This is a genomic window from Pseudorhodobacter wandonensis, assembly GCF_001202035.1.
Taxonomy (GTDB): domain Bacteria; phylum Pseudomonadota; class Alphaproteobacteria; order Rhodobacterales; family Rhodobacteraceae; genus Pseudorhodobacter; species Pseudorhodobacter wandonensis.
In genome coordinates, this window is record NZ_LGHT01000031.1 from 230,687 (window position 1) to 286,309 (window position 55,623).

The 55,623-nt window shown below is 58.0% G+C and carries 58 protein-coding genes, 1 tRNA gene and 1 other RNA gene (2 of these 60 only partly in view); 27 read left to right on the top strand and 33 right to left on the bottom strand.

Translation table 11 applies throughout. The features are described from left to right. Together AKU79_RS09700 and AKU79_RS09705 are read left to right on the top strand one after the other, a co-directional pair. Positions 1-1,172, top strand: partial view of an ABC transporter ATP-binding protein gene (locus AKU79_RS09700; protein ID WP_050523378.1) — the 3' portion only. The gene continues 463 nt to the left of window position 1, outside the view; only the last 1,172 of its 1,635 coding nucleotides appear in the window; its start codon lies beyond the left edge, outside the window; it ends in the stop codon at positions 1,170-1,172. A 79-nt stretch (positions 1,173-1,251) separates the two neighbouring features. Further along, positions 1,252-2,097, top strand: coding sequence for an alkaline phosphatase family protein (locus AKU79_RS09705; protein ID WP_050523379.1), 846 nt, complete (start codon positions 1,252-1,254; stop codon positions 2,095-2,097). A 64-nt stretch (positions 2,098-2,161) separates the two neighbouring features. On the opposite strand, the gene AKU79_RS09710 is transcribed toward AKU79_RS09705, so the two are convergent. Further along, complete coding sequence (locus tag AKU79_RS09710; RefSeq protein ID WP_050523380.1) at positions 2,162-3,130, bottom strand: NADPH:quinone oxidoreductase family protein; 969 nt, start codon at positions 3,128-3,130, stop codon at positions 2,162-2,164. 321 nt (positions 3,131-3,451) lie between these two features. On the opposite strand from AKU79_RS09710, the gene AKU79_RS09715 reads away from it, so the two are divergent. Next, on the top strand, positions 3,452-3,814 hold the full coding sequence (locus tag AKU79_RS09715; protein ID WP_050523381.1) for a helix-turn-helix domain-containing protein: 363 nt from the start codon (positions 3,452-3,454) through the stop codon (positions 3,812-3,814). A gap of 72 nt (positions 3,815-3,886) precedes the next feature. After that, positions 3,887-4,681: an inositol monophosphatase family protein gene (locus AKU79_RS09720; RefSeq protein WP_050523382.1), complete on the top strand. Its 795-nt coding sequence runs from the start codon at positions 3,887-3,889 to the stop codon at positions 4,679-4,681. A gap of 75 nt (positions 4,682-4,756) precedes the next feature. Here AKU79_RS09720 and AKU79_RS09725 read toward each other — a convergent pair whose 3' ends face one another. Continuing rightward, a complete protein-coding gene (locus AKU79_RS09725) occupies positions 4,757-5,185 on the bottom strand; it encodes a VOC family protein (protein WP_050523383.1) in 429 nt (142 codons plus the stop codon). Positions 5,186-5,569: 384 nt separating this feature from the next. Here AKU79_RS09725 and thyX point away from each other — a divergent pair, with 384 nt between their 5' ends. From thyX to AKU79_RS09740, 3 genes are all read left to right on the top strand, one after another. After that, complete coding sequence (gene thyX / locus AKU79_RS09730; protein WP_050523510.1) at positions 5,570-6,478, top strand: FAD-dependent thymidylate synthase; 909 nt, start codon at positions 5,570-5,572, stop codon at positions 6,476-6,478. A gap of 325 nt (positions 6,479-6,803) precedes the next feature. Then, positions 6,804-7,340: a type II toxin-antitoxin system HicB family antitoxin gene (locus AKU79_RS18935; RefSeq protein ID WP_082223991.1), complete on the top strand. Its 537-nt coding sequence runs from the start codon at positions 6,804-6,806 to the stop codon at positions 7,338-7,340. Beyond that, on the top strand, positions 7,340-7,780 hold the full coding sequence (locus tag AKU79_RS09740) for a DUF6941 family protein (protein ID WP_050523384.1): 441 nt from the start codon (positions 7,340-7,342) through the stop codon (positions 7,778-7,780). Before AKU79_RS18935 ends, AKU79_RS09740 begins: the two co-directional genes overlap by 1 nt. On the opposite strand, the gene AKU79_RS19870 is transcribed toward AKU79_RS09740, so the two are convergent. Next, the gene (locus AKU79_RS19870) at positions 7,777-8,262 is read right to left on the bottom strand and encodes an REP-associated tyrosine transposase (RefSeq protein ID WP_050523385.1); all 486 of its coding nucleotides are present in this window, start codon (positions 8,260-8,262) and stop codon (positions 7,777-7,779) included. The two genes, AKU79_RS09740 and AKU79_RS19870, sit on opposite strands and share 4 nt — an antisense overlap. Positions 8,263-8,479: 217 nt before the next feature. Here AKU79_RS19870 and gatC point away from each other — a divergent pair, with 217 nt between their 5' ends. From gatC to AKU79_RS09780, 7 genes are all read left to right on the top strand, one after another. Continuing rightward, positions 8,480-8,767, top strand: a complete 288-nt coding sequence (gene gatC / locus AKU79_RS09750; protein WP_050523386.1) for an Asp-tRNA(Asn)/Glu-tRNA(Gln) amidotransferase subunit GatC — start codon at positions 8,480-8,482, stop codon at positions 8,765-8,767. Then, complete coding sequence (gene gatA / locus AKU79_RS09755) at positions 8,764-10,245, top strand: Asp-tRNA(Asn)/Glu-tRNA(Gln) amidotransferase subunit GatA (RefSeq protein WP_050523387.1); 1,482 nt, start codon at positions 8,764-8,766, stop codon at positions 10,243-10,245. The genes gatC and gatA overlap by 4 nt, the downstream gene beginning before the upstream one ends. Positions 10,246-10,281: 36 nt before the next feature. Then, complete coding sequence (locus tag AKU79_RS09760; RefSeq protein ID WP_050523388.1) at positions 10,282-11,019, top strand: hypothetical protein; 738 nt, start codon at positions 10,282-10,284, stop codon at positions 11,017-11,019. Positions 11,020-11,027: 8 nt separating this feature from the next. Continuing rightward, the gene (locus AKU79_RS09765) at positions 11,028-11,699 is read left to right on the top strand and encodes an N-acetylmuramoyl-L-alanine amidase (RefSeq protein ID WP_050523389.1); all 672 of its coding nucleotides are present in this window, start codon (positions 11,028-11,030) and stop codon (positions 11,697-11,699) included. 12 nt (positions 11,700-11,711) lie between these two features. Beyond that, positions 11,712-12,124, top strand: an RNA gene (rnpB, locus tag AKU79_RS10315) — RNase P RNA component class A. Between the two features lie 231 nt (positions 12,125-12,355). Then, a complete protein-coding gene (gene rpmG / locus AKU79_RS09775; RefSeq protein ID WP_022705513.1) occupies positions 12,356-12,523 on the top strand; it encodes a 50S ribosomal protein L33 in 168 nt (55 codons plus the stop codon). Positions 12,524-12,605: 82 nt separating this feature from the next. Further along, positions 12,606-13,127: an AAA family ATPase gene (locus AKU79_RS09780; RefSeq protein ID WP_050523511.1), complete on the top strand. Its 522-nt coding sequence runs from the start codon at positions 12,606-12,608 to the stop codon at positions 13,125-13,127. Between the two features lie 47 nt (positions 13,128-13,174). Here the strand turns inward: AKU79_RS09780 and AKU79_RS09785 are convergent, their stop codons facing one another. Further along, positions 13,175-13,954: a Bax inhibitor-1/YccA family protein gene (locus AKU79_RS09785; protein ID WP_050523391.1), complete on the bottom strand. Its 780-nt coding sequence runs from the start codon at positions 13,952-13,954 to the stop codon at positions 13,175-13,177. 157 nt (positions 13,955-14,111) lie between these two features. Beyond that, complete coding sequence (locus tag AKU79_RS09790; RefSeq protein WP_231580138.1) at positions 14,112-14,339, bottom strand: DUF1127 domain-containing protein; 228 nt, start codon at positions 14,337-14,339, stop codon at positions 14,112-14,114. 117 nt (positions 14,340-14,456) lie between these two features. On the opposite strand from AKU79_RS09790, the gene AKU79_RS09795 reads away from it, so the two are divergent. After that, the gene (locus tag AKU79_RS09795) at positions 14,457-15,317 is read left to right on the top strand and encodes a LysR family transcriptional regulator (RefSeq protein ID WP_197087269.1); all 861 of its coding nucleotides are present in this window, start codon (positions 14,457-14,459) and stop codon (positions 15,315-15,317) included. Between the two features lie 40 nt (positions 15,318-15,357). Here AKU79_RS09795 and AKU79_RS09800 read toward each other — a convergent pair whose 3' ends face one another. From AKU79_RS09800 to AKU79_RS09845, 10 genes are all read right to left on the bottom strand, one after another. Further along, entirely contained in the window at positions 15,358-16,158 is an 801-nt protein-coding gene (locus AKU79_RS09800; protein WP_050523393.1) for a lytic murein transglycosylase, read from the bottom strand. Between the two features lie 123 nt (positions 16,159-16,281). Then, complete coding sequence (locus AKU79_RS09805) at positions 16,282-16,920, bottom strand: LysE family translocator (RefSeq protein WP_050523394.1); 639 nt, start codon at positions 16,918-16,920, stop codon at positions 16,282-16,284. A 3-nt stretch (positions 16,921-16,923) separates the two neighbouring features. After that, positions 16,924-17,970, bottom strand: a complete 1,047-nt coding sequence (locus tag AKU79_RS09810; protein WP_231580139.1) for an isopenicillin N synthase family dioxygenase — start codon at positions 17,968-17,970, stop codon at positions 16,924-16,926. A 31-nt stretch (positions 17,971-18,001) separates the two neighbouring features. Then, positions 18,002-19,369 (bottom strand): ATP-binding protein, encoded by a 1,368-nt coding sequence (locus AKU79_RS09815; RefSeq protein WP_050523395.1) that lies wholly within the window; start codon positions 19,367-19,369, stop codon positions 18,002-18,004. 207 nt (positions 19,370-19,576) lie between these two features. Then, positions 19,577-19,651 (bottom strand) — tRNA-Glu (locus AKU79_RS09820). 100 nt (positions 19,652-19,751) lie between these two features. Next, a complete protein-coding gene (recJ, locus tag AKU79_RS09825) occupies positions 19,752-21,497 on the bottom strand; it encodes a single-stranded-DNA-specific exonuclease RecJ (RefSeq protein WP_050523396.1) in 1,746 nt (581 codons plus the stop codon). Positions 21,498-21,598: 101 nt separating this feature from the next. After that, positions 21,599-22,564, bottom strand: coding sequence for a class II fructose-bisphosphatase (glpX, locus tag AKU79_RS09830; RefSeq protein WP_050523397.1), 966 nt, complete (start codon positions 22,562-22,564; stop codon positions 21,599-21,601). Positions 22,565-22,689: 125 nt separating this feature from the next. Next, on the bottom strand, positions 22,690-23,355 hold the full coding sequence (locus AKU79_RS09835) for a DUF6962 family protein (protein ID WP_050523398.1): 666 nt from the start codon (positions 23,353-23,355) through the stop codon (positions 22,690-22,692). After that, complete coding sequence (locus tag AKU79_RS09840) at positions 23,356-24,642, bottom strand: homoserine dehydrogenase (protein WP_050523514.1); 1,287 nt, start codon at positions 24,640-24,642, stop codon at positions 23,356-23,358. 111 nt (positions 24,643-24,753) lie between these two features. Then, positions 24,754-25,077, bottom strand: coding sequence for a hypothetical protein (locus tag AKU79_RS09845; protein ID WP_050523399.1), 324 nt, complete (start codon positions 25,075-25,077; stop codon positions 24,754-24,756). Positions 25,078-25,239: 162 nt separating this feature from the next. On the opposite strand from AKU79_RS09845, the gene AKU79_RS09850 reads away from it, so the two are divergent. Together AKU79_RS09850 and AKU79_RS09855 are read left to right on the top strand one after the other, a co-directional pair. Then, positions 25,240-25,851, top strand: a complete 612-nt coding sequence (locus tag AKU79_RS09850; RefSeq protein ID WP_050523400.1) for a TetR family transcriptional regulator — start codon at positions 25,240-25,242, stop codon at positions 25,849-25,851. Positions 25,852-26,004: 153 nt separating this feature from the next. Further along, entirely contained in the window at positions 26,005-26,328 is a 324-nt protein-coding gene (locus AKU79_RS09855; RefSeq protein ID WP_050523401.1) for an arsenate reductase family protein, read from the top strand. 60 nt (positions 26,329-26,388) lie between these two features. On the opposite strand, the gene AKU79_RS09860 is transcribed toward AKU79_RS09855, so the two are convergent. The 6 genes from AKU79_RS09860 to thrS form a co-directional block, all read right to left on the bottom strand. Next, positions 26,389-26,595, bottom strand: a complete 207-nt coding sequence (locus AKU79_RS09860; RefSeq protein WP_050523402.1) for a cold-shock protein — start codon at positions 26,593-26,595, stop codon at positions 26,389-26,391. A gap of 148 nt (positions 26,596-26,743) precedes the next feature. Continuing rightward, positions 26,744-27,310, bottom strand: coding sequence for a DoxX family membrane protein (locus tag AKU79_RS09865; RefSeq protein ID WP_050523403.1), 567 nt, complete (start codon positions 27,308-27,310; stop codon positions 26,744-26,746). Then, positions 27,307-28,047, bottom strand: coding sequence for an HvfC/BufC N-terminal domain-containing protein (locus tag AKU79_RS09870; protein WP_050523404.1), 741 nt, complete (start codon positions 28,045-28,047; stop codon positions 27,307-27,309). Before AKU79_RS09870 ends, AKU79_RS09865 begins: the two co-directional genes overlap by 4 nt. Beyond that, on the bottom strand, positions 28,044-28,892 hold the full coding sequence (gene bufB / locus AKU79_RS09875) for an MNIO family bufferin maturase (RefSeq protein ID WP_050523405.1): 849 nt from the start codon (positions 28,890-28,892) through the stop codon (positions 28,044-28,046). The genes AKU79_RS09870 and bufB overlap by 4 nt, the downstream gene beginning before the upstream one ends. 60 nt (positions 28,893-28,952) lie before the next feature. Continuing rightward, a complete protein-coding gene (locus AKU79_RS09880) occupies positions 28,953-29,243 on the bottom strand; it encodes a BufA1 family periplasmic bufferin-type metallophore (protein ID WP_050523406.1) in 291 nt (96 codons plus the stop codon). Positions 29,244-29,450: 207 nt separating this feature from the next. Continuing rightward, positions 29,451-31,397: a threonine--tRNA ligase gene (gene thrS / locus AKU79_RS09885; protein ID WP_050523407.1), complete on the bottom strand. Its 1,947-nt coding sequence runs from the start codon at positions 31,395-31,397 to the stop codon at positions 29,451-29,453. A gap of 197 nt (positions 31,398-31,594) precedes the next feature. Here thrS and AKU79_RS09890 point away from each other — a divergent pair, with 197 nt between their 5' ends. Next, positions 31,595-32,344 (top strand): alpha/beta fold hydrolase, encoded by a 750-nt coding sequence (locus AKU79_RS09890; protein ID WP_050523408.1) that lies wholly within the window; start codon positions 31,595-31,597, stop codon positions 32,342-32,344. A 124-nt stretch (positions 32,345-32,468) separates the two neighbouring features. Here AKU79_RS09890 and phaZ read toward each other — a convergent pair whose 3' ends face one another. Continuing rightward, positions 32,469-33,770 (bottom strand): polyhydroxyalkanoate depolymerase, encoded by a 1,302-nt coding sequence (phaZ, locus tag AKU79_RS09895; RefSeq protein ID WP_050523409.1) that lies wholly within the window; start codon positions 33,768-33,770, stop codon positions 32,469-32,471. Positions 33,771-33,873: 103 nt separating this feature from the next. Between phaZ and phaC the strand changes: the two genes are divergently transcribed. From phaC to phaR, 3 genes are all read left to right on the top strand, one after another. Continuing rightward, the gene (phaC, locus tag AKU79_RS09900) at positions 33,874-35,697 is read left to right on the top strand and encodes a class I poly(R)-hydroxyalkanoic acid synthase (RefSeq protein WP_050523410.1); all 1,824 of its coding nucleotides are present in this window, start codon (positions 33,874-33,876) and stop codon (positions 35,695-35,697) included. A gap of 139 nt (positions 35,698-35,836) precedes the next feature. Continuing rightward, positions 35,837-36,286: a hypothetical protein gene (locus AKU79_RS09905; RefSeq protein WP_050523411.1), complete on the top strand. Its 450-nt coding sequence runs from the start codon at positions 35,837-35,839 to the stop codon at positions 36,284-36,286. Positions 36,287-36,443: 157 nt separating this feature from the next. Further along, positions 36,444-37,007 (top strand): polyhydroxyalkanoate synthesis repressor PhaR, encoded by a 564-nt coding sequence (gene phaR, locus AKU79_RS09910; protein ID WP_050523412.1) that lies wholly within the window; start codon positions 36,444-36,446, stop codon positions 37,005-37,007. Between the two features lie 66 nt (positions 37,008-37,073). Here the strand turns inward: phaR and AKU79_RS09915 are convergent, their stop codons facing one another. From AKU79_RS09915 to AKU79_RS09925, 3 genes are read right to left on the bottom strand one after another with little or no spacing between them, the layout of a single operon-like run. After that, positions 37,074-38,357, bottom strand: a complete 1,284-nt coding sequence (locus AKU79_RS09915) for an NAD(P)/FAD-dependent oxidoreductase (protein WP_050523413.1) — start codon at positions 38,355-38,357, stop codon at positions 37,074-37,076. Next, on the bottom strand, positions 38,354-39,709 hold the full coding sequence (locus AKU79_RS09920; RefSeq protein ID WP_050523414.1) for a glutamine synthetase family protein: 1,356 nt from the start codon (positions 39,707-39,709) through the stop codon (positions 38,354-38,356). The genes AKU79_RS09915 and AKU79_RS09920 overlap by 4 nt, the downstream gene beginning before the upstream one ends. A 24-nt stretch (positions 39,710-39,733) precedes the next feature. Beyond that, positions 39,734-40,414, bottom strand: coding sequence for a type 1 glutamine amidotransferase (locus AKU79_RS09925; protein WP_050523415.1), 681 nt, complete (start codon positions 40,412-40,414; stop codon positions 39,734-39,736). 134 nt (positions 40,415-40,548) lie between these two features. Between AKU79_RS09925 and AKU79_RS09930 the strand changes: the two genes are divergently transcribed. Beyond that, positions 40,549-40,866, top strand: a complete 318-nt coding sequence (locus AKU79_RS09930) for a DUF3775 domain-containing protein (RefSeq protein ID WP_050523515.1) — start codon at positions 40,549-40,551, stop codon at positions 40,864-40,866. A 51-nt stretch (positions 40,867-40,917) separates the two neighbouring features. Here the strand turns inward: AKU79_RS09930 and AKU79_RS09935 are convergent, their stop codons facing one another. From AKU79_RS09935 to AKU79_RS09970, 8 genes are all read right to left on the bottom strand, one after another. Beyond that, complete coding sequence (locus AKU79_RS09935; protein WP_050523416.1) at positions 40,918-41,523, bottom strand: glutathione S-transferase N-terminal domain-containing protein; 606 nt, start codon at positions 41,521-41,523, stop codon at positions 40,918-40,920. Between the two features lie 194 nt (positions 41,524-41,717). After that, a complete protein-coding gene (locus AKU79_RS09940; RefSeq protein ID WP_050523417.1) occupies positions 41,718-43,055 on the bottom strand; it encodes a glutamine synthetase family protein in 1,338 nt (445 codons plus the stop codon). Between the two features lie 3 nt (positions 43,056-43,058). Further along, entirely contained in the window at positions 43,059-43,886 is an 828-nt protein-coding gene (locus tag AKU79_RS09945) for an ABC transporter permease (RefSeq protein ID WP_050523418.1), read from the bottom strand. Beyond that, on the bottom strand, positions 43,883-44,764 hold the full coding sequence (locus tag AKU79_RS09950) for an ABC transporter permease (protein ID WP_050523419.1): 882 nt from the start codon (positions 44,762-44,764) through the stop codon (positions 43,883-43,885). Before AKU79_RS09950 ends, AKU79_RS09945 begins: the two co-directional genes overlap by 4 nt. Positions 44,765-44,844: 80 nt before the next feature. Continuing rightward, positions 44,845-45,567 carry a transporter substrate-binding domain-containing protein gene (locus AKU79_RS09955; protein ID WP_050523420.1) on the bottom strand — a complete coding sequence of 241 codons (723 nt, stop codon included), beginning with the start codon at positions 45,565-45,567 and terminating at the stop codon, positions 44,845-44,847. Positions 45,568-45,610: 43 nt separating this feature from the next. Next, complete coding sequence (locus AKU79_RS09960) at positions 45,611-46,417, bottom strand: ABC transporter ATP-binding protein (RefSeq protein ID WP_050523421.1); 807 nt, start codon at positions 46,415-46,417, stop codon at positions 45,611-45,613. A 107-nt stretch (positions 46,418-46,524) separates the two neighbouring features. Beyond that, on the bottom strand, positions 46,525-47,310 hold the full coding sequence (locus AKU79_RS09965; RefSeq protein WP_231580140.1) for a phosphate/phosphite/phosphonate ABC transporter substrate-binding protein: 786 nt from the start codon (positions 47,308-47,310) through the stop codon (positions 46,525-46,527). Further along, positions 47,307-47,744, bottom strand: a complete 438-nt coding sequence (locus tag AKU79_RS09970) for a tellurite resistance TerB family protein (RefSeq protein ID WP_050523422.1) — start codon at positions 47,742-47,744, stop codon at positions 47,307-47,309. Before AKU79_RS09970 ends, AKU79_RS09965 begins: the two co-directional genes overlap by 4 nt. Before the next feature lie 153 nt (positions 47,745-47,897). Between AKU79_RS09970 and dprA the strand changes: the two genes are divergently transcribed. From dprA to betA, 5 genes are all read left to right on the top strand, one after another. Then, positions 47,898-49,064, top strand: coding sequence for a DNA-processing protein DprA (gene dprA / locus AKU79_RS09975; protein WP_050523423.1), 1,167 nt, complete (start codon positions 47,898-47,900; stop codon positions 49,062-49,064). Positions 49,065-49,287: 223 nt separating this feature from the next. After that, positions 49,288-52,011, top strand: coding sequence for a type I DNA topoisomerase (topA, locus tag AKU79_RS09980; RefSeq protein ID WP_050523517.1), 2,724 nt, complete (start codon positions 49,288-49,290; stop codon positions 52,009-52,011). A gap of 274 nt (positions 52,012-52,285) precedes the next feature. After that, positions 52,286-52,870, top strand: a complete 585-nt coding sequence (gene betI, locus AKU79_RS09985; protein ID WP_156209633.1) for a transcriptional regulator BetI — start codon at positions 52,286-52,288, stop codon at positions 52,868-52,870. 4 nt (positions 52,871-52,874) lie between these two features. Continuing rightward, a complete protein-coding gene (gene betB, locus AKU79_RS09990; protein WP_050523424.1) occupies positions 52,875-54,317 on the top strand; it encodes a betaine-aldehyde dehydrogenase in 1,443 nt (480 codons plus the stop codon). Between the two features lie 21 nt (positions 54,318-54,338). Further along, positions 54,339-55,623, top strand: partial view of a choline dehydrogenase gene (gene betA / locus AKU79_RS09995; protein ID WP_050523519.1) — the 5' portion only. It continues 362 nt past the right edge of the window; the window shows 1,285 of its 1,647 coding nt (coding positions 1-1,285); its start codon is at positions 54,339-54,341; its stop codon lies beyond the right edge, outside the window.

Here is a 55,623-nt window from a genome sequence, read left to right on the forward strand (position 1 = left end):
ACCGCTATCCGCACCAGGTCTCAGGCGGTCAGTTGCAACGGGTGATGACAGCGATGGCGCTGTGCCCGAAACCCGATCTTGTGGTGTTCGATGAGCCCACAACCGCGCTGGACGTGACGACGCAAATCGAGGTGCTCGCCGCGATCAAAGAGGCGATTGCCGATACTGGCGTTGCGGCCCTTTATATCACGCATGATCTGGCCGTTGTGGCGCAGGTTGCAGACCATATTCTGGTGCTGCAAGGCGGGCAGATGATCGAATACGGCACGATCGACCATATCATCAATTCGCCGTCTGAACCTTATACCCAAGCCTTGGTTTCGGTACGCTCGATCAATCATCACGAAAAATCGGGCGGCGCGCCGGTGCTGTCGGTGCGCGATGTCACTGCGCGGTATCGCGGCACCAAGTTTGACGTGCTGAAAAACATCACGCTGGACCTGCCCGAGGCACAAACCCTTGCAATCGTGGGCGAATCCGGTTCCGGCAAATCCACTTTGGCCCGCGTGATTACCGGGCTGTTGCCGCCATCATCGGGGGAAATCACCTTTGATGGCCGCGTTTTGCCTGCGGATTTTGAGGCAAGAACCCGCGATGATCTGCGCGAGGTGCAGATGATCTATCAGATGGCCGATGTCGCGATGAACCCGCGCCAAACTGTCGGCACGATCATCGGCCGCCCGCTCGAATTCTATTTCGGCCTGCGCGGCGATGCCAAAAAGCAGCGCGTGCAAGAGCTGCTGGATGAAATCGAAATGGGCGAGGGCTATATCCACCGCTATCCGGCCGAGCTTTCAGGCGGGCAAAAACAGCGCGTTTGTATCGCCCGCGCTCTGGCTGCCAAACCCAAGGTCATTATCTGCGACGAGGTGACAAGTGCGCTTGATCCGCTGGTGGCCGATGGCATCTTGAAACTGCTGCTGGATCTGCAAAAGCGCGAAAACGTGGCCTATCTGTTCATCACCCATGATCTCGCGACCGTCCGCGCCATCGCCGATAGTATTGCGGTGATGTACCAAGGCCGCGTCGTGCGCTACGGCGGAAAAACCGAAGTGCTCAGCCCGCCTTTCGACGATTACACCGATCTTTTGCTGTCCTCGGTGCCTGAAATGGAACTGGGTTGGCTGGAACGCACAATCGCAAATCGCAAAATGGCTGCGGCGGGAAATTAATCCCGCCGCTCGCCTCATCATCTATCCTTAAATATCCCCGCCGGAGGCTCTGCCGGTGGGGACTGGACGAGACCGCGTTATGCAAAACAAACTTCTGCTGATCATCCTCGATGGCGTGCCCTATCGCAATTGGCGCCGCTTGTTTGGCAACCTGGAAGGCTGGGTCGCGCAGGGCGAGGCGCAAGTGTGGAAAATGCGGGCGACATTGCCCTCCACCTCGGCGTCTTGTTACGCGACCATCCACACCGGCACCCCGCCACAGGTGCATGGCACTTGGGGGAATGAGGCGGTCAAGCGCCTGACCCAACCGGATATTTTCAGCCAGACCCGTTTGGCTGGCGGCATCACAGGCGCCGTCGCGCACAGCTTTTGGTCCGAGTTTTTCAACCGGTCGCCGTTCGATCCGGTGCGCGATCTGGAATATGACGAACCTGCCAGCCAAACGATCAACCACGGCCGCTTTCACAGCATGTATGGCTATAACCTGATCAATCAGGCGACCCCGGCCGATTATGACCTGTTCGCCACGCTGACCATGCTGACCGAGCGGTTCGGGCTGGATTACGGTATGCTGCATACCTGCACGCTGGACAGCATGGGCCACCGTTTCGGCCACGATTGCCGCGAGATGGACCATGCAGTCTATGCGCTGGATGCCACGCTGGCGCCGTGGATCGACCGCTGGCGCCGTGCGGGTTATGAGGTGATTGTTACCGCCGACCACGGCCAGTCTATGCGGGGCCACCATGGCGGTACGGGCGAGGATCAGCAGGATTTCGCGCTGTATTATTTCGGCCCAGCCAAAGGGCCCAGCCCTGAGGTTTTGCTTGACCAGCTTAGCCTTGCGCCGACCATCCTGTCGCGATTGGGGGCTGAGATCCCGTCCAGCATGAAGGCCCCGGTGTTTTTGCAAGCGTCTGCTTGAGGCAGTGAAGCCCTACGGGCTGCCTCCGGCGGAGGTATTTTTGCCAAGATGAAAGGGCGCGCGCTTAGGCGTCGTCCATTGTCACGACAACCTTGCCGGTTGATTTGCGCGCACGCAGGCACTCTAGCGCCTCATTGGCTTGTGACAGCGGAAAGCGGTGGCTGATATGCGGGCGCAACCCGCCTGCTTTGTACCAGCCGAACAGGGTTTGCATGCTGTTCGCCAGGGTTTGCGGCGCAAATTTCAGATAGCCGCCCCAGTAAAGCCCGATCACGCTCAGGTTTTTCACCAACAACAGATTGGCGGGAATTTGGGGCACATCGCCGCTTGCAAAACCGATCGGAATGAGCCGACCTTCGGGTTTGGTTGCGCGCAGGGCCTCTAGAAACGCGGGGCCGCCAACGGCATCATAAACCACATCCACCCCGCCAAGCGCCTTTAGGGCGCCGCGCAGATCAGGTGCCTCGCTGTCGATCACATGGTCGGCGCCTGCAGCTGCTGCAATGCGCAGTTTATCCGGCCCGCGCGCCGTTGCGATTACCCGCGCGCCCATCCGCTTGCCAATTTCAACCGCCGTCAAGCCCACGCCGCCCGCTGCGCCCATCACCAACAGGGTTTCGCCCGCTTGCAGCCGTGCGCGATGATCCAGCGCAAGATGGCTGGTGCCATAGGCAATCTGAAAGGCAGCCGCTTCGTCAAACCCCATGGTGTCCGGAATTTTGATGCAGGCGTTGGCTGCGAAACAGCCTGACTCGGCCAACCCGCCCTGGCCCGCAAAGACGGCAACCCGGTCTCCAATCTGAAAGCCATCAACCCCGTCGCCCAACGCCTCAATCGTACCTGCCAGTTCCATTCCCAGTGTCACGGGCAGGGTAGGGCGCTCTTGATAAGTACCGGAAATCATCAACAAATCTGCAAAGTTCAACCCGCAGGCCCGAATGCGCAGCCGAACCTGGTGGGGGGCTGGTGTCGCGGGCGCGATGGCACGCAGTTGCAAGGGCTGGCCAATGGTTTCCAAACGAAAAGCGCGCATTTTAGGTTGTTTCCTGCGGTTGGTGTTGCGGAAAGTTACGTTGTTTTAAGAGGTTTCGCCAGAGTATGTGCCTATTGCAATTTACAACTATGGCAAAGGCGTGTTGCATTTTGCAATGCAAAATGAAAAACACGTTAGTGGCGAGTACTTGCAATGCAGAGCATCCGGTGGGAGACTGCCGTGTCAGGGCGAAAAGCCCTGTCCATCCGGATCGAGGGACCTGTCTAAAAGGACAGGTTTTTCAGATTTTTTCTGTGGAGGTAGTTTTGGCACGATTTTTGCTTGTATTGGGGCAATGCGACTTTATAGATGGAGTAATTGATGAAACACCCTGTTGACGCCCATGTCGGCAAGCGTATCCGCCACCGCCGCTGGATGGTGGGAATGACACAGCAGCAGCTTGCCGATAAAGTCGGCATCAAGTTTCAGCAGATCCAGAAATATGAAACCGGCATGAACCGCGTTTCAGCGTCGCGCCTTTGGGATGTGGCCGAAGCGCTTGATGTAACGATCAGCTTTTTCTTTGAAGGTCTTGACGACGCACGCGAAGCACCGCGCGGTGTTGAAGGCGATATGATGGCCGATAAAGAAGCGCTTGAGCTCGTCCGCTCTTATTATGCGATCCCCGAGGCGCAGCGCCGTCGCCTGTTTGATCTGGCCCGCGTTCTGAGTGACGTTGCCTGACCAAAGCTCTGCTTTTTGTTGACCCGCGCTGCACAACGGGCTAGCGCGGGTAGGACGTTTGCGGAGAAAACCATGCTTGCCCAATCTGATATAGACGATATTCGTGCCACCGCGGCCGAGCTTGCCGATGCTGCCCGTATCGCCACGCTGGCACATTTCCGTAAACCGGGTCTGACAGCCGATACCAAGGAAACCACGCATTTTGACCCTGTGACCGTGGCCGACCGCGCCTCGGAACAGGCGATGCGTGCGATCTTGCAGCGCCGCCGCCCGCATGACGGCATTTTGGGCGAGGAATTTGGCACGACCACCGGCAGCTCTGGTCTGACATGGGTGCTTGATCCAATCGACGGAACGCGCGGCTATCTGTCTGGCACGCCCACCTGGGGTGTTCTGATCTCAATCGCAGATGATACCGGCCCGATTTACGGCATCATCGACCAACCCTACATCCAGGAACGGTTTGAGGGCGGGTTTGGTGCAGCAACCGTTACCGGCCCAATGGGGGCAGCCGCGTTGCAATGCCGTGCGCCGCGCCCGTTGTCGCAGGCTATCATGCTGTCAACTTTCCCCGAGGTCGGCACCCCTGACGAAGGCGCTGCCTTTCGCCGTGTTGTGCCAAATGTCCGGCTGGTGCGCTATGGAATGGATTGCTACGGCTATGCGCTGCTTGCGGCAGGTCAGGTTGATCTGGTGATCGAGGCAGGCCTGCAAACCTATGATGTGCAGGCCCCCATCGCAGTGATCGAGGCTGCGGGCGGCATCGTTACCAACTGGCAGGGCCAGCCCGCCCATAACGGCGGCCAAATCCTCGCCGCCGCCAACGCCGATATTCACGCCGCCGCTATGGCCCTATTGAACAGCTAAGCGCCCCGCATTCTCTTTGGCAAAAATATCCTCGCCGAAGGCACCGGTTTTATCAAAAACCGGTTTCGCGCCTGTTCACCAATGCCCGATATTCGGCGCACTTGCCCAAGGTTCGGCGGGCGGCAAGGCATCGCCTGCCTGCAACAGCTCCACCGACACATTGTCAGGGCTGCGCACAAAGGCCATATGCCCGTCACGCGGCGGGCGGTTGATCACAACACCGTTCGCCGCCAAATGGGCACAGGTTTCATAAATATTATCAACACGATAGGCCAGATGGCCGAAATGCCGGCTATCGCTTGGCAAACCCTCATCGCCATCCCAGTTATAGGTCAGTTCGACAGGGCACTCCGGTTGGTCTGGTGGGGCCATGAAGATCAACGAGAACCGGCCCTTTTCGCTGTCCATACGTTTGGTTTCAACCAGCCCAAGCAGCTTGTAAAACGCCATCGAGGCGTCAAGGTCTTTTACGCGAACCATCGTGTGCAGGTATTTCAGTGTCATATGTCTCTCCTAATTCTGCGCCTGACTATAGGCCGATATTCAAGGAATGCGAGCCGAATGCAGGCGATATTTTGCAGCCACTCCCCGTAACCAAGCCCCGCAGCATGTGGCTTCGTTTGCGGCCCTGCGGAGGGTGCCGGGTTGGGTGAACCGATCGCAACGCACATTTACCCCACCCACAGGGCAAAAGGCCGCAGAACAGGTCTTTGCCAAAATTGCACAAATTCCGCCCCCCATTTAATGCCGTTTTTCAGCAGCTTCCGTCGCGAAACAGATGCAAAACGCGCCACGGCCACTGGGTCTTGCCCCCATACCCCCCAATCTCTTATGCTGCGCCCCAACCCCCCGATGTTCCGGGGCCAACCCCATTTGCACGAGGCCCCGATGCCCCTATCCCCCGACCAAATCGCTGAGATCAATGACCAGCGCAGCACACCAAAACCCACCTTGCGCGCCGTGTCCGAGGGGATGGAAGCGCATCTGTACCATGCGCATGAGGTGCTCGATCACGGGTTCATCCGCGTGATCGATTATATGGGCGATGATGCCGCTATCGTGCAGGCCGCCCGCGTCAGCTATGGTGCTGGAACCAAACATGTTTCCAATGACGAAGGCCTGATCCGCTATCTGATGCGCCACTGGCATTCGACCCCGTTCGAGATGTGCGAAATCAAGCTGCACGTCAAATTGCCGGTCTTTGTCGCCCGCCAATGGATCCGCCACCGCACCGCCAATGTGAACGAATATTCCGCGCGCTACTCGATCTTGGACCGCGAGTTTTATATCCCCGCGCCCGAGCAACTCGCCGCGCAATCGGTGGTCAACAACCAAGGCCGCGGCGCGGTTTTGACGGGGGATGAGGCCGCGCGCGTACTGGAAATGCTGAAACGCGATTCGAACACCGCTTATGACCATTATGAAGAGATGCTGTCCCAAGACGGCCAGCAGGGCCTCGCCCGCGAACTCGCCCGCATGAACCTGCCTGCCAATATCTATACCCAATGGTATTGGAAGGTTGACCTGCACAACCTGTTCCACTTCCTCCGCCTGCGCGCCGACGCCCACGCGCAATACGAAATCCGCGTCTATGCCGACGCGATCTGCAAAGTCGTCGCCGACTGGGTCCCAATCGCCTTTGCGGCCTTTGAGGATTACCGGATGGGCGGCGCAACCCTGAGCGGCAAAGCGATCGATTGCGTGCGCCGGATGCTGAAAGGCGAAGAGGTCACGCAGGAGAATTCCGGCATGAGCAAAGGGGAATGGCGGGAGTTTATGGGAGTGGTTGAAGGGTGAATACTGTGATGGGTGAAAAATTTTCTTCTTGCGATCTGGTTCAGAACGTATCAGTAACTAAATTTAGTTACATGTGAGGTTGGATGAGCAGGTCAGACAAACTCATCGAACGTTTCAAATCGAGACCTTCTGATTTTCAGTGGTCAGAAATGGAAAGAATGCTAAGAGGGTTTGGGTACAGTATGGCAAATGGGTCTGGATCACGGCGCACTTTCTCGGGTGCTGGGCTTCCTAAGATTAAACTTCATGAGCCTCATCCGAACCCAGTGGTCAAACAATATGTGCTTGACCAAGTTAAAGAGCTTTTGGAGAGAGAAGCGCTGATATGAAACATATGCAGTACAAAGGCCAGTTTGGTTCGGCAGAGGTGTCAGTCGAAGATGGGGTGGTGTTTGGGAAATTGCTATTCATTCGTGATCTTATCACCTATGAGTCTGAGTCCCCTAGCGGCTTACAAGCAGCTTTTGAAGCGGCGGTAGACGAGTACCTTGCAGATTGTGTTGAAGAGGGAAGGGAAGCAGATCGTCCGCTCAAGGGACAGTTCAATGTAAGAGTTGCGCCGTCTTTACATCGGAGCCTCGCAATAGCTGCATCGCAATGCGACAAAAGCTTGAACGATTATGTAGAGACAATTCTAAGCTGCCATGAGCATATTGATAGCAATGGAAATGTTAAGCAGAGTAAAGCGGAGATAACCGTTCTACTTCAAGGTTCTAATGAGCCTGCTATATTTATGTCTGCGGTGGGTACTAAGAAACACCTTGGATCTCGCCTCTCAGATGCGCACATTGGTGGGGCAACTGGACAACGTGATACTAGCAAATCGATCTGGAATGTCTCCGCTGTACCGCGGGTGCAATAATGAGCCCTACGTTCAGAGTGTTAGCGTCGGTAATGTGCGACGAGGTTCGCCGTGACATGGACGGAAGCGGGATTATTCTTGGCGCAACTAACAGAGGGCCCGCGCTTGCGAATTGTGAGACTGTACTCCAAAGGCTTGGCTTCTACGTTGAAGGGGTGGCTGTTGATGTCGAGGAAGTTGTATTTCGTCTTCGAAATGTGGACGAGGACACTATCGTTTTCTCTGATACGATGACCTTTCCATATAAGGACGATACTTTGACGGTGCGCCCCGATTTTGACTTTTCTAAAATGGAAGTTAATGTCCAGTTAATGTTAAACTTGCAAAATCTGAAATTTGAAAAGCCAGGCGTTTATCAGCTTGAGTATCAGATTTTGGACCAGCCATGGGTGGAAGTGCGGACTTACTTGTTTCCTCCCCAAGATGAGTTAGAAGCCTAAGACCGCGCGACAAACCCGTGTTTCACCGGATTAATCCAACAATACCGCACGCAGGCCCGAAACTCGGCGTCATTGCGGATATGATGTTCCCAGAATCGTTTTTGCCATATCCCCACCTCACCTTTCCGTAGGTCGGGGTTCACCCCGACTCTGCGAATCCGTTCGCCTCTTGCGCCGTAGGAATTTCGCGCCGGAGTCGGGGTGAACCCCGACCTACGCAGGTGCATACTGAACCGCGCCTTTATCGCGCCCATGCGGGTGGAATAATCGCAATCGCCCCTCGGTAATTGCCACACGCAATGCATATGGTCGGGCAACACCACCCATGCCGCCACGCCAAAGGGCCGCTTGGCGCGGGTGTCGCGCACGGCTGCCCGCAGCGCATCGATATGGGTGACCAGAACATCAGTTCCCCGCGCAGCCAGGGCGACGGTAAAGAACACGGCAGCGCCGGGGATCTGGGGGCGGATATAGCATGACATCCCCGCACCTTGCCGCAACTTGGTTAAGAAGCCGTTGAAATCTGTCAGCTTGCCAATTCTCTACCCATTAACAGGCGGTTAACGGGAAAGCATAAGCCCTTGGGGACGCTTAATAACCGGAAATGTCCGCGCGCGGTCAAACCGGTGAACACGCACCCCCGCTTGCACCCTTCCTCGCACGGGGTTAAACGGGGGAAACGTTGAAAAAGGGGCCGTCATGTCCATCGATATCGATACCGCGCGCAAGGTCGCGAAACTCGCCCGTATTCGGGTGGAAGAGGCGGATTTGCCCGCCCTCGCAACCGAACTTTCCGGAATCCTAGGCTTTATGGAGCAGCTGAATGAGGTGGATGTAGAGGGCATCGAGCCGATGACCTCGGTCACGCCGCAGCGCCTGAAACGCCGCGAAGACGTGGTCACGGATGGCAATATTCAAGAACAGATTTTGAAGAACGCGCCCGACGCGCGGGAAGGCTTTTTCGCAGTGCCGAAGGTGGTAGAATGACACATCTGAACGAACTTACCATCGCGGCCGCCCGTGACGCCCTGCGCGCCGGAGAAACCAGCGCCGTTGATCTGACTATGGCGTGCCTGAGCGCGATCGATGCAGGTGACTGGCTGAACGCTTTTGTCCATAAAACGCCCGAGATTGCGCTGGATATGGCCCGCGCCGCCGATGCCCGTATCAAGGCGGGGAATGCGCCCGATATGTGCGGTATTCCTTTGGGCATTAAGGATTTGTTCTGCACCAAGGGTGTAGAAAGTCAGGCAGCCAGCAACATTTTGAAAGGGTTCAAACCGGAATACGAATCGACTGTGACGACCCAGCTGTTCAACGCAGGGGCGGTGATGCTGGGCAAGCTGAACATGGATGAATTCGCGATGGGCTCGTCGAATGAAACGTCCTGTTATGGCAATGCGATCAACCCGTGGAAGGTTGATGATCGGCAATTGACGCCGGGTGGCTCGTCTGGCGGTTCGGCTGCGGCTGTGGCAGCTGATCTGTGCTTGGCGGCAACGGGTACAGATACAGGCGGCTCTATCCGCCAGCCTGCGGCCTTTACGGGCATTGTCGGGATTAAGCCGACCTATGGCCGTGTCAGCCGTTGGGGCGTGGTGGCCTTTGCCTCGTCATTGGACCAAGCTGGCCCGATGACCAAATCGGTGCGTGATGCGGCGATCATGTTGGGCGCGATGTGCGGCCATGACCCCAAGGATAGCACCAGCGCCGACTTGGCCGTGCCGGATTTTGAGGCGGCTTTGACCGGCGATATTCGCGGCAAGAAAATTGGTATTCCGCGTGAATACCGCATGGATGGCATGCCGGCCGAGATTGCAAAGCTGTGGGATGACGGCGCGGCGATGCTGAAAGATGCGGGCGCGGAAATCGTTGATATTTCCTTGCCGCATACGAAATACGCGCTGCCTGCATACTATGTGATCGCGCCTGCCGAGGCATCTTCGAACCTCGCGCGCTATGACGGGGTGCGCTATGGCCACCGTGCGAACCTGAAAGCCGGTGATGGCATCACCGAAATGTATGAAAAAACCCGCGCCGAAGGCTTTGGCTATGAGGTGCAGCGCCGGATTATGGTCGGCACCTATGTGCTGTCGGCCGGGTTCTATGACGCCTATTACAACCGCGCGCGGCGTGTGCGGGCGTTGATCAAGCGCGACTTTGATAACGTGTTTGCGGCCGGTGTGGATGCGATTTTGACGCCGGCGACCCCGTCTGCGGCCTTTGGCTTGGGCGAAATGGCGAATGCCGATCCGGTGCAGATGTATCTGAACGACGTTTTCACCGTCACTGTGAACCTTGCGGGCCTGCCCGGCATTTCGGTGCCGGTCGGTCAAGATGCGCAAGGCCTGCCTTTGGGGCTGCAACTGATCGGCAAGCCGTGGGATGAGGCAGGTCTGCTGAATCACGCCTATGTGCTGGAACAGGCGGCGGGCTTTGTGGCCAAAGCGGAAAAATGGTGGTAAACGCCAACGTTAAATCACTTGCTGTCGGAGTAGCCTATGCGCTCGCTTAATGTTCTTGCGGCTGTTTTGGCCGTTGCTGCTTGTTCGCCTTCGGTCCCGGATAGCGGGGCCGGGGTCGGGTTTGGCAATTATTCCGATTACGTTCGTCAACGCGATTTGGGCCAAACGACAACTGGCCAGCCCCAAAGTGCAATGCCCAGCCAGCCGGTTTTTTCGACTGACGCTGTTGGTGCGGCGATTGATAATGCCGCGTCGGGTGGCACGCCAACGACGGGCCGTGTGATCGGGCAAAATCCGCCTGCGCCTTACGCTGCAACAGATGCCAACCGTCCGCGCGGCGATGCCCCTGCGGGCATCAAACAAGAATCAGGCGAGATGACCCGCGCGGCAGCCATTTCGGATGAGCAGGATTTCAAGGCTGTTTCCTCCAGAGAAACAATTGCGAGCAACGCCGAGCGTCTGGCCGAGCAGCGCGCGCAATATGAAGTGATCGCGCCCACGGCCTTGCCGCAGCGTGCCGATCAAAACGGCGCCAGCATTGTGCAATTCGCCCTTGCGACATCCCATGCGCCGGGTGTGAAAATGTACAGCCGTGGCGGGTTGTTTGCGCGTGACCCATTGAAAACATGCGCTAAATACGCATCACCGGACCTTGCGCAAGAGGCATTTCTGGCAAAAGGCGGGCCGGAAAAAGATAAAGAGGGTCTCGACCCCGATGGCGACGGTTTTGCCTGCGGCTGGGACCCGCGGCCGTTCCGTAACGCGCTGAAGTAACCAAGCCCATGCCGCTTTCCCCCAATTTTGGCGAGCGGCGGGCCGGTTTGCTGCCCGAATTTATCGTATTGCATTACACGGCGATGGAAAGCTGCCAAGCGGCGGCTGACCGGCTGTGCGACCCTGCGGCCGAGGTTTCGGCCCATTACCTGATTGATTATGACGGGGCGCTTCACGCCTTGGTGCCCGAAACGGCGCGCGCGTGGCATGCGGGGGCAGGGCGGTGGCGGGGCTTGGATGATCTGAACTCTCGCTCTATCGGGATAGAGCTGGCGAATGACGGGTTTGAACCTTTCCCCGAGCCGCAGATGGCCGCGCTTGAAACCCTGCTTGCTGCCATAATGGCACGATGGTCAATTCCGCCGCAGGGGGTGATTGGCCATTCGGATATGGCGCCGGGGCGCAAAACTGACCCTGGTGCGCGCTTTGACTGGCAGCGCTTGGCGCGGGGCGGGCTTTCGGTTTGGCCACAGTTTGACGATGCCGAACCACCCGCATTGCAAGACTTTCGCGATTTCACGCTGGCCATTGGCTATGACCGTGACGCAAGCGATGATGTTGTGTTGCAGGCGTTTCGGCTGCGCTTTCGCCCGATGGCCAAGGGGCCGCTTGATTCGACCGACCTTAAACTTGCACAGGCGCTTGCGAAACGCGTTGACGACAACGCTGGCCAAGCGTAAGCCCGATCTCGCGCGGATGGCTGGATGACCGCGTGTTTGGCGTAGTCCCTTCGGGGAAACCGCCAGATGCGAGGAAAGTCCGGACTCCATGAGGCAAGGGTGCCGGGTAACGCCCGGCTGGGGTAACCCAAGGGAAAGCGCCACAGAGAAGAGAACGCCCTGCATGTCAGGGCAATGGTGAAACGGTGGGGTAAGAGCCCACCGCAGACGTGGCAACACGGATGGCAAGGCAAGCCCCACCCGGAGCAATGCCGAATAGGGGCCTCACGCGGGCAGGTCTGGCAACAGATACCGCCGCAGGGACGCATCAGCCCAGAGGCCCGGGTTGGCAGCTAGATCCCACTGGTAACAGTGGGGCCAGAGGAATGGTCATCGAAGGGGCGAAAGCCCTGGAACAAAATCCGGCTTATAGGCTATCCGCGCAATTCCGCTATATCAGGACTAATTTGGCCCCGTGCGCCGCAGCGCAGGCAAGGTATGAACAGCCCCTGACCGCAGGCTTTGACGGGGTTTCGGCTGCCGCCAAAATCTGTAAAGAAAAGATCAAAGAAAACTGGGAATATCGCGTTGACTCGGCGCCGTGTTATGGGCATAAGCGCGGCTCATAAGGATTTCGCGGGGAAAGTCTGTTTCCCTCGCACGCAGGAGAGATGACTATGGCGAAGCCGGCGACAATCAAGATCCGCCTGAACTCGACGGCGGGCACCGGGCACTTTTACGTGACCAAAAAGAACGCCCGCACCATGACCGAAAAGATGGTTGTACGTAAGTATGACCCGGTTAAGCGTGAGCATGTTGAGTATAAGGAAGGCAAGATCAAGTAAGATCTGCCGAACCCTAACTAAGACGAGGCCGTGCCATTTGGTGCGGCTTTTGTCATTTCTGGCCGCGTCTTTGGGGGGCACGATGCGACGGATCATGATCGTTGGGCAACCGGGGGCGGGAAAGTCGACCCTGGCCCGCGCCTTGGCTGCCAAGACGGGATTGCCTGTCGTCCATATTGACCACATCCATTGGCAAGCGGGCTGGGTTGAACGACCACGCGATGAAAAGACCCGTCTGTGCAATATCGCCGAGGCAGGCGATAGGTGGATTTTTGAGGGCGGGCATTCGGCAACCTGGCCAAATCGCCTTGCACGGGCCGATATGCTGATCTGGCTGGATGTGCCGGTCTGGCGCCGCCTGGGCAGGGTGGCGCGCCGCACTGTAGCGCTGCATGGCCGCAGCCGCCCTGACCTGCCTGCAGGCTGCGCAGAGGGCTTTCACCGTGAGATGCTGCCGTTCTGGCGCTTTATCTGGCGCACACGGCACACGGAGCGCAGCGGCATTCGACGCCTTTGGGATAGCGCCCCCGCAGATAAACACCGCGTATATCTGTGCAGCAATTTTCAGATCAGGCAGTTTCTGCAAAGCGACCTGCCCAAATGAAAAGGGCCGCCCTAAGGCGACCCTTTAACGTCTAGGCTGTTAACCGTTCACTCGCGGTTGCCAAGGAACGACAGCAAGAACATGAACATGTTGATGAAGTCGAGGTACAGGCGCAGCGCGCCCATGATAGCCGACTTGCCCAACCACTCGCTGTCGCCATGCTGGGCGTGCGCGATATACTCGTTCTTGATCGACTGGGTGTCATAGGCGGTCAGACCAGCAAAGATCAGCACGCCGATGGTCGAGATGGCGAATGCCAGTGCCGAAGACGCGAGGAAGATGTTGACAACCATCGCCACCAACAGCCCGATCAGGCCCATCATCAAGAACGTGCCCATGCCGGACAGGTTCTTTTTGGTGGTGTAACCGTAGAGCGACAGACCCGCAAAGGCGATCGAGGTGATCAGGAAGGTCTGCGCGATCGAAGCCCCGGTATAGACGAGGAAAATCGACGACAGCGACACGCCCATCAACGCGGCATAGACATAAAAGAACAGCTGTGCTGCGCTAGTGGACAGGCGGTTGATCACGGCGCCAAAGGCAAAAACCATGACAAGCGGTGCAAACATCACCACCCACTTCAGCGGCGACAGATAGATTGCTTGGCCAAGGCTGGTCAGCATCGTGCCATTGCCCATCTGCACCGTTGCCAGTGCTGGGTCGGTCGTCGTAGCAAGACCCGCAATCGCCCAAGCTGCAGCGCCCGTCAGCAACATGCCAACCGACATCAGCCCGTAAACTTTGTTCATGTGGGCGCGAAGCCCGACATCGATCTGCGCGCTACGGGTGCCTGCGCCGACCGAATTGATGGTTTGATACTCAGCCATAAAAGCCTCCGTTAGAATTCAGGATTGGCCCTGCACAGAATGCAAATCCAATTATTTAATGATATTGGGGGCTGGGGCTGCAATATCAAGTGTTCAGTACGGCAAAAGGTCAATTTAGGCATAAGTTTTTGCGCACAAAGGCAAGGCCTTGGCTATTTTAGACCAACCAATGCTTTGGCACATCCCACAGCTTGCGCCGGCTTTCGCTTTCGGCCTCGGCCGGGGTCAGGCCGATATCGCGCAGCAGTTCGGGGCTGAGCAGCCCGAGTGAGCGGCGTTGACGCCGCAGACCAAGCGCAAGGCGCAGCGCTTTCCAATAGCGCTGGCCCCAAAACATATGCGGGCGTACCGGGGGGCAAGCCTCATGTGTTGAAATCTGTGCCATGATACATTCCTATTCATGATTTTTTTTAGGGTGGTCCATTCCAGTCATTGATTTATGCCGCAGGCCGACGCATCATGGAAATGAATGATTGTTGGCCATAACCGCACGGATATTGATATGTCGCGAAATCTTGAAACTGCTGCCCTGCGTGCCGTCCTAGCTGTGGCCGACACAGGCGGCGTGACCCGTGCGGCAGGGCTGCTTAGCCTTACGCAATCGGCGGTTTCCATGCAGATCCGTCGGCTTGAAGAGGCGCTGGGGGTGCAGTTGTTCATCCGTGCCGCGCGCAAGATGGAGCCGTCACCCGAGGGCGAAAAACTGATTTCCTATGCGCGCCGGATCATGGTGCTGAATGATGAATTGCTGATGCGCCTTTCCCCTGAAAGCTTTGACGCCGAGCTGCGGCTGGGGGTGCCTTATGATATCGTTGCGCCGCAGATTCCGAATATTCTGCGCGACCTGTCGATCGGCTTCCCGAAAATGCGAATCAATCTGGTGTCGTCTTACAGCCGTACCCTGAAACAAGACTTTCAGGCGGGCGAGTTTGATATGATTCTGACAACCGAATTTCCACCGCCCGAAGGCGTGGAGGTTCTGGCAAAACGCCGCCTTGTCTGGATAGGGTCGGCCGATCAGCGCGCTGTTGCAAGCCGCCCGCTGCGCCTTGCGTTCAAGGAAACATGCCTTTTCCGCCCGGTCGCCCATGCCGCCTTGGATGCGGCCGGAATTGCGTGGGAAAATGCATTTGATGGCGATAGCGAAACCGTGGTCGAGGCAACCGTCGCCGCGGGTCTTGGCCTGTCGGTGCGGATCGAAGGCCTGGTGGCGCAGGGCGGTTGTGTCGCAATCGGCCCCGAGGCAGGGCTGCCCGAACTCGGCCACTCCTGCATTTGTCTTTATGACAACGGACAAGCCAAAGGCGCATTGGCCGATGCCTTGCGTGCGGCCCTGCGGTCAAGTTACGGCGCGGCGGACTAGGGCTGCTTTGGCTGGTCGGCCAAACAGCCGTTTCATCGGCCTATTTGTCGATTCGCGCGCCCATGATCGAAATTGCTTCTTGATACACGCTCGCCGCGTTCCATTCCTTTATCACGGCATAGTTGGGCTGGCCTTTTTGATAGCCTTGGCCGGGCCGCCAGCCCTTTTGGCGCAGATAGTTGGCGGTTGACGCCAGCGCGTCGACACGGTTATTCAAATCCACCCGCCCGTTGCCATCGCCGTCTACCCCGTATTTCAGCGCATTCCCGGGCAAAAACTGCGTGTGCCCCCATTCGCCATGTTTCGCCCCCACCGATTGCGACGTGATCGACCCGCGATCGACGAGCATTAGCGCGGCCATCATGTGGGGGCGAAAGAAATCGGACCGGCGGCAATCATAGGTAAGGGTTGAAATCGCCGAAACGATATTGGTGCCGCCCATATAGCCGCCAAAGGCCGTTTCCATACCGTGAATGGCAATCAGTACCCCTGCAGGAACGCCATACTGGCGCTCTAGCGCGGCATAAAGCGCGGCATTTTTCGCCTTTTGCCCGCGGCCCTGTTTCACAATCGTATCCGCGCCACGCACCTGCATGAACTTGTCGATCGTGTATTTAAAGCTTTTCTGATTGCGGTCCGCTGAAATGGTTTCGCGCGAATAGCTGCTGGCCTGTAGCGCGGCAAGACCCTTGGCACCGACCCCTTGTGCGGCAGCTTCGGCGGCAATCTCAGCTTTCCACGCCTCATATCCCCCGGCCGAATTTGAACAAGATGCCGCGAAAGCAGCGCTGCTTGCGCCAGAAATCAACAACGCCAATAACACAGGTTTCCAAATCGACATCTTTGCACTCCTCAATCAAACCCGGCCGAGTTTAAGGTTAACCCGCAGCCTTGCAAGGGTTTGATTTGAACGGCTTACGCTTTGCTCATAATCTTGCCGGAATTGGCAGGGTAGGGCGCGCCACTACAACAGCCGCACATGCAGGTTAATGGCAATCGCAATCAATACCAGCCCACCAAACCAGGCCATCCCCAAGCGGGCAGCCCGATTGTCGTTGACGGTTTTGGCCAGCGCGCCGCCCATATAGGCCACGCAAACATCTGAAGGCACTGCCGTCAGCGGCACCAAGGCCCCCAGAAACAACAGCTGAAAATGTACGCTGCCAATGCCTTCCTTGACAAAGGGCGGCAAAAACAGCGCAAAGAACAGAACGGTTTTCGGATTCAACAGCTCGACCAGAATGCCTTGCCGGACGATTGCCGCAAAAGACTTTGGCACCACCTGATGCGCCAACAGTGTCATACTGGCACTGGCTTGCGCCCCCCGTATCATCCCGATGCCCAACCAGATCAGATAGGCCGAACCGACATAGCGCAAGGCCACAACCATCCAGCCAAACTGCGCAAAAACCGCAGCCAGCCCCAGAGCCGTGGCGAGGGCGAGGATAACCCCGCCCAAAGCCAACCCGATGGCCGAGGCCAGGCCCGCCGCACGGTTTTGCCCCACCGTATGCGACAAAACATACAGCATCGAAGGCCCCGGCGTTGCGCTTAATGCAAAGCCCGCGAACATAACGGCCAAAATCGTACTTACTTCGGGCATGGATTAATGTGTACTCCGGCTTAATCGGTGCTCAAACGGGTTGTTGTTTGGCACGGCTGTATTGCGCTTTGGGTCGCGCAAATAGGGAAAGTCGCGGATCAGCATCCGCTCTAGATGCGCGCCGGCCAGAAATGGCTCGTAATTGGGCGTTTGCCCGGCAGGCACCAGCTGCGCAAAGGGTTTGATAACCGTGTCATGGTTTGCGGCAACAAAATAGGGCATCGAAAACCGCTCGGGCGCAAGGTTCACCACACGGTGCGGCGTTGATCGCAGCAGGCCATTGCTCCACGCCTCCAGCATATCCCCGATGTTGACGACAAAAACGGCAGGATCTACCGGCACATCGATCCACCGATCCTCGCGTGTCATCACTTGCAGGCCCTGATTGCGCGTGTGCAGCAGGGTCAGGCATTCGTAATCCGTATGCGCGCCCATATTCACCGATTTATGGTCGGCCAGCGCTGTCTGGCGCACGTAATGCAGCAAACGCAGCTGCGAAATCGGTTTGCTCATCTGGTCGGTCATCGCGCCGCACGGCAAACCGAGATGCAGTTCAAGCGCAGAGCAAACCAGCCGCCCCAGCGCCGAAATCCTGGCATAGTATTGTGCCACGGTGCTTTGAAAACCGGGCAGGTCGGGCCAGACATTTGGCCCCAGAACCCGGTTTCCGGCAAGGTAATCCGGGTCATCGCGCGGCAGATCCAGCCCCATGTCAAAAGCTTCATAGCTGCGATTTGCCTCATCCGGATAATCGCCCTTTTCGGTAAAGGGCACATATCCGCGATGGTTCGAGCTATTGCCGATATAGTACCTTTGCTTGGCTGCCAGTGGCTGCGCGAAAAACTCTGCGGCGGCCTCATAGGTCGCTTCAATCATCTCTAGCGGAATGCCGTGATCGCAGATCCGGAAAAAGCCGAAATGGCGCGCTGCGCGGCCAATTCTATCGGCCACAACCTGCATTTTTGCAGGGTCCCCCGACCATAAATCCGCTACAGAAATAAGCGGCAGACGGTCCAGATCGTCAATGTCACGATGCAATAAATATGTCACTTCAAGTTCCCCCTTTTGGTGTGACATGACGCTATCGATTCATAGTTAACAAATCATTTGCGCTACCGGCGATCGCGGGGAAGTACAGATGAATCGTGGTGCCAAACCCGACATCAGATTCGACCGATACCCCGCCGCCGCTTTGCTGCATGAACCCCATAACCATCGATAACCCCAAGCCTTTTCCGGCCCCTTCCGGTTTGGTTGTGTAAAATGGGTCGAAAATCTGTGGCAGGTTTTGCGCCGGAATCCCTTGGCCGAAATCTTTTACGCTAACGCGCACATACGGCCCTTGCGCCAGCTTGCAACCCAGCTTGTCAGAATCGGCCCAGTTGTACCTGATATTCTGCGTCGAAATAATCGGCCGCTCGCCTTTGGGTGCGGCATCGCGTGCGTTGCAAATCAGGTTGTAAATGGCTTCTTCTGCCAGTTTCGGGTCGGCCTTTACGCTCCAAAGGTCGGGTGCCAAATCTATGTCGAGCCAACCATTCAACAGCTGTTTGCTGCGGTCGCAGGCCGCCGTCACCAGCAGGTTCAAATCTACAACTTTCGGCTCTAGCCTGGTGCGCTGTGCAAAGGCTAACATATCGCGGATCAGCTTGGCCCCTTGCGCCGCCGCAGCTTGCGCTTCGCCAAAGCATTCCTTTGCAGCAGGGCTGACGATCTCGGCTTCGATCAGCTCGAAGTTGCCAGAGATCACTGTCAGCAAGTTGTTGAAATCATGCGCAAAGCGTCCGGTAAGGCGGCCGACCGTCTCCAGCTTGCGGGCGGTGAACAGCTCGGCCTCCAACGCTTTGCGGCTTACGGTTTCAGTGTGCAAACTGGCATGGGCCTGCACCAAAGTATGGTATTGCTGGGTTGATCGCGCCACTTCGGCCAAAAGCTCAAGCTTGGCGCTGGTCATTGCGGCGATAGTCGTCAAAACCTCCAGCTCGGCTTCGCCAAAGGCACCGGGCCGCGGGTGTTCGCTGTCAATTACGCCCACCACACGACCGCGAATGATCAAAGGCACGCAAATCTCAGATCGGGCGGGCTGCGTATCCGGAATGTAATTCTGATTCTTTAACAGATCGTCAACGACAACCGGCTGCTTGTTCTGCGCAACTTGCCCCGTAATCCCTTCGCCAAACGGTATTTTCAGCGGGTTCACAATGCTGCGCCCATAGGGGTTTTTTTCGCCCAAAGCCGCGACCTGGGTAAGCACCGTCTGGTTGTCGTCAGCCTGATAGATCACGCAATCGACAAAGTTCAAATGCCCCACAACTTTTTTCGCCACATACCAAAACAAGTCGTCAATGTTCGGTATTGCAATCAGATCAATGGCAAAGGCGTTCAGTGTGCGCAAAGCTGCGGCTTCATGGATATGGTTTTCGGTATCGCGCCCGTCTGCCGATTGCATTGAAACGTCTTCCTTTTCCGCAACGCTTTGCAGGAACCCTAACCAATACTCCCGCATTGAGATAGCCCAAAATAATCGCGCAACCACAAGTTAACCAAAACGCATCGAGGGCGTGGAATCCGTTGGCCGTGCAAAACGACGGCATCGCAAGAGGCTAGCCAATGCCGAGACATTCTGGCGAAATTTATGTATTTTTTGGGGGTACAGTGGCAGTCCGTAGGGGAGTCGAACCCCTCTTCTCAGGTTGAAAACCTGATGTCCTAACCGATAGACGAACGGACCGCGCTTTCTGTGAGGCGGTTTTTAGTCAGACGTGCCGAGAGGCGCAAGGGGTAAAATTCATCTTTTTTAAAAAAACTTTTTTGCCGCCTATCGGCCACCTTTACACCCTCGCGGCATCCTCCAAACGCAGCTGCACTTTGCTGCGTCCGCCAAAGCTGTTGATCTCCAGCCGCCCTGCCAAATGGAAACGCGCCGCGCCGGGGTTTTCCAGCATCGGCCCCAGTGGCCCGTCAAAGGCGCCAAAGGCGATGCCGTCAATCTTGGCGCCCATGCCGTCACCAAAGCTGATGCGTAAATGGCTATCGCCCACACGCCGCCCCGTAACCTGTTGGTCGGCAAAGGCAAAACGAGGCGCGGGCGAGCCTGCCCCAAACGGCCCCGCCGCTTCGATCTGCTCGATAAACGCTGGTGTGGCCGCCGAAGGCATCAGCAGCCCCTCCAGCCGCAAATCTGCAGGGCCCCCCAAACCGGCGCCCTGCCGCGCCAACAACTCGGCCAAACGTGCCATCGCGGCAGGTATCTGCGCCTCCTCTACTGTCAGCCCTGCTGCCATCTTATGCCCGCCACCGCGCAACAGCAGCCCCTCGGCGGCGACGCGGTGAATCGCGGCCCCAAGGTCTACCCCCGCAATAGACCGGCCCGAGCCTTTTCCAATACCATCCTCAACCCCGATCACCACCGCAGGCCGCCCCGTGGCCTCTTTCAGCCGTGCCGCCACAATGCCAACCACGCCGGGGTGCCAGCCCGCACCGGCCGCCCAAACCAGCGGCCCGTCAAGGCCCCGTTCCTCGGCCTGCGCCAGTGCCGCTGCCCGCACAGCGGCCTCGATATCGCGCCGCTCGGAGTTCAGCATGTCCAACCGCTCGGCCAGTGCTGCCGCCTCGGACGCATCTTCGCAGGCCAAAAGGCGCGCGCCCAGATCGGCCGCGCCAATCCGCCCGCCGGCATTGACACGCGGCCCCAGCAAAAACCCCAAAGCATAGGTGTTGGGGGCCTGATCCATCCGCGCCACATCGGCCAGCGCACGCAGGCCAATCCTGTCACGCCGTGCCATCACCTTTAGCCCTTGTCGCACTAGCGCCCGGTTCACCCCGATCAGCGGCGCAACATCGGCCACAGTGGCCAGCGCCACAAGGTCCAGCATCGCCATCAGGTCCGGCCCGGTCACGCCTTCGCCACGCAACTGCCGGTTCGCCTCGACCAACATCAAAAACACCACCGAGGCCGCACAAAGATGCGCAAGATCGCCGCTTTCATCCTGCCGGTTCGGGTTTACCACGGCCAATGCCGCAGGCAGATCCTCACCGCCCAAGTGGTGGTCAAGCACCACCACATCCGCACCCCGCGCGGCGGCAATCGGCTCATGGCTCAACGTCCCGCAATCGACACAGACAATCAAATCATGGTCGCGCGCCAATGCCTCCATCGCGGGCACATTGGGGCCATAGCCCTCGTCAATCCGGTCGGGAATATACAGCGTGGCGCGGTGCCCCATCGCCCGCAACCACACAATCAACAAAGCGGCAGACGCGCCCCCGTCCACATCATAATCTGCAAAAACCGCGATTCGTTGCCGTGCCTTTACGGCGGCCATAAACCGCTTGGTCGCGCGATCCATATCTTTCAAGGTCAACGGGTCCGGCAACAAATCCCGCAGGGCAGGGGCCATATAGCTCTCAACCGCATCCGGGCTAACCCCGCGCCGCACCAGCGTCACGCAGAGCGCTTGCGGCAAATGCGTGACCTGCGCCATCGCCTCGGCCAGCCGCTGTTCTTCGCTATCCGGCCCAACCCAACGCCGCCCTGTGGCCGAGGCCTCAACCCCCAAAAACGCGCGCTCTGCCATGCCAATCCCCAAACCTGCAATTTCATCTTGGCTTAAATACCTAAAAACCCGCGCCAATGACAGGCGCGGGCTTCAAAGAATACGACAAATCCAAGGGCAGTTTACTTTACTGGGCTGCGATAGGTCATCCGCCGCACCGATCCGGTCTTTGACCGCATCAACAGGGTCTCGGTCGTCACCCAACCCGGCTCACGCTTGATGCCCGCCAGGATCGAGCCGCTGGTCACGCCGGTTGCGGCAAAAATCACGTCTGCCGTCACCATTTCATCACGCGTATAAACGCGGTTCAAATCGGTGATGCCAGCCTTGGCTGCGCGGCCCCGCTCATCATCATTGCGAAACAACAAGCGGCCATAGATTTGCCCACCCATGCATTTCAACGCCGAGGCCGCAAGCACCCCTTCAGGCGCGCCACCAGACCCCATATACATATCAATACCGGTCACATCCGCTTCGGCGCAGTGGATAACCCCCGCTACATCCCCATCGGTAATCAAGCGGATGGCCGCGCCGGTGCTGCGGATTTCAGCAATGATCTCTTCATGGCGCGGACGCTCCAACACGCAAACGGTGATGTTTTCCGGCCCGCATCCTTTGGCCTTGGCCAGCGCATGCACGCGCTCGGCAGGCGTCATATCCAGCGTGACAGTATCTACGGCATAGCCCGGCCCGATGGCCAGTTTGTCCATATATACGTCTGGTGCGTGCAACAACGTGCCGCGCGGTGCCATCGCAATCACGGTCAGCGCGTTAGGCATGTCTTTGGCGGTCAGCGTCGTGCCTTCCAACGGGTCCAGCGCAATATCCACCGCAGGGCCGCTGCCTGTGCCCACTTCTTCGCCGATAAACAGCATCGGTGCTTCGTCGCGCTCGCCTTCACCGATCACCACCACACCGGCAATATCCAGCAGGTTCAGCTGGTCGCGCATCGCGTTCACTGCCGCTTGATCCGCCGCCTTTTCATCGCCGCGCCCTACCAGCTTGGCCGAGGCCAAAGCCGCAGCTTCAGACACGCGGGCCAACCCCAGCGACAATAAGCGATCGTGAAATTCCAAAGCGTCGGACATGCGACTTCCTTTTCCAAATAAGGGCAAAAAACTAGGAATGTCGTAGCGCGTTCACTAGGGGCAGGACAAGCATGTTAGCGCCGGACATTTGCCGCTAAATCACTGTTTGGTGCAGAAATCTAACGCTAAATCGGCCTTTGCACCCGCAACAGCATCTGCAACAACACGCCAATCATTAGACCGTTCAGCAAATGCCAAAGAAAATGGCTGCCAATGGCAAAGCTCGGGCAAATCGCGATATCAATCGTCCGAAACACCAGTGACAGACAAAATACCCCCGTCGCCGCCCAGACCCACGGCCACATCGGGTGGCGCCGCCGTTGGCTAAGCAGTGAAAACACCAGCAAGGCCAGCAGCGCCGGCGCATATTGCTCGGACCCGTTCAGAACGCCGGGCGGGCCGCTTTCGCCTTCACCACTCGCCAGCATCACAATGATAACCACCGCCGCCACTGCTGCGGCAATCACCCCGATCCGCCTTGGCCTTACCCCACCAATCCGCTGCATCGCCACCAGCACAAAGGCCGCGACAAAGCTCCATATCGGGATTGTATCGGCATATTCCGACCAAGTGTTCGCAAAGGTGTGAAACAGAAATGAGCCAACACCAATCAGCGCCGCCATCCCGATCAGCGCCCAAACAACGCCATCCGCACCGCGTCGGCGCGCCTCAACCGCAGCCCAAAGGGCCGCGGCAATAAAGGAAAGATTGCTTAGCGCATTAAAGGGTTCGGCCCAAAACCCGGGCCCCGGCCGCTCGCAGTAAATATCAACCGCGGCGAACCAGTCCACTCAGACCTCTTCGATCCGCAAGGCCACCGGATCGCCCAGAACAACCCCGGTCTTTGACATCCGCGCCAACGCGTCATTCACATCGTCGCGTGTGGCCTTATGCGTCACAATCAACACCGGCGCTTGCGCATCGGTATGATCATATTGCCGCATCCGGTGAATTGAGATTCCGGCATCGCCCAAGGCCGTCGCCACTTTGGCCAGCGCACCCGGCTTGTCGACCAGCATCATCCGCAGATACCACGCCGAAGCCGATGTAACGGCCGCAGCCACAGGCACCGCCAACTGTGTGGCAGGCATGCCAAAGGTCGGCATCCGCATACCGCGCGCAATATCCATTACGTCGCCCATCACAGCGCTTGCGGTCGGCCCCATACCGGCACCGGCCCCGCGCATCACCACTTGGCCCACCGAATCGCCTTCCAGCACCACCATATTTGTGCCGCCCGAAAGCTGCCCCAATGGGCTGCTGACCGGCACCAAACACGGCGTCATCCGCTGCTCAAGCCCGCGCCCTGTAACCTGCGCCACCCCCAGCAATTTGATCCGGTAGCCCAGATCGGCAGCGTGGCGGATATCGTTGATCATAATCGCACCGATTCCCTCCAACTCGACCGAGTCAAAGGCAACACGGGTGCCAAACGCAATCGCAGCCAGCAGCGAAAGCTTGTGCCCCGCGTCAATCCCGCCGACGTCCAAATTCGGGTCGGCCTCCAGATAGCCCAATTGCCGCGCTTCTTCGAAAACCTGCGCATAGGGCAGGCCCGCATCTTCCATCCGCGTCAGAATATAGTTGCAGGTGCCATTCATCACGCCCATCACACGGCGCATCCCGTTGGCAGCCAACCCCTCGGTCAGCGCCTTGATCACCGGAATGCCACCCGCCACAGCCGCCTCAAAGCGGATAACCCGCCCCGCCGCCTCGGCCGAGAGCGCCAGCCCATGCCCGTGATGCGCCAGCAAGGCCTTGTTGGCCGTCACCACATCTTTGCCTGCCGCAATCGCGGCTACGGTCGCATCACGCGCAGGGCCTTCATGGCCGCCCATCACCTCAACAAACACATCGACATCATCGCGCTGCGCCAAGGCTACAGGGTCCACTTCCCAGGCATAGCCGGATAGGTCCGCATCGCGGTTCTTTGTACGATCACGGGCAGAAACGGCAGTAATAACCACTTCGCGCCCGGCGCGGGCGGCAAGCAGATCGGCATGTTTTTGCACAATCTGCACCACACCAATCCCCACCGTCCCAAGACCGGCCAAACCTAAACGCAAAGGGGCTGCCATATCATTCTCCATCAGCAGGGGGGTAAATCTTGTGACCTGTTAGCCTGTCACGCGCGGGCTTGCAACATCGCGGGGCTGCGCATGTCGCCTAAGCCGCCGCCAATTCCACGGTCAATTCTTATTGGCAAATTTCGTCGGATAGTCCGCCAACGCCGCCGCCAACCGCGCCCGCGTCTCGGGGCTGTGCACGGGCCCCAGCATCGCCGCGGCCCGTACCCGCAACCCTGCCGCACGCGCCGCCAGCGCATCGCGTGCCTCGGCTGTGGCGCGTCCGGGCACGGCTTGCGCAGTCAATCCCTCTATCGGCACCAGCTGCGGCGCAGACAAAGGCCCGGATTCTTCGGAAAACGCCGCCTGTGCACTATCCACCTCGGGAAAGCTTGCACAGCCTGGCAACAGGGCCAACAGCGAAAATGTAACCAAGGCGCGCAGCATTGCAATCTTTCACACAAGCAAGGGTCCGCCAAGCATACTGCCCAGCATGGCTCGGGGCAAGCGCTCCTGCCTGCGATTTCATCTTGGCTCAAATACCTAAATCCTGCCCGTACCGCACGAACCTACCTTTGACTCAAACAGACCATCCGCTACACACAGCCCATGGCTCGCAAAATCGGCTCCTCTGCAGATATCACCGGCCCGCGCATCCGCAGCGCGGCTTTGGGGCTGTTTGCCCGCCACGGCTTCGCTGCCGTCTCCATGCGCCAGATCGCAGCTGCAGTCGGCGTGCAGGCCGGGGCGCTCTATCTTTACACGCCCGATAAACAGGCCCTGCTGTTCGACCTGATGCACGACCATATGACCAGCCTGCTTGCCGCCTTTGCCGCCCTGCCGGCCCAGGCCACACCACAAGCCCGGCTTGATCAATTCGCCCGCTTTCACATCGGCTATCACCTTGACCGCCCCGAGGCCGTTTTCATCGCCTATATGGAACTGCGCGCCCTGACGCCTGAAAATTTCACCGCGATCGAGGCGCTGCGCCACGAATATGAAGACCATCTGCAAAGCATCCTGACACAAGGCGCGGCTTCGGGGGCGTTTTTGCTGCCCGATGCCAAAATGGCCACGCTGGCCCTGATTGCGATGCTGACAGGGGTTACCAACTGGTACCGCCCCGATGGCAGGCTGTCGCGTGAAGATGTGCAAAGCCTTTACGCCGAAATGGCCCTGCGCTCGGTTGGCGCAGCCCCAAGCGATGCGCGCGAAATCTAAACCACGTTAAACGCTTGGGGGTGTTGCCCGCCGCGTTTGCGCCTATATTGCGTGCATACCTCAACGCCATTTCTGGCGCGCAATACTGTAAACCGTATGACAAACAATGCGTTGCAAAACCATCCGCACGCGCCTCAACCTAGGGAGACTGCGATGATCCTATATGGAATCTCTACCTGCGACACCTGCAAAAAAGCCCTCAAAGCCCTAGAGGCCGCAGGCCACAGCCCTCAATTCCACGACGTCCGGGCCAACCCGTTGTCCGAGGCGGAAATTCTGGAATTCGTCACCGACTTTGGTGGCGCAATAATAAACCAGAAATCCACCACATGGCGCGGCGCGTCTGATTGGCTCAAAGCGTCAGAGCCGGATGAGCAGCTAAAACAGCAACCCACCCTGATGAAGCGCCCTGTCATTCGCAGCGACCAAGGCCTGACCTTGGGCTGGGATGAGGCCGTTCAGGCCAAATATCTCTGACCACAACCCGTCGGCGTACCCGGCCCGCCCAAAGCGGGCCGCCGCAGGCCAAGCAAGCCGTCAGAGAAGCCGCAAATCGCCGGCCGATTCTTTGCCGTCGCGGCCAGATTGCATCTCATAGCCAATTTTCTGATTGTCGCTCAGCCCGGTCAAGCCGGCGCGCTCGACGGCTGAAATATGGACAAAAATGTCTTTTCCGCCGTTATCGGGTGCAATGAAACCATAGCCTTTAGTGCTGTTAAACCACTTTACGGTGCCGGTAGGCATGCCGCGTCTCCTTCTTCGATTCCCCCGCCAGCGACATGCCGCGGGACTGCGAGATCCGTGCTTTCCCAAGTGCCCGCTGCCCTAAGGTCAGGCTTTGGTTGGGAAACCTCCGATCACAGTTAAAATCATGCCGAATCGTAGAAGAAAATCAAGATGCTTGTGCAAGACCGGCAATCCTGCGCTGCAACAGCCTGTCCAAAGACAGCAAGCCGCCGCCTTTTAGAACCAGAATGCTTAACAACAACGCCCATAACAGCCGCTGATCCCAAATCAACGCACCCGAGGCCCGATCAAAAACCGCGCCCAATGTGTCGCCCGAAACCCCGTGCCCATAGACATCAACGATGCTTTGCACCGTAACAAATCCGATCATCCCCAAGGCCGCAAGTCGCGTGAACAGCCCGATCACAATCAGCAATGGCAGCAGAAATTCGGCCAGCGTTCCCGCCACAACGACCAGATAGTGAAGGGCCCCGAACCGGCTGAAATCATAGCCAAAGGCCTCGGTTGCCTGCGGAAAGATCTGGATATAGGCGCCGTCGGTTGGCATCAAAAAACCGGTCAACCCCGGCCCGATTTTGGTACTGGCCGAGGCCCAAAAATAAAACAATAGCACCGCAGCAAAAACCAGACGTGCAAGCAGTGGCAGCAGCAAGGTGCCAAGTTCGTCCAGCGCGGCTGCAACATGATTATATTTTGTAATCAAGGTGTTCATCCGCAATCCTCATCCAATCCGGTTATCGCGCCGCCCTGTATCAGCAGGCCAAGCAGCGCCGTTATGTCAAAATTTTCCCCCGCCTGTTCAAGCGCTTGTCCAACTGTAGTTCCGGCGTGTAGGGCCGCTATGACATCCGCCCCCTGTGGCGGCAAAAGATGTGGCACGGCGTCAAAACCGGGGCGCAGAACCAGCGCCGATTCAGGTCGCATTTGGGGCGCCGCGCCGCCACTGGTATTGGCCTGCCAGATCGACCAAACCGGATACTTTGACGCAACCCAGCGCAGGGCCGGTGCCAGATGCAGTCGCGCCGCCATGAATCGTTCCGGCGCCAAGGCAGCCAAAGTTTCGGCCGCAATCGGGGCAGCATCGGCTGCATGATAGGCTTCGCGCAGCGCAAATTCGAGCCGCGCCACGTCGGGCAAATAGGGCAGATTCGCAAGCGGCGGGAAATCTGCCAAAAAATTAGGCATCTCAGCGCCGTAGAACATCATCAGCCGCGACTTCGGCGGATGCTGACGCAAAAACGCGCCCGCAAGCGCCTTGAAATAGGTTTCGCCCAGCAGCTTTTGCAACACGGGAAAGCCTTGCTCCAAGGCCTCGATCAAACTGCCCGCGACATTATTGCGATAGACCGAAAAGCGCCGCCCCGCAGGGCGCCCCTCCGCATCTATCAGCCCTGTCGGCACAGCCAGATCGGGGTCGAGCAGGGCTTGGGTGAACGCCGATTCCTTCATGCCGCAGGCACCAGAATGCGGGCGGCCCGCGCTGCCTCGGCCGCCAAAACAGGCCAGTCGGGGACATCATTGTCCCATTCGATCAGCGTCGGCAGCGGCCCCGCGCGGCCAATCAGCCCGGCATATAACTGCCAAACCGGATCGACCACCTCGCAGCCGTGGCTATCAATCAGCAAGGGCGCGCCATGGTCATCCATATCGGCAAAATGCCCGCCAAGATGCACCTCTCCGACCAATTCAACAGGAAAATCAGCCAGATACGCCTCGGCATCAAAATCCAGATTGGTGGCCGAGACATAGACATTATTCACATCAAGCAGCAGCCCGCAGCCGGTGCGCGTGGCCACTTCGCGCAAGAACTCAACCTCGGCCAGATCGGCATCCTGAAATGCCAGATACGAGGACGGATTCTCCAGCAGCATGCGCCTTCCCAACACCTCTTGCACGCGGTCGATATGATCGGCCACCCGTGCCACCGTGGCCGCCGTATAGGGCAGGGGCAACAGATCATTCAGAAACGTGTCATCATGGCTGGACCATGCCAGATGTTCGGAAAAGCTCGCCGGTTTCAGCCAGTCGCACAAATGCTTCAACCGCGCCAGATGGCCCTCATCCAAGCCACCTTCGCCGCCGATCGAAAGCCCGACACCATGCACCGAAATGGCAAAACGTTCGGCCAGATGCCGCAACTGCGCCAAAGGCCTGCCGCCATCGCCCATATAGTTTTCGGCGTGAATTTCCAGCCACTCTACCGGTGCCGGATTTTCCAGAATATCTTTGAAATGCTGGGGCTTATAGCCAACGCCGGGCCGGGCGGGCAAATGCTGTGCGGCGGAATCGAACATGCTCGCTCCTTTTGCAAAGAAAAGGGCCCCCCGCCGCATCGGGCAGGGGGCCGGTGGTGGTTAGCCAGCCATGTCGCGCTCAAGCGGCTCAAGGCTGCCCATGCGGCCTTCGGGCAGTTCCATCGTGGTGCATGTGCCGGTTGGAACCAGCGACCAGGCGTTGCCCTGATAGTCAACTTTCGACGTGCCTGCGCAGGTGGTGCCAGGACCGGCCGCGCAATCATTCTTGCCAGCCAAAGCGACGCCAAAGCATTTTTCCTTGGCATCCTGTGCCGCAGCAGGCATCGCCGCTGCCGACAACGCCGCCGCCAATGCGCCAGCAACAACCAGTGTTTTTGAATTGATAGACATTTTCTTCTCCCCTTGGGCAATTTCGTTTCATCGCAGTGTCGCGATACAGTAACCCTAGCCTGCCGCCGCAATCACAGACCAATAACAGCCGCGTGTCCAACGCGGGCGTGACCTATTGTAACATAGCGGGGCATCTGGCGCAGGGGGAAAAGGCCATAAAAAAAGCACCGGAACCCCGGCGCTTTTCTCTGTTTTTCAACGGTTTGGTTATTTCAGGTCAGGGGCCGTTGCCTCATCCGCCAAAATCCGGGTAATCGCATCAAGGCTTTCCGAAATGGTTTTTGTTTCACCCAGGCGGCGCACGGAAACCGTTTTTTCTTCGACCTCACGCATACCGACGGCCAAGATCACCGGCACTTTACCAACCGAATGCTCACGGATCTTATAGTTGATCTTCTCATTCCGCAGATCCACCTCGGCCCGCACGCCGACAGCGTTCAGCGCGGCGGCCACCTCCATCGCGTAATCATCGGCATCCGACACAATCGCCGCCACGACAACCTGACGCGGTGCGATCCAGAACGGCAGCTTGCCTTCGTGGGATTCGATCAGAATGCCGATAAACCGTTCAAACGAGCCAAGGCAGGCACGGTGCAGCATATAAGGCGTGTGCTTTGCGCCATCCTCGCCAATATAGTTTGCGCCAAGACGGGCTGGAATATTCGGGTCCAACTGCAAGGTGCCACATTGCCAATCGCGGCCAATCGCATCGGTCAGCACGAATTCCAGTTTGGGGGCATAAAATGCACCTTCGCCGGGGAACAGCTCAAACTCGCAGCCGGCGGCGTTGCAGGCATTGGCAAGTGCTGTCTCCATCAAGTCCCAGCTGGCATCCGAGCCCACGCGCTTTTCTGGCCGCGTTGACAGTTTGACCCGCCATTTGTCAAAGCCCAGATCGGCATAGACCTTGGACAGAAACTCGATGAATTTCTTGGTTTCCGCTTCGATCTGGTCCTCGCGGCAGAAAATATGCCCGTCATCCTGGGTAAAGCCGCGCACCCGCATGATGCCATGCAACGCACCGCTTGGCTCGTACCGGTTGCAAGACCCGAATTCGGCCATGCGCAAAGGCAGGTCGCGGTAAGATTTAAGCCCGACGTTGAAAATCTGCACATGGCAGGGGCAGTTCATCGGTTTCAGCGCATTGATGGTTTTTTCGCGGGCGTGGTCTTCATCCACCTCCACGATAAACATGTTTTCCTGATAGCTTTCCCAATGGCCCGAGGCTTCCCACAGCTTGCGGCTAACCACTTGCGGGGTGTTCACCTCGACATAGCCATCCGCGCGCTGGCGGCGGCGCATGTAATCTTGCAATTCGGTATAGATCGTCCAGCCGTTCGGATGCCAGAAAATCTGGCCGGGGGCCTCTTCTTGCATGTGGAACAGGTTCATTTCACGGCCCAACTTTCGGTGGTCGCGCTTGGCCGCCTCTTCCAGCATGGTCAGATGCGCCTTCAGGTCGTCGCGGTTCTTGAACGCCACGCCGTAAATCCGCTGCAACATCGGGCGGCTGCTGTCGCCGCGCCAATAGGCACCGGCCACCGACATCAGCTTGAACCCATCCGCGGGCAATTGGCCTGTGTGCTGCAAATGCGGGCCACGGCACAGGTCTTGCCAATCGCCGTGCCAGTACATGCGCAGGTCTTCGTTGCCGGGGATGCTGTTAATCAGCTCAACCTTATAGGGTTCGCCCTTGGCCTCATAATGCGCGATGGCGCGGGCGCGGTCCCACACCTCGGTGCGAACAGGGTCGCGCAAGTTGATGATTTGTTTCATCTTTGCTTCGATCGCGCCAAGGTCTTCGGGGGTAAAAGGTTCCACGCGGTCAAAATCGTAATACCAGCCGTCTTTGATAACGGGGCCAATCGTGACCTTTACGTCAGGCCACAGCTCTTGCACCGCGCGCGCCATCACATGCGCAAGGTCGTGGCGGATCAGTTCCAGCGCGGGCGCGTCATCGGCCAAAGTGTTCAGGGCAATCGTGGCATCCGTCATAATCGGCCACTGCATATCAAAATGCGCGCCGTTCACCGTGGCGCTGATGGCCTTTTTGGCAAGGCTGACGGCAATGCTGGCCGCGACTTCGGCAGGGGTAACGCCCGCGTCAAAGCTGCGAATATTGCCATCGGGAAAGGTAAGGGAAATCTGGGCCATCTGGGCCACCTCCTCGGTTTGGCGCCCACGATGCGCCCGGTTGCGGGTTTATGTCGGCCCGATATGCTTGTGCATTGGAAAAAAGTCAACCGCCCCCGACTTTCCGTCAAAAATCCAGATTTTCGGGCGAAAAGCCGCAGGCGGCTTGGCCCTGTCGCGGCAACGGTCTATAGCTGGGGCAAGTACAGGGGGGCAGCATGCAAACCAAAACCTTTACAACGGCCCAAGGCCGCGAAATCGCCTATCATTTCACCGCAGGGCAGGGGCCGGGCGTGGTGTTTCTTGGCGGCTTCAAATCGGATATGCAGGGCACCAAGGCGCTGTTTCTGCAAGACTGGGCAGCGGCCAATAACCGCGCCTTTTTGCGGTTTGATTACTCCGGCCACGGTCAATCCTCGGGTGACTTTCTGGATGGCGCGATCGGCGATTGGTTTGAGGATGCGCTGGCCGCGATCACCACGCTGACCACCGGCCCGCAAATCCTTGTCGGTTCCTCGATGGGCGGCTGGATTTCCTTGCTGGTCGCCCTCGCCATTCCTGACCGTGTCGCTGGCCTGATAGGCATCGCCGCCGCCCCCGATTTCACCGAAGACAGCATGTGGGCCAGTTTCACCGAAGCGCAAAAGGCTGATCTGGCCGCGGGGCAGGTGGCACTGCCCTCGGATTACGCGGATGAACCCTATATCATCACCAAACGCCTGATTGACGAAGGCCGCAACCGCCTTGTCTTGCGCAGCCCGCTGCATCTGCCGTTTCCGGTGCGCCTGTTGCAAGGCACGGATGACACGGATGTGCCGCCCGCAGTGGCCCTTCGCCTGCTTGATCACGCGCAAAGCCCCGATTTGCGCCTGACGTTGGTCAAAGGCGCCGATCACCGCTTTTCAACGCCCGAGTGCCTTGCGCTGATCGCCTTGGCGCTGGCCGAAATGCCCAAAGGCGCCGGATAGGTAGGGGCGGCAAGGCAATTCGCCGTGGGTTACGCCTCTTTGCTGCGCTCGGTTTTACCCTTGATCCAATAAAAAAGGCCCCCGGCATTCCCTGCCGGGGGCCTTTTCAGATCTGGTTCAATGCTTACGAAGCTACCTGCGCATTCGTATTGGCCACTTTCTTTGCCACGGTTTTTTCCGAATCGGCGGGGGTGTCGCCCGAATTGGCATCAATGAATGCCAACACCAAAGGCCGGATGTTCAAACGCCAGCTTTTGCCCGCGAAAATCCCGTAATGGCCTGCGTCTGGCTCCAGGTGGCTGGCTTTCTTGCTGTCAGGCAGGCCCGTGCACAATGCCAAGGCCGCAATACACTGGCCGGGGGCCGAAATATCGTCATTCGTGCCTTCAACGGTTTTCACGGCGACTCGGGTAATCGCGCCAATATCGACTTTCTTGCCCTTGATCGTAAATTCATTCTTCGCAATTTCACGATTCTTGAAAATCCGCTCGACTGTCGAAAGATAAAATTCGGCGGGCATATCCATCACAGCCAGATATTCATCATAGAACCGGTTATGCGCATCATGGTCCGATGCCTGGCCCCGCGCCACGCGCAAGATCTGCTCTTGAAAGGCTTTGCCATGACGCTCGGCATTCATCGAAATAAAGCTTTGCAGCTGCAACAACCCCGGATAGACCAACCGCCCCGCGCCAGGATACATATAGCCGACGCGCTGAATGGCGGTTTGTTCCAACTGGCCCATTGTGACGCGGCGGCCAAAATCGGTCACTTCGGTTGCTGCGGCATCCGGGTCTACCGGCCCGCCGATCAGCGTCAGGCTGCGCGGCTGTGCGTCAGGGTCTTCGGCGGCCAGATAGGCCGTGGCGGCCAGCGCCAAAGGCACAGGCTGACAAACTGCGATAACATGTGTGTCCGGCCCCAATTCACGCATGAAATCAGTCAGGTACAGCGTGTAATCCTCAACATCGAACTTGCCTGCCGAAACCGGAATTTCGCGCGCATTGTGCCAATCCGTCACGTAAACATCACAGTCGGGCAATAGGCTGGTCACAGTCGAGCGGACCAACGTAGCATAATGGCCCGACATCGGCGCAATCAGCAAAACCTTGCGTTTCATCGGCGCACGGCGGCGGACAAAGAAATGGATCAAATTGCCAAACGGCCGTTCGACCACTTTCTTCACATCGACCAAATGGTCCTGGCCTTCGGGGCCGGGGATCGAGCGAATGCCCCAATCGGGTTTATCGACCATACGCGCGAATGTGCGCTCGGTCACTTCACCCCAAGCGGCGGTCAATTTGATCATCGGGTTCATGGAAAGGCCAAACGCAGGGTAGGACGCCATAGCCCGCGCAGTAGCACCCAACCATTCATTTGTGTTGCGGGCACTTTCCATAAGGTCGTAGGTCATCATATACTTCATGTCAGCTCCAAAGCCATTTGGGGTGCGGCGTAAGGGTCGCATTCCGATTTCGAATTACGACGGGTATGCTGCATTGCAGCGAATATAGGGGGGAAAGATTAATATGGCAACAACTCAGAATGAAGGCGAAGAACGTCTGGCACGTTTGAACGCAAATCTTCAAAAGGTTGAGGAATTGTCCAAACGTCTGACCATGGCACTCGCGCAGCGTAAAGAGGCCGATCCCGCATTGTCTGGCCCAAGCGAGGATGTTTATCTGAAGGCCGCGACGGCCTATGTCGCCGAGATGATGCAAAACCCCTCCAAACTTATCGAAAATCAGGTCAGCTACTGGGGCAAGACCCTAAAGCATTACGTCGATGCACAGCATGTCCTTCTTAAGGGCGAAATTAAGGCGCCGGCCGATCCGACCCCGAAAGACCGTCGTTTTTCCAACCCCCTGTGGGAAGAACACCCCTTTTTCAACTATCTCAAACAGCAATATCTGCTGAACTCGGAAATGATCGCCAATACCGTCGAAGGTCTCGACCATATCGACCCCGCCGATAAAAAGCGGGTCGAGTATTTTACCCGCCAGATCGTCGATATGCTCTCGCCAACCAATTTCCTTGGCACCAACCCCGATGCGCTGGAAAAAGCGGTGGCGACCGATGGCGAAAGCCTTGTTGCGGGGCTTGAAAACCTCGTGCGCGATATCGAAAGCAATCAGGGCGACCTGCTGGTCACATTGGCCGACAAACAGGCCTTCAAAGTCGGCGAAAACATCGCCACCACACCCGGCGCCGTTGTCTATCGCAACAAGATGATGGAGCTGATCCAATACAGCCCGACCACCGAAAAGGTGCATGACATCCCGCTGGTCATGTTTCCGCCATGGATCAACAAATTCTATATCCTCGATCTGAAACCCCAGAACAGCCTGATCAAATGGATCGTCGATCAGGGCTTTACGCTGTTCGTGGTGTCTTGGGTCAACCCCGATGCCAGCTATGCCGATGTCGGCATGGATGATTACATCCGCGATGGCTATCTGCGCGCAATGGCCGAGGCGCGGCGGATCTGCGGTACCAAGCAGATCAACGCTGTCGGCTATTGCATTGCAGGCACCACGCTGTCGCTGACACTGGGGCATCTGGCCAAAGCGGGCGATAAAACCGTCAAATCCGCTACATTCTTTACCACCCTGACCGACTTCTCCGATCAGGGCGAGGTGGGCGTTTTTCTGAACGACGATTTCGTTGATGGCATCGAACGGCAAGTGGCGGTGGACGGAATTCTCAGCAAATCCTTCATGTCGCGCACCTTCTCCTTCCTGCGCTCGAACGACCTGATCTACCAGCCTGCCATCAAAAGCTACATGATGGGCGAGGCCCCGCCGGCCTTTGACCTGCTGTTCTGGAACGGTGACGGCACCAACCTTCCGGCCAAGATGTCGGTCGAATACCTGCGCGGCCTGTGCCAAGCCGACGGCCTCGCGCGCGGCGTATTTCCGGTCTTTGGCGAGCCTGTCAGCCTGTCAGACATCAAAGTGCCGGTCTGCGCCATCGCATGCGAAACCGACCACATCGCCGCGTGGAAAAGCAGCTACAACGGCATCAAGCAGTTTGGCTCCAAGGACAAAACCTTCCTCATGGCGCAATCGGGCCATATCGCAGGCATCGTCAACCCGCCGACCAAGCAGAAATACGGCTATTACACCAATGAGTCGCCGATGACGACGCCCGAGGAGTTTATGGACGGCGCTACCTTTCATAAGGTCAGCTGGTGGCCACGTTGGGGCGAATGGCTGGCCGAACAATCGGGAAAAATGGTCGCAGCCCGCGATCCGGGTGGCCCCGAGAACCCCGTTCTTGCCCCGGCCCCCGGCACCTATGTCAGCGCCACTCCCGGCCAAAAGCCGGAAACATCAACAGAGTCAGTGACCTAGGGGCAGCTTAAAGGTTTTTCCTTGCTACGTTGTAAAAAATCATGCTGCAATGCAGAATAATACTTGAAATGCCGCACTGCAGCATGTATATCTTTCTCATCAAGCAACGCGGTACTGCGCCGCCGATAGGAGAATTCAAATGACTAAGACCCCAGACATGACGAAAATGGTTCAAGACATGATGGCTTCCTTCCCAGTTGACAACGCGGCATTCCAGAACGCGTTTAAAACTCAGGCTGCTATGGCTGAAAAGCTGTCGAAAGTGGCTTTGGAAGCTGCTGAAAAGTCCAACGAGATTTCCTCGAAATGGGCAAAAGACACGCTGGCAAAAGTTTCGGGCGTAACCTCGGCCAAAGCTGACGCCGCTGACTACACCAAAGCTGCAACCGAATTTGCATCGGCTGCTTCGGAAATGGCTGCTGAAAACATGGCTGCTTTCGCTGAAGTTGCGAAAAAAGTTCAGATGGAAACTGTTGAACTGATGCTGGCTGCTGGCAAAGACCTGTCCGAAGAAACAACTGCTGCTGTTAAAAAAGCAACTGCTGACGTTCAGACTGCTGCCAAAAAAGCAACTGCTGCTACAAAGTAAGGTTCGTCGGCGCGTCCGACACACTCCCTGTTAATGATGCGCCAAAGGCGGGCTTCTGATGAAGCCCGCTCTTTCTTTTTTTTCTGCGCTGCACTAAGCTTTTCCGCAGTGCAACATTATTGCGTTGTGAATTTTCTGATTTCCAAAGGGGGGCACCATGGCCGAAACTCAACAGCCGCTGCTGATCAAACGTTACGCCAGCCGTCGCCTCTATAATACCGAAACCTCAGATTATGTGACGCTTGAGGATATCTCGGGCTTTATCCGCAAAGGCCGTGAGGTCCAGATCATCGATCTGAAATCCGGCGATGACCTGACCCGCCAATACCTTCTGCAAATCGTGGCCGAACATGAAAGCAAAGGCGAAAGCGTCTTGCCGACAAACGTGCTGAACGATCTGGTGCGCAGCTATACCAGCGGGGTGAATTCTGTTGTGCCGCAGTTTCTGGCCGCATCCTTTGATATGCTGCGCGACAGCCAGTCAAAAATGGTCGAGAACCTGACCAAGGTGCCAAACCCGATGGCCAATGTGCCGGGTTTTGATGCCATGCGCAAACAGCAAGAAGCGTTTTTGAAAACCATCATGGGCGGTGTTCCGGGGTGGTCTGGCAAAGCCGGGTCTGAAGATGACGCCCCCGCGGCCTCAGGATCAGATTCAGACGAGCTGCGCGAGATAAAGGCGCAACTTGCAGAATTGCAAAAGAAGCTTTCCAAGCTCTGAACCGCGTTTTCGCGTCGAAAACCTGCCTGTCACAACGGGTCAGGCCGCAGCCGTAAAGCGGCCTGCCTAAACCCCCAGTTTGTCGCGCATCCCGTACCAAGTCATTGCCGCCACCAGCAGCGGCCAGCGCAGCGCTGTTCCGCCGGGAAAGCGCGGCTGGGGCAGGGTGGCCAGCACATCAAACCCACCCGCTTGCCCCCGCACAGCCTCGGCCATCAGCTTGCCTGCCAATGTGGCGATTGCCACGCCATGGCCCGAATAGCCCGAGGCCGAAAACACCCGTGGATGCGTGCGCATAAAGCAGGGCATCCGGTTCATCGTTATCGCCAGCGTGCCGCCCCAAGCATAATCAATCTTGGCATCGGCCAGCTGAGGATAGACCGCAAGCATCGGTTTTCGCACGGTTTTCACGATGTCGGGAAATTTGTAGCCATAGCTTTCTCCGCCGCCAAACAGCAGGCGTTTGTCATCTGACAAGCGCCAGTAATTGACCACGAACTTACTGTCTGCCACGGCCACATTCTGCGCCAGAATCCCTGCCGCACGCTCGCCCAGTGGTTCGGTCGCAAGGATGAAATTGTTGATCGGCATCACCCGCGCGGCAACCTTGCGGTCCAGCCCGCTCAGATACCCGTTGCCCGCCAAAATCACATGGTTGCAGCTGACACGGCCATGCGCGGTTAGCACCTCGGTGCGCAGGTTGTGCTGGATGTGATGCACCTCGGACCGCTCATAAATCCGTGCGCCCGCTTTTACAGCGGCTTTGGCCAGCCCGATGGCAAAGTTCAGCGGGTGCAAATGCCCCGCGCCACGGTCCAGATCGCCGCCCTTGAACGCAGCCGATCCGATCAACCCATCGGGCAGCGGCTCTATCTGGTCATAGCCATAAACGCGCGACAGTTTCTCGGCATAGGCCCGCGCATGCGCAACCTCGGCATCGGAATAGCACGCATGCGCCACGCCCGCATGAAAGGGCAGGCTCATCTCGGCCGCCAGCTTGCGTACCAGTGCTTTAGCGTCTTCGGCCATATCCCACAGCTTGCGCGCGGCGTCCTGCCCTGCCATCTTTTCCAGCGCGTCTTGCTCCAGCCGCTGGCCCGACCCAACCTGCCCGCCATTGCGCCCCGACGCACCAAAGCCCACGCGCTGCGCCTCAACCACCACGACATCCAGCCCCGCCCGCGCCAGATGCAAGGCCGCCGACAATCCGGTAAAGCCTGCTCCGATGATGCAAACATCCGCGCTGACTTGCCCCTTGACCGGCGCAAACGCGGCAAGCGGCGTCGCCGTCGCGGCATAGTAAGAGGCGGGGTATTGCCCCGGCTTATCGTTCACATGCAGCAGGTTCATACGTTCAACAACAGATGCTCACGTTCCCAGGGGCTAATGACCTGCTGAAATTCCTTGTATTCGTTGCGTTTTACCGAGTCGTAAACCTTGCAGAACTCGGTCCCCAATACCTCGCGCAGCTCGGCGTCCTCTTCCAACAGGTCAAGCGCATCGCCCATGGTATAGGGCAAATCGGTTTCGATGTTATAGGCATCGCCCGTGCATTCCGCGCGGGGCGCTTTGGCCTCGATCAACCCCAGATAGCCACAGGCAAGGCTGGCCGCCAAGCCCAGATAGGGGTTGCAATCCATCCCCGCCAGCCGGTTTTCCACCCGCCGCGCCTCGGGCCCCGAAATCGGCACACGCAGGCCGGTGGTGCGGTTGTCACGCCCCCATTCAAGGTTAATAGGCGCCGCAAAATCAGGCACATAGCGGCGATAGCTGTTCACATAGGGCGCCAGCAACGCCACCGCCCCCGGCAAATGGTTTTGCATCCCCGCGATGAAATGCAGGAACGCATCGGTTTCCGACCCGTCCGGATTTGAAAAGATGTTCTTGCCGGTTTTGATATCCACGACCGAGTGGTGGATATGCATCGCCGACCCCGGCTCGCCCTCGATCGGCTTGGCCATAAAGGTGGCAAAGCAGTCATGCCGCAGCGCCGCCTCGCGGATCAGCCGCTTAAAGAAAAAGATCTCATCGGCCAGCCGCACCGGGTCGCCATGCGCAAGGTTGATCTCAACTTGCCCCGCGCCGCCCTCTTGCAAAATGCCGTCGATTTCCATGCCCTGTGCCTCGGCAAAATCATAGATATCGTCAATTACCTTGCCATATTCATCAACCGCAGACATCGAATAGGCCTGCTTGCCCGCAGCGCGCCGCCCCGACCGACCCATCGGCGGCAAAACCGGCATATTCGGGTCAAGATTGCGCGCGGTCAGGAAAAACTCCATCTCGGGCGCGACTACGGGGGCCCAGCCCTTGGCCGCATACAGCGCCAGCACGCGTTTCAACACATTGCGCGGCGCGGTCGGCACGGGGTTGCCCTGCTGGTCCTGCGCATCATGGATCACCTGCACCGTCACATCCGCCGTCCAGGGGGCGGCTGTCGTGGTCGAATAATCCGGCACCAAAACCATATCCGGCTCGGTAAACAGCCCCGAAGGGTTATCGGCCCACTCGCCCGTAATCGTCTGCAAGAAAATCGAGTTCGGCAGGAAATAGTTCGCCTGCGTCGCAAATTTGGACGCAGGCATCGCCTTGCCGCGTGCCACCCCCGCAATATCGGCGATGATACATTCGACCTCGTCCAATCTCCGCCCCGCAATATACTCACGTGCTGCATCGGGTAGCTTGTCTGTCCACTTGCTCATCAGAAGGCTCCGGCCTTTGAAATCTCAGCCTCTCGGCTGTTTGAAAAATGCGGCGATCTGGTCTGCCATGCTGCTATCGTGCAACGGCTCGTCAAGCCGCGCGGTTGCGGCCTCTAGCAACCCGTCCGGTACCAAACCCTTGCCACGTGTTTTCATCAAACCGTCAACAAATGCGGGCTTAAACTCGGGGTGGGGCTGCACGGTAAAGGCGCGATCATCATAAAGCAGTGCGGCATTGGCGCAAAAATCGTTGCTGCCAACCACTTCGGCCGCGTCAGGCTTTTCAACCACCTGATCCTGATGCCAGGCATTCAGCCGCACAGTCTTGCCGCCGAAATCGTAATCGGTGGCGCCCACGGCCCAGCCTTTGGTGAACTTTTCAACACGCCCGCCCATGGCCTGCGCAATGATCTGATGGCCAAAACAAATGCCGACCATCGGCACATGCGCGGCATAACTGGCGCGGATAAAATCCTCCAGCGGCGGTATCCACGGGTGGTCCTCATAGGCGCCGAACTTCGACCCCGTGATCAACCAACCGTCAGCGGCCTTTACGTCTGGCGGAAACTCACCCTCCAGCACGCGCCAGGTTTTGAACGTAAACCCGTGCCCGGCCAGCAAACGCTGGAACATATCGGGGTAATCCCCCATCTCGTCCATTAGTTGGTCGGGGGAAAGGCCCGTTTGTAAAATGCCAATCAGCATGAAATACCTATCTGTTGATGACCAAACCCTATCCGCACCACAGGGGGGGCGGCAAGGGGGGAAACACGCGCTGCAACCTCTTGTCTCTGTCGGCATCCTGCGCCACCATAGGCCAAACCGAAAAGGAACATCCCATGATCGACATCAGCGCCAGCAAAGTGGTCCAAGTGATCTTTCAAGCCCGCGAAGGTCGTGTGGCCGAAGCAGAGTTGCGCCAATTCATCGAAAACCTGAATGAGGATGAACAAGCCCACCTAACCGCAATCGCATGGGTCGGGCGCGGCAGCTTTGAGGCCGAAGAATACGCCGAGGCGCTTGCCACCGCACGTTCGGAAAAAACCACACCAACCGCTGATTACCTGATGGGTATGCCGCATCTGCCGGAAAACCTCGAAGCCGGCCTCGATGCTATGGGCGTCGATGTCGAAGGCGAGGAAGAAGACCTGTTGTGATTTTAGGGGGGCATCTGGCTGTGCGCCTATCGGGCGCGCGCAATCCTCAATTCACGCCTGCCAAACCGGATGCTTGACCATCACGGCGGCAAACCTGTCTGATGCCAAAAAGCGTTCCAGCCATGCTTGCACATGCGGCCAGTCTTGCGCGTCAAACCAGGCCTTATCAATAAAGGCGAACTGCCGCACAAAGGGCAGCAGCGCATAATCGGCAAGGCTGGCGCGGGCAAAAATCCACTCGCCCGTTCCGGCGCGGAGTGCAACATCCAGATCCTCGAAAAACCGCACCGCCTCGGCCCGCGCGGCCTCAACCTCTGCCGCGTCATAGCGGCTGTCGTATTTCACACGGTCCAGCGCGCGCTTGAACGGCCCATCGCCCCGCGCAATCCAGTCCCATCCGGCGTCGGGCATCTCCAACCAAGCCTCGGGGTCGTTTTGGCGCAAGGCCCAGACCATCACGTCAAGGCTTTCATCGATCACCCCTTGTTCGCTCACCAAACACGGCACCGTACCACTGGGCGAGGCCGCTAAAAACGCCGCAGGTTTGTCGCGCAACAAAATCTCGCGCAGATCGACCGGCACGCCAGATACCGCCACCGCCAACCGCGCCCGCATCGCATAGGGGCAGCGGCGAAAGGAATAGAGGATAGGGGTCATATGCAGTGCTCCAAATCTGGCACAATCCTATGCCAGCCCAGCATTTTCCACAACGCAGCATCGCCTTGAACCGCGCCAAGAGGTGGGCAGATTTTGCGCTGACCGCAGGGGTTAATATCCGGTTAATGCAAAACGCAAATTCGTTTTATATCAATGTATTACCAAAACGTCCGCGCGCGGCCAGCAGGCGAAAATCACACCGTGTCAAGGTACAGCTCCAGCTGTTCCTCGGCGCTCAATTCATCCAGATACAGCATTTCCTGCCGCTTGGTCAGGGCATAATTCCGGATCAGGTCCCGGCTGAAAATCCGTGGCAAGATTTCGGATTTTTCAAACGCTTCGATCGCCGCCGCCCAATCGGTCGGAATCTGATCCAGATTTTCTTGGGCATAGGCGTTGCCGGTGATCGGCTGGGGTGGCTCTATTCCGTCTTCGATGCCATTCAATGCGGCCCCCAAAATCACGGCCAGCATCAGATAAGGGTTCACATCGCCCCCCGCAACACGATGCTCGATCCGCCGCGCCGAAGGGCTGCCCGCCGGAATCCGGATGGCCGCCGTGCGGTTTTCATAGCCCCAGCAAACCACAGTCGGCGCGTGGGCATCAGGAACCAGCCTTTCATAACTGTTGCCATGCGGGGCAAAAAGCAGCGTGGAATCCTTCATTGCCTCAAGGCAGCCGGCCACCGCATGCCGCAGCTTGGCCGTCCCTTTTGGCCCGCCACTGTCAAAGATATTGTCGCCATCATTGTCGAGAATCGAAAAATGCGTGTGCAACCCCGAGCCGGAATATTCGGGGTAGGGCTTGGCCATGAAAGAGGCCGCAAACCCGTGCCGCCGCGCCAGACCTTTGACCAGCATTTTGAACAGCCACGCATCATCGGCCGCCCGCAGCGCATCATCACAATGCATCAGGTTCACCTCAAACTGGCCAAGGCCGGTTTCCGAGGTCGAGGTATCGGCCGGAATATCCATCGCTTCGCAAGCGTCATAGAGGTCTGTAAAGAACACATCAAAGGCATCCAGCGCCCGTATCGACAGCGTTTCGGCCGCTTTGCGCCGTTTGCCCGATCGCGGCGAGGCAGGCGCCTGCATTTTCTTGCCGCTATCGTCGATCAGAAAGAACTCCAGCTCCATCGCGCAAACAGGGGTCAAACCGCGCGCTTTGTAGCGGGCCACCACGGCTGCAAGGGCCTGACGTGGGCAACCATCATAAGGTTGGCCATTTTCGCGAAACATCCAGATTGGCAGCAGGGCCGTCGGTGCCTCCAGCCACGGCATCGGCATAAATCCACGCTCGGTCGGTTTCAGTACGCCGTCGGCATCGCCCTGTTCAAACACCAGCGGGCTGTTATCAATATCTTCCCCCCAAATATCGAGGTTCAGCACCGAAAACGGAAAACGGATTCCGTCTTTCACGGCTTTGTCTGCGAATCGCGACGGCACACGTTTCCCGCGCGCTTGCCCGTTCAGGTCTGCCGCAGCGACGCGGATCGTGCGAACCTCGGGATGCTTTCTCAGCCAGTCTTTCATATGTCACCTGATGATTTGCGGCCGCACTTTGATCTTGCTCCGCTCGTTGCTTGGCAAATGCCTGTTCAGCCGCCGGTTAACCGCCCCGAAAAGCCGGATCACTGCTAGTGTCAGCAAGATGAAATAGAAGGCAACAATAGGATAGGGGATAAAGGGGTTGAACGTTTTATCCACCAGATAACTGGCATAATACAATGCGTCGCCTTCTTGCCGAAAAGCCGGAAAGCCCGAAAAGAACACCAGCGTCGTGGCGTGGAATAGAAAGATCGCCTCATTCGTATAGGCGGGCCAGGCCAGCCGCAGCATTGTAGGCCATTGAATGCGGATAAAACGCGACCAGCCAGAAATACCATAGGCATCGGCCGCCTCAAGATCGCCCTTGGGGATAGACCGCAGCGCGCCGTAGAAAATTTCGGCTGTGTAGGCAGCGGTATTCAAAAACAGCACAATCAGCGCCCCGGCCCAGGCCCGTGACAACCAGCTGACCTCGGCCGTCAGGCCAAACAGTTCAATACCGTTTCGAGGCAACAGCACCAGCGCCTCATATGCCAAGAAGAACTGGATAAACAACGGCGACCCGCGAAAGATAAAGATGAACCATTCGGCAGGCTTGCGCAGGATCATCTGGTTAGATGCCTTGGCCATTGCCACAGCATTTGCCAGCACAAAGCCGAACAACAGGGCCAAAACGCCGAAATAGATGTTCCACATCATCCCGGACCCAATCAGCGTGAATTGCTGGCATAGGGTGAAATCGGTTTTGGGTAACAGGCGTTCGCCCATCCCCATGGAGCGCAGGCCATAGTCGGCAATGGTTTGCAGGCAGCTCATGCGGCGGCCTTTCGTTGTGCTTCGCCCGAGGCGGTTGCCTGACCGTGGCTAAGACGGGTTTGGATGCGGGTTAAAACCAATTCGGAAATCTTGGTCATCGCCAGATAAAACACCAACAACCCCAAGAAGTAATACAGCCGCCAATCAGGGTGCGGATAGGCATAGGCGCTGGTTTTCGCGCCACCCAGTTCCCGCGCCCAATAAACGATATCCTGCACACCCAGCAGGAACAAAAGCGGCGTAGCCTTGATAAGGATCATCCACAGGTTTGAAAGGCCGGGCAGGGCGTAAACCCACATCTGCGGCACCAGAACGCGGCGAAATACCTGGCCATGGTTCATGCCATAGGCCTCGGCGGTTTCAAGCTGCGCGCGCGGCACGGCTTGCATCGCGCCATAGAGAACGTTCGAAGCAAAGGCACCAAACACCAGCGCGAATGTCACCACCGCCAGCGCAAAACCGTAAAGCGAATGCCAGATCTGGGCCGAGGAATTCAAGGGCACCTTGGCCTCGGGGCAGACGCGAAACTCTAACCCGTTGCGCACAGGTTCGGTCCAGTCGGGGCAGCGGACGACGTGAAAGAAATACTCAATCCCCTGGTCAAGCGCGATGACAAAGAACAGGAAAAAGACAATATCGGGCACACCACGCACCATGGCGGTATAGGTTTTGCCAATTATGCGCAGCGGCAAGCGCTGGGAACGCGACATCATGGCGCCGCCAAAGCCAAAGGCCAAAGCGACCGGCGCCGTAACCGCCAACAGCGTCAGCACGGTCAGAAAAGACCAATAGAAATCAATATGCTTGCCTGTGGTCAGGTAGCACAACAGCCAGGTTAGGCCGTGTAGATTGTTTGGGTCGGCGCAGCTTGAAAACATGAAAATCCAATGAGGGCAGCGCAAACGCATTTTCTAGCAATGGTTGCGCTGCCCGTCTTTTATGTCGAAACCTGCCGCAATCAGTACGTTGCGACCGTATCGCCGAACCATTTTACGATGAGTTCGTTCAACGAGCCATCAGCTTTCATCGTCGTAATGCCGGCGTCGAACTTTTCGCGGAGCGCGGAATCCGACTTGCGGAAGGCCATGCCAACACCATCACCCAGCGGAACGTCGGTACCCGCCCAAGCGAACTGGCCATTCGATTCTGCCAAGATTGGTGCAAGATATTCTTTATCAGCAAACACAGCATCGGCTTCGCCGTTGCGCACAGCCGCTACGGTTTCATCCGGAGTGGCAAATTCGACCAGGGTCGCGCCGCTTTCCTGTACATAACCGGCCTGAATTGTGCCGGTTTGTGCCGAAACGGGAACGGATTTCACATCAACGCCTGCATCCAGCGCCATATAGGCCGAAACCGCTGGCGGAATGTAGTTTTGTGTAAAATCAACAACTTCGCCGCGCTCTTTGGTGATGCTCATCCCCGCGATGATAACATCGTAGTTACCCGATTGCAGGTTGGGGATGATGCCATCCCAATCGGTCGTCACCCATTCGCAGGTCAGGCTGGCCATTTCGCACAGCTTGTCACCCAGTTCGCGCTCAAACCCGTCTACTTCGCCGGCGTCGTTGATGAAGTTATAGGGAGGGTAGGCGCCTTCGGTCCCCATGCGCACGGTTTCGGCGAAAGAGGCACCGGCAGTCAGCGCCAGAATGGCAGTGGTCAGAATTAGTTTTTTCATTGTTTGATCCCTATTGTTTAGTTTCTTGGTGATGCTTTGTGCCCTAGCCACCGGCAGAAAGGAAGCCTTGCAAACGCTCTGTTTGCGGGTTTCCGAAAACGGCTTCTGGTGGGCCTTCTTCTTCGGTTCGTCCTTGGTGCAAGAACACGACATGATCGGATACATCCGCCGCCAGTCGCATATCATGCGTTACCAGCAGCATGGTGCGGCCTTCCTCGGCCAAGGCTTTGATAACCTTGACAACCTCTTGTTCCAATTCAGGGTCAAGCGCCGAAGTGGGTTCGTCGAACAGCAAGGCCCGAGGTTCCATGCACAGCGCCCGCGCGATAGCGGCACGTTGTTGTTGGCCACCAGACAGCATTGCCGGCCAGGCATCGGCCTTGTCGCCAATACCGACTTTTTCCAGATATTCGCGCGCCTTGGCCTCTACCTCTACCGGGTCGCGTTTCAGCACCGTCACTGGCGCTTCCATGACGTTTTGCAAAATCGTCATATGCGACCAAAGATTGAATTGTTGAAACACCATCGAGAGGTTGGTGCGGATGCGCGTCACCTGCGCACGGTCGGCGGGATGGCGGTTCAAGCCCTCACCGCGCCAATGCACAGCCTCGCCTTCAAACTTTATTTCACCCTGCTGGCTATCCTCAAGCAGGTTGCAACAGCGCAAGAGCGTGGATTTGCCAGAACCCGACGACCCGATCAGCGAAATGACATGGCCTTTTGGCGCAACCATATCGATGCCTTTCAGCACCTCGAGCTGGCCATAGCTTTTGTGAAGGTCCCGGATTTCAATGACAGGCGTTTCAGAGCCGTCGGTGAGCCGGGCGTCAGGGCGGGTTTCTAGTTTCACGAAAACTCACTTTGAAGGTGTACTCGCCCAAATTAGGGCGTAAAAATTGCCGCGATGCAACGGGCTATTTTACAAAGCGTCACGTCACATGCCCGGATTTCGGGGCTTTACACGCTGATTTGGTCGGGAGGAGGCGGGTTTGGCACGGCCAGATAGGCGCTGGCAGGAATGGCTATCAATCCGCGCAGCCCGAGAATCGTGCGTATTGGCGCGGGAAGATCGGCAATGGCTTGGGCGACAGTATCAAACAAAACCTTGGTCAGACCATGCTGGGCGGTGATCAAGGGCAGGCCCGGGCTGGGTGGCGTGCGGGCGATCACTTTCAGCTTTTGCGCATTTTCATCAAGCCGCATCAGATGCCGCCATGTGACAGCATCAACCGCGCCAATATCGGCCCGCCCATCGGCCACTGCACGAACTGTCAGGCGGTGCCCTTGGGTTACCAATCCTGCCGGCAGGTGCAGCCCCAGTTCCGCGGCATAGGTCTGTGGCGCGGCCCAACCGGATTGCGACATCGGGTCGTTATAGGCCAAAGCCACACCATCAAACGCGGCTAATTCGCTGCGCGGGTCATCCTTGCGGGCGACAAAATAGCTGCAATACTGGCCGGGCGGGCAGTCCGGTACGCCATAATCAGGCGTACCAACCAGCGCGACAATAGGGTTAAGTTGCGCGCGAAACGGATAGCCGCAGGTCTGCGACAACAGCATATCGGGCGCGCGCCAAATTGCCATCAGATCTGGTCCGCGTGTCAAGCTGTCCGGGGCGGCGTGCCCCTGATGGCGCAGACCATCGCGTATCAACCGCCAAAGCGCGTCATTCGCTATGACCAAATCGCCAAAATCATACATCTGCAAAGATGCGGTTGGGGCGGCAAACGTGGTCGAAGTCACAGTTTTGATGCCTTTTGCCGTGCGAGTGCCGATTCTTGATCTGTCAGACCCAAAAGATTGGCGACAAGCCGCATAAGCTGGTCTTCGCCCGCATCACGGTTGTCGTCAACAAGCGCAACCGACCACATCGCCTGCAATAGCCCTGCGCGATCTTCCAGTGCCGTTGCGTCCTTGATCGCGCGGGTAAAGCGTACGGTGTCGGGGGCTTCCTGTTCCAGGGATTCAGCCTGTGCGCGCATTTTCGCTGCAGCCCAAGGTGTCAGATTGTGACGTGATGCCAATATGTTATCGATACGCGCCATTTCAACTTGGGCATAGTCACCATCGGCACGGGCCAGCCGCACAAGCAATGCGGCCAGTGCCAGATCGGCATCCGGTTCGGGCAGGCGGTCAGGGGTCGGGGCCGTCAGGCGGCGCAGCAATGCATCAAACATAGAGCCCATATAAGGGGGATTGGTTGCGGTGCCAATTGGCCGAAATGCAAAGCTTTGGAATTTGGCATCAAAATCTGCAATTCGAGGAATGATTCACGATCCATTAACTTTAGTTGGCGACAAAGATTACAGGACCAATCGAAGGCTGCCCCAATGGATTCGGATCTTTTTGCCCATAAACATGGTGCCCCTGCCGATCTTTCGGCCGATCAAAGGCTGGATTGGCTGCGTCTTATCCGGTCACGGCGGGTGGGGGCCGTGACCTTTCACCGGCTTTTGGCCGAGCATGGCAGCGCAGCGGCCGCCTTGGCCGCGCTGCCACGTATTGCTGCCGAGGCAGGTGTGAAAGACTATTCTGTTTGTCACCAAGATGTTGCTTTGCATGAAATGTCATTGGCACGGGTGGCGGATGCGCGGATGGTTTGCTGGGGCGAGGCGACCTATCCCGAAGCGCTGTATGATCTGACCGACGCGCCCCCAGTGCTGTGGACCATGGGTGATCTCACACTTTTGAACCGGCCTGCCGTGGCGATGGTTGGTGCGCGTAATGCCTCTAGTCTTGGGTTGCGGATGGCGACGCGATTGGCCGAAACCTTGGGGGAACGGGGCTTTGTGGTGGTGTCGGGCTTGGCGCGCGGCATTGATGCCGCAGCACATAAGGCGGCGCTGGCGCTGGGTACCATTGCTGTTCAGGCGGGTGGGGTTGACGTGATATACCCCGACGAAAACACAAGCCTTGCGCAAGACATTGCCGCCAAGGGTTGCCGGATATCCGAACAGCCGATGGGCATGGCCCCACAAGCGCGGCATTTTCCGATGCGCAACCGATTGGTTTCGGGCCTGTCGCGGGCAGTGGTGGTGGTTGAGGCTGCAGCACGGTCGGGCAGCTTGATCACCGCCCGCAACGCGCTTGACCAAGGGCGTGAGGTGCTGGCCGTGCCGGGCCACCCCTTTGATGCGCGTGCATCGGGGTGCAATATGCTGATCCGCGATGGCGCAACCTTGGTGCGCAATTCATCCGACGTGATTGAGGCGATCGGCACCGGCATGCCTGACAAGCGCCACGAAGTGCCCGTTCGCCCACTGCCGCAGGCTGCGCCGCCTTTGCCCGGCCCCGTGCCCGAACGCCGACCATTGGCCGAAATAGCCAGCCTCCACAGCCAGATCCTCGCCCGTCTTGGCCCAAGCCCGCTGGCCGAGGACCAGCTTGTTCGCGATTTGGCAATGCCCACAGCCCGCATCGCGCCCGAGCTGTTGATGCTGGAACTGGAAGGCAAAGTGCTGCGTCAGGCCGGTGGATTGCTGTCGCGGCGCGACTGATTGCATAGGGCTTTGCACGCATGCCAAGGGAGCCAAGGCAGGTTTTGCCACGACACAACGCCGTGAAACATTGGTTGATCTGCGTTTCTGCACTTGCAGTATAAGTTCAAAAAGGCAATCAGGTCAGCGGTTTTGGGACGTTGGCAGTGCTCCATTGACATTGCCTGCCATTCGCCCACATCTTGCCCTGCCCCTGTCGGGTCCGTTTGAACAAGAGGTTATTATGGCTGTTGTCGTCGTCGAGTCCCCCGCTAAAGCCAAGACAATCAACAAATATCTCGGTTCCAACTATACGGTTCTGGCCTCATTCGGGCATGTGCGCGACTTGCCACCCAAAGACGGCTCGGTAGACCCCGAAGACGAATTTGCGATGAAATGGGAGGTGGCCTCTGACAGCAAAAAACATGTAAAGGCCATCGCGGATGCGCTGAAAAGCGATAACGAACTGATCCTCGCGACCGACCCTGACCGTGAGGGAGAGGCGATTTCCTGGCACCTGCAAGAGGCGCTTGCCAAGAGCATCAAGAAAGATACCAAGGTCAGCCGCGTCACCTTTAATGCCATTACCAAGGCCGCAGTTTCCGAGGCGATGAAAAACCCGCGCCAGATTGATGTGCCCTTGGTTGATGCCTATCTGGCGCGCCGTGCTTTGGACTATTTGGTGGGCTTTACGCTGTCGCCGGTTTTGTGGCGCAAACTGCCAGGGGCAAAATCGGCGGGGCGCGTGCAATCGGTTTGCTTGCGTCTGATTGTCGAGCGTGAAATGGAGATTGAAGCCTTTCGCGCGCGCGAGTTCTGGGGCGTGAATGCCCGGCTTCAAACGCCGCGCGGGCAGGAATATGACGCCCGTCTGACAGTTCTCGGCGGTAAGAAATTGGACAAATTCGACATTGCCAATGTCGAAGCGGCTGATCTGGCTGTTCAGGCGGTTACGTCCCGAAATTTGACGGTGCAGTCGGTTGAGGCAAAGCCCGCAGCACGCAACCCGTCTGCGCCCTTCATGACCTCGACTTTGCAACAAGAAGCAAGCCGCAAGTTTGGTATGGGGGCCAAGCAGACGATGGGCGCCGCGCAGCGCCTGTATGAGGCAGGCCACATCACCTATATGCGGACCGACGGTATTGATATGGCGCCCGAGGCGATTACAGCCGCACGGGCAGCCATCAAGTCGCGCTATGGTGATAAATATGTGCCCGAAACCCCGCGGGTTTACAAAAACAAAGCCAAGAACGCACAAGAGGCGCACGAATGTATCCGCCCCACCGATATGGACAAGGCGGCAGAAGACCTGCGCTTGGATGGTGAGCAGAAAAAGCTCTATGATCTGATTTGGAAGCGGACGATTGCCAGCCAAATGGCGGCAGCGCGGCTGGAGCGGACCACCGTAGATGTCGGCAGCAAGGATGGCCAAGTGGTGCTGCGTGCAACCGGGCAGGTGGTGCTGTTTGACGGTTTCCTTAAACTTTATGAAGAAGGCCGCGATGATGAGGATGGCGACGAAGGCCGTTTGCCACAGATCATGGAAGGTGAGGCTGCCGACTTTGTAAAAGGCGCCTTTGCCGAAGCCTTTGCCAAGGCAGCGGCTTCGGGCGATGACGTGATCGAAGCATCGGCCACGCGGGTGCCTTCGGCGGTAACGAATGCCGCGCAATCGGTGCTCGGCGCCCAGCATTTCACCCAGCCGCCGCCACGCTATACCGAGGCAACGCTGGTCAAGCGGATGGAAGAACTGGGGATCGGGCGGCCTTCGACCTACGCCTCTATTCTGACGACAATTGTTGACCGCGAATATGTGCGCAAAGATAAAAACCGTCTGTTCCCCGAAGATAAGGGGCGCTTGGTGACGGCGTTTTTGTCAAACTATTTCCGCAAATATGTCGAATATGATTTCACGGCCGATCTTGAAGGGCAGCTGGATGACGTGTCGGCAGGCGACCGCGATTATAAGGAAGTTCTGGCGCGGTTCTGGCGTGACTTTTCAGCCGCGATTGCCGAAACGGCAGATTTGCGGATTGGCGAGGTTCTGACCAAAATCGATGAATTCCTTGGTCCGCATTTGTACCCCGAGCGTGCTGACGGGTCTGACCCGCGGGCTTGTCCTGTCTGCGGTGACGGGCGGTTGCATCTGAAAACGGCGCGGTCGGGCGGGGCGTTTATCGGCTGCGGAAATTATCCGGAATGCCGGTATACGCGGCCGATTTCAGTGCCGGGTGGGGAGGAAGGCGCAGTTATCTCGCCCGATGGGTTGGTTTTGGGTGTGGATGAAGGCGAACAGATCAGCCTGCGGACCGGCCGTTTCGGCCCCTATGTTCAGCGTGGCGAGGCGAGCGAAGACGTGCCAAAACCGCCGCGGGCGAGCCTTCCGAAAGGCTGGTCGCCTGAGGCGATGGATTTGGAAAAGGCGCTGACCTTGCTGTCTTTGCCGCGCCAAATCGGGCCGCACCCCGAAGATGGCGAAATGGTCGAGGCGGCAATCGGGCGTTATGGCCCCTATGTGAAGCATAACAAAACCTATGCAAACCTGCCCGATGTCGAAGAGGTTTTCACGATCGGGATGAACCGCGCGGTTGAGGTTCTGGCCAATAAATACAGCAAGGCGCGGGTAGCGGCCGAGCCGATCAAGGATTTGGGCGAGCATCCCGATGGCGGGCCGATGACTGTGATGCCAGGGCGGTACGGGCCCTATATCAAGTGGGGCAAAATCAATGCGACCGTTCCGAAAGAGGTTGAGCCGGCTGATGTTTCAGTAGAGCAGGCTATTGAATTGTTGGCAGAGCGGGCGGCGAAAACGGGGGCAAAAAAGAAAGCTCCTGCCAAGAAAGCCGCCCCCAAGAAAGCGGCGGAAAAGAAGCCTGCTGCCAAGAAAGCTGCCCCGAAAACGGCCGCAAAAAAGGCGCCTGCAAAGAAGGCCCCAGCCAAGAAAGCGGCAAGCGGGGACGCGGCGTAAGGCGGTTCGTCCGCGTGCGAGCATTTCTGTAACTATCTGAAAGGGTTAGGTTTTATTGAAAAACTTAACCCTTTTTTAATGTTTTGTCCGCCCCTCATGCATCCTCTTGGGGCGATTGACCGCAGGCTGGGGCATGGCTGCGGAATATCCAAACCAAACCTGTAGGGATCTGGCTTTGGTGACGCGAGGTAGGCGACGGGCAGTCTTTTATTGATTGACGAGTCAATAAACTTCCCGCAAATTGCGACCTGCACTTAATTCAGGGAATCCCGCGATGCCCAAGCTGGGAATGGAACCAATTCGTAAGACAGCACTGGTCAAAGCGACGATCATGGAGATCGGGCGGGCCGGGTCTTTGGATGTAACGGTGGGGCAGATTGCCAAGCGGGCCGGCATGTCGACCGCGCTGGCGCATCACTATTTCGGCGGTAAAGAGCAGATATTTTTGGCGGCGATGCGCCATATTCTGACGCTCTACGGGGCCGAGGTTCGGGGCGCTATGGTTCTGGCCAAGACGCCCGAGGCGCGGTTGGAGGCGATTTTGCTGGCGTCATTCAGCCCTGCCAACTTTCGCCGCGAAGTGGTGAGCGCGTGGCTGAATTTTTATGTGCTGGCGCAAACCACACCCGGCGCGCGGCGTTTGCTGGCGGTCTATCAGCGGCGGTTGCAATCAAACCTTGTGGCGGCGCTGCGGCCTTTGGTGGGGGCGCGTGCGGTGGCGCTTGCTGATGCTGTGGGCGCGTTGATTGACGGGGTTTATTTGCGCGCGGCCCTGAGCGAGCGGCCGTCGGATGCCGAGGCCGCGGTGCAGCTGATCAGGGCCTATCTGGCCGCAGAAATACAAGAACGTAAGGAGTAAGCCGATGATTGCGCAGCCAAAAGCGAGCCATTTTGTAAATGGCGACTGGATGGAAGACAGCGCCGGGGCGCCAATTGAGGTGATCTATCCGGCCACGGGCGAGGTGATTGCGCGATTGCATGAGGCGACTGCGGCGGTGATCGACGCGGCGCTGGAGTCTGCCAAGGCGGCACAAAAGGAATGGGCGGCGCGCAAACCTGTCGAGCGCGGTCGGGTTTTGCGGCGGGCGGCGGATTTGATCCGCGCGCGTGGCGATGCGCTGGCGCGGCTGGAAACGCTGGACACCGGCAAGCCGATGCAGGAAACGCTGGTGGCCGATTGGCCCTCGGGCGCGGATGCGTTGGAGTATTTTGGCGGGCTTGTCGCAAGCGTGACAGGCGAGACGATTTCGTTGGGCGGCGATTTTGCCTATACCTTGCGTGAGGCGCTGGGCGTGTGCGTGGGCATTGGCGCGTGGAATTACCCAAGCCAGATCGCGTGTTGGAAGTCGGCACCGGCCTTGGCGATGGGCAATGCGATGGTGTTCAAGCCGTCCGAAGAGACACCTTTGGGCGCGCTGGAACTGGCGCAGATTTTCATCGAGGCGGGCCTGCCTGCAGGGTTGTTTAACGTGGTGCAAGGGCGTGGCGCGGTGGGCGCAGGGCTGGTGACCGACCCGCGCGTGGACAAAGTGTCGCTGACCGGTTCGGTGCCGACGGGGCGCAAGGTTTATGCCGCTGCAGCCGCAGGTGTGCGCCATGTGACAATGGAGCTGGGCGGCAAATCGCCGTTGATCATCTTTGATGATGCCGATCTGGACAGCGCTGTCGGGGCGGCGATGATGGCGAATTTTTATTCGGCAGGGCAGGTGTGCAGCAATGGCACGCGGGTGTTTGTGCAAAAGGGTATTCTGCCGGCGTTTCTGGCGGCTTTGGCCAAGCGCGCCGAAAAGATTGTCTTGGGCGACCCGATGGATATGGCCACGCAGATGGGGCCGTTGGTCAATGCCGCGCAGGTCGATAAGGTCATGGGCTATGTGAACGGTGCGCTGGCCGAAGGTGCGCGCTTGGTCACGGGTGGCAAGCGTGACGGCATGTTTGTGCAGCCCACGGTTTTTGCCGATGTGACGGACGATATGGTTCTGGCCTGTGAAGAGGTGTTTGGGCCGGTGATGGCCGTGCTTTCGTTTTCGGATGAAGAAGAGGTTGTAAGCCGCGCAAATGATACGGATTTCGGGCTGGCGGCAGGTGTGTTTACGGCCAACCTTGCGCGGGCGCACCGCGTCATTGCGGCGCTGCAGGCCGGTACTTGTTGGATCAACACCTATAATTTGACGCCGGTAGAAATGCCCTTTGGCGGGATGAAGCAGTCTGGCGTGGGCCGCGAAAACGGCAAGGCGGCGCTGGAATATTATAGCCAGACCAAGAGCGTATATGTCGGCATGGGGCCGGTCGATGCGCCGTATTGAGGCCGGAAATTGGGTGAGATGATGCAGGCGGAATATGTGATTGTTGGCGCGGGCTCGGCAGGGTGCGCGATGGCGTACCGGCTGGCCGAGGCGGGTGCCTCGGTTATTGTGATCGAGTTTGGCGGCAGTGATGTGGGGCCGTTTATCCAGATGCCGGCCGCGCTGTCCTATCCGATGAATATGGGGATTTATGACTGGGGGATGTCGTCAGAACCCGAGCCGCATTTGGGTGGGCGGTCGTTGGTTACGCCGCGCGGCAAGGTGATCGGCGGGTCAAGCAGCATCAACGGCATGGTCTATGTGCGCGGCCATGCGCGTGATTTCGACCATTGGGCCGAAGCAGGGGCCGAGGGCTGGGCCTATGCCGATGTGCTGCCCTATTTCCGGCGGATGGAGCATTGGCACGGCGGCACGTCCGCGTATCGCGGCACAGACGGGCCTTTGCACATTACGCGCGGGCCCCGTGACAACCCCTTGTTCGACGCCTTTATTCAGGCGGGCGAACAGGCCGGCTATCCTGTGACGCCCGATTATAACGGTGCCGCGCAAGAAGGTTTTGGCCCGATGGAGGCCACGATTTACAAAGGGCAACGCTGGTCGGCGGCAAATGCCTATTTGAAGCCTGCGCTGAAGTCGGGGCGGGTAAAGGTGGTGCGCGGGCTGGCGCGCAAAGTAGTGATAGAAGACGGTCGCGCGGTGGGCGTAGAGGTTGCGCGCGGCGGCTCGGTTGAGGTGATCTCGGCTGGCAAAGAGGTGATTTTGGCGGCGAGCAGCCTGAATTCGCCGAAACTGTTGATGCTGTCGGGCATTGGCCCCGCCGCGCATCTGGCCGAACATGGGATTGAGGTGGTGGCTGACCGTCCGGGTGTGGGCAGCAATCTGCAGGACCATCTTGAGGTTTATATGCAGTTTGCAAGCAAACTGCCGATTACGCTGTATAAATACTGGAACCTGCTGGGCAAGGCGTTGATCGGGGCGCAGTGGTTGTTTACCCGCAAGGGGCTTGGGGCGTCGAACCAGTTTGAGGCTTGTGGCTTTATTCGCAGCAAGATCGGCGTGGAATACCCTGATATTCAATATCATTTCCTGCCGATTGCTGTGCGCTATGATGGTAAGGCCAGCGCTGAGGGGCATGGATTTCAGGTCCATACCGGCCCGATGCGCAGCCCGTCGCGGGGCACGGTGCGGCTGCGTTCGGCGGATCCGGCGGATAAGCCGGTTATCAAATTCAACTACATGTCCGAGGTGCAGGATTGGGAGGATTTCCGTGCCTGTATCCGCCTGACGCGCGAAGTGTTCGGGCAAG

Coding starts and splice junctions, on each gene's coding strand:
- AKU79_RS09705 (WP_050523379.1), top strand. CDS start 1,252: ATGCAAAACAAACTTCTGCTGATCATCCTCGATGGCGTGCCCTATCGC.
- AKU79_RS09710 (WP_050523380.1), bottom strand. CDS start 3,130: ATGCGCGCTTTTCGTTTGGAAACCATTGGCCAGCCCTTGCAACTGCGT.
- AKU79_RS09715 (WP_050523381.1), top strand. CDS start 3,452: ATGAAACACCCTGTTGACGCCCATGTCGGCAAGCGTATCCGCCACCGC.
- AKU79_RS09720 (WP_050523382.1), top strand. CDS start 3,887: ATGCTTGCCCAATCTGATATAGACGATATTCGTGCCACCGCGGCCGAG.
- AKU79_RS09725 (WP_050523383.1), bottom strand. CDS start 5,185: ATGACACTGAAATACCTGCACACGATGGTTCGCGTAAAAGACCTTGAC.
- thyX (WP_050523510.1), top strand. CDS start 5,570: ATGCCCCTATCCCCCGACCAAATCGCTGAGATCAATGACCAGCGCAGC.
- AKU79_RS18935 (WP_082223991.1), top strand. CDS start 6,804: ATGAAACATATGCAGTACAAAGGCCAGTTTGGTTCGGCAGAGGTGTCA.
- AKU79_RS09740 (WP_050523384.1), top strand. CDS start 7,340: ATGAGCCCTACGTTCAGAGTGTTAGCGTCGGTAATGTGCGACGAGGTT.
- AKU79_RS19870 (WP_050523385.1), bottom strand. CDS start 8,262: ATGTCATGCTATATCCGCCCCCAGATCCCCGGCGCTGCCGTGTTCTTT.
- gatC (WP_050523386.1), top strand. CDS start 8,480: ATGTCCATCGATATCGATACCGCGCGCAAGGTCGCGAAACTCGCCCGT.
- gatA (WP_050523387.1), top strand. CDS start 8,764: ATGACACATCTGAACGAACTTACCATCGCGGCCGCCCGTGACGCCCTG.
- AKU79_RS09760 (WP_050523388.1), top strand. CDS start 10,282: ATGCGCTCGCTTAATGTTCTTGCGGCTGTTTTGGCCGTTGCTGCTTGT.
- AKU79_RS09765 (WP_050523389.1), top strand. CDS start 11,028: ATGCCGCTTTCCCCCAATTTTGGCGAGCGGCGGGCCGGTTTGCTGCCC.
- rpmG (WP_022705513.1), top strand. CDS start 12,356: ATGGCGAAGCCGGCGACAATCAAGATCCGCCTGAACTCGACGGCGGGC.
- AKU79_RS09780 (WP_050523511.1), top strand. CDS start 12,606: ATGCGACGGATCATGATCGTTGGGCAACCGGGGGCGGGAAAGTCGACC.
- AKU79_RS09785 (WP_050523391.1), bottom strand. CDS start 13,954: ATGGCTGAGTATCAAACCATCAATTCGGTCGGCGCAGGCACCCGTAGC.
- AKU79_RS09790 (WP_231580138.1), bottom strand. CDS start 14,339: ATGGCACAGATTTCAACACATGAGGCTTGCCCCCCGGTACGCCCGCAT.
- AKU79_RS09795 (WP_197087269.1), top strand. CDS start 14,457: ATGTCGCGAAATCTTGAAACTGCTGCCCTGCGTGCCGTCCTAGCTGTG.
- AKU79_RS09800 (WP_050523393.1), bottom strand. CDS start 16,158: ATGTCGATTTGGAAACCTGTGTTATTGGCGTTGTTGATTTCTGGCGCA.
- AKU79_RS09805 (WP_050523394.1), bottom strand. CDS start 16,920: ATGCCCGAAGTAAGTACGATTTTGGCCGTTATGTTCGCGGGCTTTGCA.
- AKU79_RS09815 (WP_050523395.1), bottom strand. CDS start 19,369: ATGCAATCGGCAGACGGGCGCGATACCGAAAACCATATCCATGAAGCC.
- recJ (WP_050523396.1), bottom strand. CDS start 21,497: ATGGCAGAGCGCGCGTTTTTGGGGGTTGAGGCCTCGGCCACAGGGCGG.
- glpX (WP_050523397.1), bottom strand. CDS start 22,564: ATGTCCGACGCTTTGGAATTTCACGATCGCTTATTGTCGCTGGGGTTG.
- AKU79_RS09840 (WP_050523514.1), bottom strand. CDS start 24,642: ATGGCAGCCCCTTTGCGTTTAGGTTTGGCCGGTCTTGGGACGGTGGGG.
- AKU79_RS09845 (WP_050523399.1), bottom strand. CDS start 25,077: ATGCTGCGCGCCTTGGTTACATTTTCGCTGTTGGCCCTGTTGCCAGGC.
- AKU79_RS09850 (WP_050523400.1), top strand. CDS start 25,240: ATGGCTCGCAAAATCGGCTCCTCTGCAGATATCACCGGCCCGCGCATC.
- AKU79_RS09855 (WP_050523401.1), top strand. CDS start 26,005: ATGATCCTATATGGAATCTCTACCTGCGACACCTGCAAAAAAGCCCTC.
- AKU79_RS09860 (WP_050523402.1), bottom strand. CDS start 26,595: ATGCCTACCGGCACCGTAAAGTGGTTTAACAGCACTAAAGGCTATGGT.
- AKU79_RS09865 (WP_050523403.1), bottom strand. CDS start 27,310: ATGAACACCTTGATTACAAAATATAATCATGTTGCAGCCGCGCTGGAC.
- AKU79_RS09870 (WP_050523404.1), bottom strand. CDS start 28,047: ATGAAGGAATCGGCGTTCACCCAAGCCCTGCTCGACCCCGATCTGGCT.
- bufB (WP_050523405.1), bottom strand. CDS start 28,892: ATGTTCGATTCCGCCGCACAGCATTTGCCCGCCCGGCCCGGCGTTGGC.
- AKU79_RS09880 (WP_050523406.1), bottom strand. CDS start 29,243: ATGTCTATCAATTCAAAAACACTGGTTGTTGCTGGCGCATTGGCGGCG.
- thrS (WP_050523407.1), bottom strand. CDS start 31,397: ATGGCCCAGATTTCCCTTACCTTTCCCGATGGCAATATTCGCAGCTTT.
- AKU79_RS09890 (WP_050523408.1), top strand. CDS start 31,595: ATGCAAACCAAAACCTTTACAACGGCCCAAGGCCGCGAAATCGCCTAT.
- phaZ (WP_050523409.1), bottom strand. CDS start 33,770: ATGAAGTATATGATGACCTACGACCTTATGGAAAGTGCCCGCAACACA.
- phaC (WP_050523410.1), top strand. CDS start 33,874: ATGGCAACAACTCAGAATGAAGGCGAAGAACGTCTGGCACGTTTGAAC.
- AKU79_RS09905 (WP_050523411.1), top strand. CDS start 35,837: ATGACTAAGACCCCAGACATGACGAAAATGGTTCAAGACATGATGGCT.
- phaR (WP_050523412.1), top strand. CDS start 36,444: ATGGCCGAAACTCAACAGCCGCTGCTGATCAAACGTTACGCCAGCCGT.
- AKU79_RS09915 (WP_050523413.1), bottom strand. CDS start 38,357: ATGAACCTGCTGCATGTGAACGATAAGCCGGGGCAATACCCCGCCTCT.
- AKU79_RS09920 (WP_050523414.1), bottom strand. CDS start 39,709: ATGAGCAAGTGGACAGACAAGCTACCCGATGCAGCACGTGAGTATATT.
- AKU79_RS09925 (WP_050523415.1), bottom strand. CDS start 40,414: ATGCTGATTGGCATTTTACAAACGGGCCTTTCCCCCGACCAACTAATG.
- AKU79_RS09930 (WP_050523515.1), top strand. CDS start 40,549: ATGATCGACATCAGCGCCAGCAAAGTGGTCCAAGTGATCTTTCAAGCC.
- AKU79_RS09935 (WP_050523416.1), bottom strand. CDS start 41,523: ATGACCCCTATCCTCTATTCCTTTCGCCGCTGCCCCTATGCGATGCGG.
- AKU79_RS09940 (WP_050523417.1), bottom strand. CDS start 43,055: ATGAAAGACTGGCTGAGAAAGCATCCCGAGGTTCGCACGATCCGCGTC.
- AKU79_RS09945 (WP_050523418.1), bottom strand. CDS start 43,886: ATGAGCTGCCTGCAAACCATTGCCGACTATGGCCTGCGCTCCATGGGG.
- AKU79_RS09950 (WP_050523419.1), bottom strand. CDS start 44,764: ATGTTTTCAAGCTGCGCCGACCCAAACAATCTACACGGCCTAACCTGG.
- AKU79_RS09955 (WP_050523420.1), bottom strand. CDS start 45,567: ATGAAAAAACTAATTCTGACCACTGCCATTCTGGCGCTGACTGCCGGT.
- AKU79_RS09970 (WP_050523422.1), bottom strand. CDS start 47,744: ATGTTTGATGCATTGCTGCGCCGCCTGACGGCCCCGACCCCTGACCGC.
- dprA (WP_050523423.1), top strand. CDS start 47,898: ATGGATTCGGATCTTTTTGCCCATAAACATGGTGCCCCTGCCGATCTT.
- topA (WP_050523517.1), top strand. CDS start 49,288: ATGGCTGTTGTCGTCGTCGAGTCCCCCGCTAAAGCCAAGACAATCAAC.
- betI (WP_156209633.1), top strand. CDS start 52,286: ATGCCCAAGCTGGGAATGGAACCAATTCGTAAGACAGCACTGGTCAAA.
- betB (WP_050523424.1), top strand. CDS start 52,875: ATGATTGCGCAGCCAAAAGCGAGCCATTTTGTAAATGGCGACTGGATG.